Annotated in this window: 39 protein-coding genes and 1 pseudogene (1 of these 40 cut by a window edge); 29 read left to right on the top strand and 11 right to left on the bottom strand. The window is 35.4% G+C overall.

Annotation, left to right across the window (positions count from 1 at the left end; genetic code table 11):
• On the bottom strand, positions 1–102 hold the 5' end (the start) of the coding sequence (locus J7574_RS01600; protein ID WP_290963225.1) for a hypothetical protein. The gene continues 402 nt to the left of window position 1, outside the view; 102 of the gene's 504 nt are visible here — the first part of the coding sequence; the start codon lies at positions 100–102; the stop codon falls past the left edge of the window.
• Between the two features lie 215 nt (positions 103–317).
• On the opposite strand from J7574_RS01600, the gene J7574_RS01595 reads away from it, so the two are divergent.
• The 9 genes from J7574_RS01595 to proC all read left to right on the top strand — a co-directional run bounded on the left by J7574_RS01595 (position 318) and on the right by proC (position 9644).
• Positions 318–857, top strand: coding sequence for a hypothetical protein (locus tag J7574_RS01595; RefSeq protein WP_290963223.1), 540 nt, complete (start codon positions 318–320; stop codon positions 855–857).
• A gap of 77 nt (positions 858–934) precedes the next feature.
• Positions 935–1852, top strand: a complete 918-nt coding sequence (locus tag J7574_RS01590; RefSeq protein ID WP_290963221.1) for a hypothetical protein — start codon at positions 935–937, stop codon at positions 1850–1852.
• Positions 1853–2011: 159 nt separating this feature from the next.
• On the top strand, positions 2012–3283 hold the full coding sequence (gene serS, locus J7574_RS01585) for a serine--tRNA ligase (RefSeq protein ID WP_290963219.1): 1272 nt from the start codon (positions 2012–2014) through the stop codon (positions 3281–3283).
• Positions 3284–3351: 68 nt separating this feature from the next.
• Entirely contained in the window at positions 3352–4197 is an 846-nt protein-coding gene (gene lgt, locus J7574_RS01580; protein ID WP_290963217.1) for a prolipoprotein diacylglyceryl transferase, read from the top strand.
• Positions 4198–4252: 55 nt separating this feature from the next.
• On the top strand, positions 4253–6034 hold the full coding sequence (locus J7574_RS01575) for a tetratricopeptide repeat protein (protein ID WP_290963215.1): 1782 nt from the start codon (positions 4253–4255) through the stop codon (positions 6032–6034).
• A 117-nt stretch (positions 6035–6151) separates the two neighbouring features.
• On the top strand, positions 6152–6463 hold the full coding sequence (locus J7574_RS01570; protein WP_290963213.1) for a DUF4286 family protein: 312 nt from the start codon (positions 6152–6154) through the stop codon (positions 6461–6463).
• A gap of 175 nt (positions 6464–6638) precedes the next feature.
• On the top strand, positions 6639–7424 hold the full coding sequence (gene rsmA, locus J7574_RS01565; RefSeq protein ID WP_290963211.1) for a 16S rRNA (adenine(1518)-N(6)/adenine(1519)-N(6))-dimethyltransferase RsmA: 786 nt from the start codon (positions 6639–6641) through the stop codon (positions 7422–7424).
• Complete coding sequence (gene mgtE / locus J7574_RS01560) at positions 7408–8757, top strand: magnesium transporter (protein WP_290963209.1); 1350 nt, start codon at positions 7408–7410, stop codon at positions 8755–8757. Before rsmA ends, mgtE begins: the two co-directional genes overlap by 17 nt.
• 110 nt (positions 8758–8867) lie before the next feature.
• Entirely contained in the window at positions 8868–9644 is a 777-nt protein-coding gene (gene proC, locus J7574_RS01555; RefSeq protein WP_201999344.1) for a pyrroline-5-carboxylate reductase, read from the top strand.
• A gap of 150 nt (positions 9645–9794) precedes the next feature.
• On the opposite strand, the pseudogene J7574_RS01550 reads toward proC, so the two are convergent.
• A pseudogene (locus tag J7574_RS01550) lies at positions 9795–10061 on the bottom strand (cytochrome c); the annotation flags it as partial.
• A gap of 206 nt (positions 10062–10267) precedes the next feature.
• Positions 10268–11404 (bottom strand): Na+/H+ antiporter NhaA, encoded by a 1137-nt coding sequence (gene nhaA, locus J7574_RS01545; protein ID WP_290963205.1) that lies wholly within the window; start codon positions 11402–11404, stop codon positions 10268–10270.
• A 242-nt stretch (positions 11405–11646) separates the two neighbouring features.
• Between nhaA and J7574_RS01540 the strand changes: the two genes are divergently transcribed.
• From J7574_RS01540 to J7574_RS01525, 4 genes are all read left to right on the top strand, one after another.
• Positions 11647–12597, top strand: coding sequence for a 2-hydroxyacid dehydrogenase (locus tag J7574_RS01540; protein WP_290963203.1), 951 nt, complete (start codon positions 11647–11649; stop codon positions 12595–12597).
• A gap of 107 nt (positions 12598–12704) precedes the next feature.
• On the top strand, positions 12705–13202 hold the full coding sequence (locus J7574_RS01535) for a DUF805 domain-containing protein (protein WP_367272529.1): 498 nt from the start codon (positions 12705–12707) through the stop codon (positions 13200–13202).
• A gap of 15 nt (positions 13203–13217) precedes the next feature.
• Positions 13218–13496, top strand: coding sequence for a TM2 domain-containing protein (locus tag J7574_RS01530; protein ID WP_091129489.1), 279 nt, complete (start codon positions 13218–13220; stop codon positions 13494–13496).
• 197 nt (positions 13497–13693) lie between these two features.
• Positions 13694–14062 carry a DUF805 domain-containing protein gene (locus tag J7574_RS01525; protein WP_290963200.1) on the top strand — a complete coding sequence of 123 codons (369 nt, stop codon included), beginning with the start codon at positions 13694–13696 and terminating at the stop codon, positions 14060–14062.
• A gap of 60 nt (positions 14063–14122) precedes the next feature.
• Here the strand turns inward: J7574_RS01525 and J7574_RS01520 are convergent, their stop codons facing one another.
• Positions 14123–15925: a lysophospholipid acyltransferase family protein gene (locus J7574_RS01520; protein WP_290963198.1), complete on the bottom strand. Its 1803-nt coding sequence runs from the start codon at positions 15923–15925 to the stop codon at positions 14123–14125.
• 118 nt (positions 15926–16043) lie between these two features.
• Between J7574_RS01520 and J7574_RS01515 the strand changes: the two genes are divergently transcribed.
• The 4 genes from J7574_RS01515 (at position 16044) to J7574_RS01500 (ending at position 19492) form a co-directional block, all read left to right on the top strand.
• Positions 16044–16805, top strand: coding sequence for an exodeoxyribonuclease III (locus J7574_RS01515; protein WP_290963196.1), 762 nt, complete (start codon positions 16044–16046; stop codon positions 16803–16805).
• Positions 16806–16932: 127 nt separating this feature from the next.
• Positions 16933–17877 (top strand): OmpA family protein, encoded by a 945-nt coding sequence (locus J7574_RS01510; RefSeq protein ID WP_290963194.1) that lies wholly within the window; start codon positions 16933–16935, stop codon positions 17875–17877.
• 167 nt (positions 17878–18044) lie between these two features.
• Positions 18045–18293 carry a hypothetical protein gene (locus J7574_RS01505; protein WP_290963192.1) on the top strand — a complete coding sequence of 83 codons (249 nt, stop codon included), beginning with the start codon at positions 18045–18047 and terminating at the stop codon, positions 18291–18293.
• Between the two features lie 161 nt (positions 18294–18454).
• Complete coding sequence (locus J7574_RS01500; RefSeq protein WP_290963190.1) at positions 18455–19492, top strand: aldo/keto reductase; 1038 nt, start codon at positions 18455–18457, stop codon at positions 19490–19492.
• Positions 19493–19682: 190 nt separating this feature from the next.
• Here J7574_RS01500 and J7574_RS01495 read toward each other — a convergent pair whose 3' ends face one another.
• The 5 genes from J7574_RS01495 to panC all read right to left on the bottom strand — a co-directional run bounded on the left by J7574_RS01495 (position 19683) and on the right by panC (position 25679).
• Positions 19683–21647 (bottom strand): transglycosylase domain-containing protein, encoded by a 1965-nt coding sequence (locus J7574_RS01495; RefSeq protein WP_290963188.1) that lies wholly within the window; start codon positions 21645–21647, stop codon positions 19683–19685.
• A gap of 101 nt (positions 21648–21748) precedes the next feature.
• Positions 21749–23110, bottom strand: a complete 1362-nt coding sequence (gene radA / locus J7574_RS01490; RefSeq protein ID WP_290963186.1) for a DNA repair protein RadA — start codon at positions 23108–23110, stop codon at positions 21749–21751.
• Complete coding sequence (locus J7574_RS01485) at positions 23110–24264, bottom strand: alpha/beta hydrolase-fold protein (RefSeq protein WP_290963184.1); 1155 nt, start codon at positions 24262–24264, stop codon at positions 23110–23112. Before J7574_RS01485 ends, radA begins: the two co-directional genes overlap by 1 nt.
• A 201-nt stretch (positions 24265–24465) precedes the next feature.
• Entirely contained in the window at positions 24466–24816 is a 351-nt protein-coding gene (gene panD, locus J7574_RS01480) for an aspartate 1-decarboxylase (protein WP_008465481.1), read from the bottom strand.
• Positions 24817–24830: 14 nt separating this feature from the next.
• Complete coding sequence (panC, locus tag J7574_RS01475) at positions 24831–25679, bottom strand: pantoate--beta-alanine ligase (RefSeq protein ID WP_290963177.1); 849 nt, start codon at positions 25677–25679, stop codon at positions 24831–24833.
• Positions 25680–25785: 106 nt separating this feature from the next.
• Here panC and J7574_RS01470 point away from each other — a divergent pair, with 106 nt between their 5' ends.
• The 9 genes from J7574_RS01470 to J7574_RS01430 all read left to right on the top strand — a co-directional run bounded on the left by J7574_RS01470 (position 25786) and on the right by J7574_RS01430 (position 38919).
• On the top strand, positions 25786–26592 hold the full coding sequence (locus tag J7574_RS01470) for a glycogen/starch synthase (protein WP_290963175.1): 807 nt from the start codon (positions 25786–25788) through the stop codon (positions 26590–26592).
• Between the two features lie 21 nt (positions 26593–26613).
• Positions 26614–28257, top strand: a complete 1644-nt coding sequence (locus tag J7574_RS01465) for a DUF4270 domain-containing protein (RefSeq protein ID WP_290963174.1) — start codon at positions 26614–26616, stop codon at positions 28255–28257.
• Between the two features lie 9 nt (positions 28258–28266).
• The gene (gene glmS, locus J7574_RS01460) at positions 28267–30117 is read left to right on the top strand and encodes a glutamine--fructose-6-phosphate transaminase (isomerizing) (RefSeq protein WP_290963173.1); all 1851 of its coding nucleotides are present in this window, start codon (positions 28267–28269) and stop codon (positions 30115–30117) included.
• Positions 30118–30426: 309 nt separating this feature from the next.
• Positions 30427–33216, top strand: a complete 2790-nt coding sequence (locus J7574_RS01455) for a TonB-dependent receptor (protein WP_290963171.1) — start codon at positions 30427–30429, stop codon at positions 33214–33216.
• 81 nt (positions 33217–33297) lie between these two features.
• Positions 33298–34770 carry an SGNH/GDSL hydrolase family protein gene (locus J7574_RS01450; RefSeq protein ID WP_290963169.1) on the top strand — a complete coding sequence of 491 codons (1473 nt, stop codon included), beginning with the start codon at positions 33298–33300 and terminating at the stop codon, positions 34768–34770.
• Positions 34771–35006: 236 nt separating this feature from the next.
• Positions 35007–36518, top strand: a complete 1512-nt coding sequence (gene atpD / locus J7574_RS01445; protein ID WP_290963167.1) for a F0F1 ATP synthase subunit beta — start codon at positions 35007–35009, stop codon at positions 36516–36518.
• Positions 36519–36600: 82 nt separating this feature from the next.
• Positions 36601–36882: a F0F1 ATP synthase subunit epsilon gene (locus J7574_RS01440; RefSeq protein ID WP_290963166.1), complete on the top strand. Its 282-nt coding sequence runs from the start codon at positions 36601–36603 to the stop codon at positions 36880–36882.
• A gap of 189 nt (positions 36883–37071) precedes the next feature.
• Positions 37072–37710 (top strand): NAD(P)-dependent oxidoreductase, encoded by a 639-nt coding sequence (locus J7574_RS01435; RefSeq protein ID WP_290963165.1) that lies wholly within the window; start codon positions 37072–37074, stop codon positions 37708–37710.
• 72 nt (positions 37711–37782) lie between these two features.
• A complete protein-coding gene (locus tag J7574_RS01430; RefSeq protein ID WP_290963164.1) occupies positions 37783–38919 on the top strand; it encodes a pyridoxal phosphate-dependent aminotransferase family protein in 1137 nt (378 codons plus the stop codon).
• Between the two features lie 54 nt (positions 38920–38973).
• Here J7574_RS01430 and J7574_RS01425 read toward each other — a convergent pair whose 3' ends face one another.
• Together J7574_RS01425 and J7574_RS01420 are read right to left on the bottom strand one after the other, a co-directional pair.
• Complete coding sequence (locus J7574_RS01425) at positions 38974–43245, bottom strand: Ig-like domain-containing protein (protein WP_290963163.1); 4272 nt, start codon at positions 43243–43245, stop codon at positions 38974–38976.
• A gap of 405 nt (positions 43246–43650) precedes the next feature.
• Entirely contained in the window at positions 43651–44133 is a 483-nt protein-coding gene (locus tag J7574_RS01420) for a regulatory protein RecX (RefSeq protein ID WP_290963162.1), read from the bottom strand.
• A gap of 282 nt (positions 44134–44415) precedes the next feature.
• On the opposite strand from J7574_RS01420, the gene J7574_RS01415 reads away from it, so the two are divergent.
• The 3 genes from J7574_RS01415 to J7574_RS01405 form a co-directional block, all read left to right on the top strand.
• Positions 44416–50505 (top strand): T9SS sorting signal type C domain-containing protein, encoded by a 6090-nt coding sequence (locus tag J7574_RS01415; RefSeq protein ID WP_290963161.1) that lies wholly within the window; start codon positions 44416–44418, stop codon positions 50503–50505.
• A 149-nt stretch (positions 50506–50654) separates the two neighbouring features.
• Positions 50655–54530 (top strand): T9SS sorting signal type C domain-containing protein, encoded by a 3876-nt coding sequence (locus J7574_RS01410; RefSeq protein ID WP_290963160.1) that lies wholly within the window; start codon positions 50655–50657, stop codon positions 54528–54530.
• A 461-nt stretch (positions 54531–54991) separates the two neighbouring features.
• Positions 54992–57671 (top strand): beta strand repeat-containing protein (locus J7574_RS01405; protein ID WP_367272528.1); only part of this gene is annotated, 2680 nt, incomplete at its 3' end.

Raw genomic sequence — 57671 nt, 5'->3', positions numbered from 1 at the left:
AAGTATTTTTCCAATCTCTTCAAGATAATTAAAAGTCTTTATAAAGTTAGTGTGGTCACTGTTTCCAAAAGAACTGAAAAGGCGTTGTGTCTTCTTTTTCATTATAAATTTATTATTCGTTTAAACTACGCATTTTTTGAGTTCTGTTTGTGTGGAAATTTGAATCGAGAAAGAATTTGAGATCGGGCTAAAATACAATTTTTCTATTTTGCAATGACAGAATTAAAGCCCGATAAGTAAGGAAACGTGCAAAAAAAATGTGATTTGTATGATTATTTGCCTCAACTTTGCAGCACAATCCTTTAATAAAGACTCAAATGGAATTCGGTAAAATCATAATTTCAGAAACTGCGGCGAAAAGTGAAAATCCGCAAGACATTGTAAATTCGAATATTTCGGTAATCAATTTAATGCGTGAAGAAAAAATAGACGATGATTTGATTCATGAAGATGCTCTGATGAGTTACTATTTAGATTTTTATGCTTCAAAATATGCTGAGGGGAACTTTTCCAAATTCGTTTACGATTCGGGATGGAATAAAGAACTGAACGAATTAATCGAAGAAGGTTTGGGCTTGATTGGCGCAGAAAAACATTTGGAATTGTTTAAAGAGCAATCGCGTAAACTGCGTTTGCAAAGCAATATCAAGTTGGGGAAATTTCTAAAAGAGAAATACGATACTCCAAACGCTTTTAAAGATTTGCTAAACAACAATGCTTATTTTGAATTGGATGAAAATCTCGTAGAATTGAATGCTGCATTCTTAAAATTGCATCCCGATACAGAAGTTCTTTCGGTAGAAGAAATGTTTAAAACACTGGAAGAGTTTGTAGGACACGAAATTAAAAGAGATTAAGTTATTATTTTTTTGTTTTGGTTTGTAAGAAAATTATATATTTGAAATGCCCTAAAATTTCTAACAAATCTAAACCTATGAAAAAAACAATTCTTTTAAGCAGTGTTTTAATGCTTTTGTTTTCCTGTGGGAAAAACGAAAAGCTTCAAGACGACGTTCAGAATCAGGAACTGCTTTCACAAACTGAAACCGATCTTGGTGTCAGCAAAAAACAACTAAAAAAGCTTATTTTTAAAAACACCGATGAATTTGAAGATTCTAAAGAAATGAATCTGCAGCTGCTCTCAAAAGTAGCCTCAAATCTCAAAATTAAATATTCGGATATCAGAATTGCTGAATCAAGTTCGATCAATTACGATGATCAAACTGCATTTTTTGTTCTCACAACTGTTTCTCACGATAAAAAAGCATTTAGAACCAGTGATGATGACGAAGAACTTGGAAATTATTTTCAGCGTAAGTATTTGTTTGTAAATCGTGAAAACGGAACTGTAATTGCCGAAGAATTTGATGAAAATCTTGGTTATTACGATAATGAAGCCATTCAGTTTTCAAAATCGCACATTTTGAAAGATTTGGTATATCTAAATGAAAAAACGCCTGCGATTGCTTTTTACACAGAAGCCAGTGCCAGCAGCCGAATTGTATTGTATTCTGAACAAAAATTCACACTGATTACTTTGGTGGACAACGAGATTCAAAAGGTTTTGTATGAATACCCAATTCGAATGACCAATGGCGATTCTAACGGAAGCGGAACTTTTCAAATAGAAACCTTAGAGACTGGAATGAGTTTTTCAGATCAGAAAACAAACGGTTATTTTGATTTGATAATCACCAAAAACTTTTCGTATGAAGAAGCAGTTGAAGACGATTCAGAAAACGGAATTTCAGAAAAAAGCGATCTGAAAACCAAAAGAGAAATTGAAAAACTTAAGTTTAACGGTAAAGATTATGCTTTTCATAGAGACGATAGACATCGTTTTTTGGAATAAAACCATATAAAATTCAAATAATAGCAAGAGCACTTTTATGGTGCTTTTGCTGTTTATAGGAGATTTCGGTTTTACTGCAAAACTTTGACCTATTGTTAACAAACATTTCCTTAAATTTGCTTCCGTTATAAAAAATACAATAGTTATAAAAAACAAGCTATGTTACAAATTGCATTTATTAGAGAAAATCAAGAGAAAGTAATCAAGGCTTTAGCAAAACGTAATATCGATGCTAAAAGCGTTGTTGAAGAGGTGGTTCAATTAGACGAGAATCGTCGTGCTGCACAGGTAGAATTAGACAATACTTTATCAGAATCTAATAAATTGTCCAAAGATATTGGTGAATTGATGAAAGCTGGCGAGAAAGCTAAAGCAGCAATCTTAAAAGAAAAAACAGTTTCACTAAAAGAAAAAAGTAAAGAACTGAGCGAAAAAGCAGAAGCTTTGGCTGTTGAGTTAACCAATAAATTATACACTTTACCAAACCTTCCGGCAGATATTGTTCCTGAAGGAAAATCGGCAGACGATAACTTGAATGTTTTTCAAGAAGGAGATATTCCGGTTTTACACGAAGACGCACAGCCACACTGGGAATTGGTAAAGAAATACGATATCATCGATTTTGAATTGGGTGTAAAAATCACTGGAGCAGGATTTCCGGTTTATAAAGGAAAAGGAGCAAAGCTTCAACGTGCTTTAATCAACTACTTTTTAGACAAAAATACCGCTGCAGGATATAACGAAGTTCAGGTTCCACATTTGGTAAACGAAGCTTCAGGATACGGAACGGGGCAATTGCCAGACAAAGAAGGGCAAATGTACCACGCAGGTTTAGACGATTTATATTTAATTCCGACTGCTGAGGTTCCTGTTACGAATTTATTCCGTGACGTTATCTTGAACGAAAGCGAATTGCCAGTTTTACAAACAGCATACACGCCATGTTTCCGTCGTGAGGCAGGTTCTTACGGAGCACACGTTCGCGGATTAAACCGTTTGCACCAATTTGATAAAGTTGAAATCGTTCGTATCGAGCATCCAGACAATTCTTATGCAGCGCTTGACGGAATGGTAGAGCACGTAAAAAATATTCTTCAAGAATTAAAATTGCCATATAGAATTTTACGTCTTTGCGGAGGCGACATGGGATTCACATCTGCTTTGACTTATGATTTTGAAGTGTTTTCTACAGCACAAGATCGTTGGTTAGAAATTAGTTCTGTTTCTAACTTTGAAACTTTCCAGGCGAACCGTTTGAAATTACGTTTCAAAGACAAAGAAGGAAAAAATCAATTGGCGCACACGCTTAACGGAAGTTCATTAGCGCTTCCGCGTGTTTTGGCCGGAATTATTGAAAATTACCAAACTCCAGAAGGAATCGTAATTCCAGAAGTTTTACGTCCTTACTGCGGATTTGATATTATAAACTAATTTTTTTAAGGTTAAAACCGACAGGTTTTTAAAACCTGTTGGGTTTCTTAAAAAGTAAAAAACAACAAATGAAAAACGGTATCTTAAACTGGAACGTTGATCCCGTTATATTCTGGATTACAGATAGTTTTCCTTTAAAATATTACGGAGCACTTTTTGCCTGCGGACTTCTTCTCGGGTTTTATATCGTAAGAAACATTTATAAAAAAGAAAATCTTTCTTTAGACAATCTTGATTCTTTATTGATTTATGTTATCGTTGGAACCGTTTTAGGCGCTCGACTTGGACATTGTTTCTTTTACGAACCAGACTATTTCTTCAAACATCCGATAGAAATTCTTTTACCAATCCAGAAAATAAAAGGAGCTTACCAATTTGTGGGTTATCAAGGTTTGGCAAGTCACGGAGGTTCGATAGGAGTGATTACGGCAATGATTTTGTACTGTCGAAAATACAAAGTTCAGTTTTTAGGACTTTTGGATAAAATGGCCGTTGCGGTTCCTGTAACAGGTGCTTTTATCAGAATGGGAAATTTTATGAACTCTGAAATCTATGGAAAGCCAACCAATGGGAATTGGGGAGTAGTTTTTCAGCGAGACGATTTGATTCCGAGACATCCCACGCAATTGTATGAAGCTTTTGCTTATTTATTGATTTTTGGAATTCTGTTTTACATGTACAAATCAGAAAAAATCAGAAATGCGCAGGGATTAATCTTTGGAACTTTCTTAACTTTATTATTCGCAGCTCGTTTTATAATCGAATTTTTCAAAGAAAATCAAGAAGCTTTCGAGAATAATATGCTGATTAATATGGGACAGATTTTAAGTATTCCGTTTATTTTAATTGGCTTGGGTCTGATTTTTTGGAAAACAAAAAAAGTCACAGTTGATAGTGACAGTTTGCAGTTTTAAAGACTGAGAATTGCGAGTGTGACTGAAAACTGAAAACGGCTGAAAACTAAAAAATATGAAAAACATATTAATCTGTATCGTTTTGTTATGTTCTGGTTTTGCGTTTAGCCAAAACGAGCAGTTGGCTCAATACTACTATGATAAAGGCGATTTCGATAAAGCTAAAATCAGTTATGAAGAGCTTTTAAGAGCAGCACCTTCCAATACCCAGTATTTTTTAAGAACAGTCGATTGCTATCAGCAGCTGCAGCAATATGCCAATGCCGAAAAAGCAATTCAAGATCGCTACAATCGTTACAAACAAGGTGTTTTTCTAGTTGAATTGGGATACAATTTTCAATTGCAGAAAAACGATTCGAAAGCCAAAAACTACTACGAGCAAGCAATTGAAAAAATAAAAACAAATCCGAATGATGTTTACGGAATTGCAAGTTCGTTTGAGAAAAAAGTATTGCTAGAATATGCCTTAAAAGCCTATCAAACGGCAATGCAAGTACAGCCAAACTTTAATTTCAATTTCCAAATCGGAATGTTGTACGGTCAGTTAGGAAAAACCGACTTGATGATCGATTTATTGTTGACAGAATCCTATGCAAATCCACAAAACACAAATTTGATTCAGACGCAATTGTCTCGATTCATGAATGGCGAAACCGATAATACGGCTTTTAAAGATGCGATGCGAAAAGCATTAATCTTAAAAACGCAGAAAGATCAAGATGTTTTTTGGAATCATTATCTAAGCTGGTTTTATGTGCAGCAGAAAGAATTCGGAAAAGCGTTTATTCAAGAAAAAGCCATTTACAAGCGCGAACCAGAATCATTGATGAGTATTGTCAATTTGAGCCAGTTTGCAATGAATGAAGATGACGACGAAACTGCAGTTGAAATTTTGAACTTCATTCTTCAAAATACTAAAGATCGAGATTTACTGATTCAGAGTAATGCGTATTTAATGCAGATTAAGATTGATAAAGCACAGGAAAAAGATTATCCGGCTCTCAACGACGAATTGCAGCAATTACTGGCCACTTACGAAATCAATCCTTTTACCTTATCTTTGCAAATCATTCAAGCTCATTTTTTGGCTTTTAATTTAAAGAAACCAGAGGAAGGAAAGGCAGTAATCAAAAAAGCCTTAGAATTGAATTTAAATGAATATCAAAAAGCCGATGCAAAAATGGAATTGGCCGATATTTTGCTTTTGGAAGAAAAGTACAATCAGGCGTTGATTTACTATTCGCAGATTCAATTGGATTTAAAGAATGATGTCATGGCGCACGAAGCAAGCTTGAAAGCCGCTAAAACAAGTTATTACAAAGGCGATTTTGAATGGGCCAATAAACAGTTTAAAGAATTAAAAGCAGCAAATACGCAATTAATTGCCAACGACGCTTTGGAATATTTCTTATTAATTAATGATAATACCGCTGCAGATTCGACTCAAGTGGCTTTGAAGCAGTTTGCAAAAGGAGATTTTTTAATTTATCAGAATAAAAAACAAGAAGCGATAGCACAGTTTCAGAATATTTTAAAAACCTATAAAGGACAAGAAATTGAAGCAGTGACTTTACTTCGTTTAGGAAAAGTTTACGAAAGCCAGAAAGATTTTGCTTCGGCTTTAAGCCAGTATCAGCAAATTATTGACAATCACAGCGACGGAATTTATGTAGATGAAGCACTGTTTTTCTCCGCTGAAATTTACAACGACGAACTAAAAGATCCAGAAAAGGCAAAGCCTTTATATGAAAAGGTAATTTTTAACCATCAAGACAGTATCTACTTCGTCGATGCCAGAAAAAAATACCGAGAATTGAGAGGGGATAAGAATTTATAAAATTCTAATTTTTAAATTCCAAATTCCAAAATACAAGAATTAGTAATATGAGAGTTGGTTTTTAAGTTTCAGAAAAAAAAAACTCAGAATCTTAGCATCTCAGAATCTTAGAAAAAAATGATTATTTACAACGTTACCACCAATATACACGAAAGCGTTCACGACCAATGGTTAAAATGGATGCAGGAAAAACACATACCAGAAATTCTGGCAACTCAGAAATTCTCTTCGGCTCGAATCGTAAAAGTTTTAATTGAAGAAGAAATGGGCGGCATTACCTATTCAGTTCAATATGTAACGGATAGCAAAGAAACTTTGGAAAAGTTTTATATCGAAGACGAGCCAGAATTTCATAGAGAAGCTTTGAGTCTGTTTGCAGATAAAATGCTTTCTTTCAGAACAGAATTGGAGGTTGTTTCGGAGCACTAGACAGATAAAGTGATCAGTGTTTAGTAATAAGTGTTCAGTTAGGATGAATAAAACTTTGCGTCTTTGTCCGATAGCTATCGGGATTGTGGCAAAAAAGAGAAATTAAATCTGTGTCTTGAAGCCTTTGTAGCAAAAAAAGAATACTTTTGCAGCCTCGTGACAAACAAGAATTGAAATGGAAAAAGTAAAAGCAAAAAAACATTTAGGACAGCACTTCCTTAAAGACGAAAGTATTGCAAAAGCGATTGCAGATACGTTGACTTTTAAAGGATACGATGAGGTTTTAGAAATAGGACCAGGAATGGGTGTGCTTACTAAGTATTTGCTTGAAAAACCAATCAACACGCACGTTATTGAAATCGATACCGAATCGGTAGCGTATTTGGATGCCAATTATCCAAAATTAAAAGATAAAATTATCTCTCAGGATTTCCTGAAGTATAATATAAATGAAGTTTACAAAAATAAACAGTTTGCCATAATAGGTAACTTTCCGTATAATATTTCTTCTCAGATTGTTTTTAGGACATTAGAACTTAGAGACCAAATTCCAGAATTTTCTGGAATGTTTCAGAAAGAAGTGGCTGAGCGCATCTGTGAAAAGAAAGGCTCAAAAACATACGGAATATTATCAGTTTTAGCTCAGGCTTTCTATGATACCGAGTATCTGTTTACGGTTAATGAAAACGTTTTTATTCCTCCGCCCAAGGTGAAATCGGGTGTGATGAGAATGACCCGAAAGGAAGATTACAGTCTTCCTTGCAGCGAAAAGTTGTTTTTTACAGTTGTAAAAACTGCTTTTCAGCAGAGACGAAAAACATTACGTAACAGTTTGAAAACATTAAATTTATCAGACAATTTGCGAGAAGACACTATCTTTGATAAACGTCCCGAGCAATTAAGCGTTGATGAATTTATTGAACTAACTCAAAAAATAGAAACCGATGGAGTTCAAAGTTAGTAAAGAATTTATACACCAGTTAGAAGAGCTGATCAATAGTAAAAACGACAACGAGCTTGAAGTTTTACTTAATGATTTGCACCACGCTGATATCGCCGAAATCTTAGAAGAACTTGATTTTGATGAGGCGACTTATATCTTTAAGGTTTTAGATAGTGATAAAACGGCTGAAATTCTTCTTGAACTAGAAGAAGATTTGCGTGAAAACATCTTAAGCCGACTTTCACCAAAGGAAATCGCGGAAGAGCTTGATGAGCTTGAAACCAATGACGCTGCCGATATTATCGCCGAACTTTCGCAAGAAATAAAAGCGGAAGTAATCTCGGAATTAGTAGACGTTGAACATGCCAAAGATATTGTTGATCTTTTGCGTTACGACGAAAACACAGCCGGTGGTTTGATGGGAAAAGAGCTTGTAAAAGTGAATGAAAACTGGAACGTTTTGACCTGTGTTAAAGAAATGAGAATTCAGGCAGAAAATGTTTCTAGAGTGCATTCTATTTATGTAGTGGATGATGAAAACCGACTAAAAGGAAGATTATCGCTGAAAGATTTATTGACTTCTTCGACCAAAACACAAATTGGAGACGTTTATATCCGAAAATTAAATTTCGTAAAAGTAGATACCGAAGATGTTGAGGTAGCTCGTATCATGCAAAAGTATGACTTGGAGGCAATTCCGGTTGTGGACGAATTAGGCCGTTTGGTGGGAAGAATTACTATCGACGATATCGTAGACGTAATCAAGGAAGAAGCTGATAAAGATTACCAATTAGCAGCGGGTATCACACAAGACGTTGAATCAAACGACAGCGTTTACGAACTTACAAAAGCACGCTTGCCTTGGCTTTTGATTGGAATGGTAATAGAAATTGTAGCTTCTTTTGTTTTGAAAGGAAACGAAAGCACATTTCAAAAATATTCTACCTTAATCATTTTTGTGCCTTTATTGTCTGCAACTGCAGGAAATATCGGAGTTCAAGCTTCGGCAATTGTGGTGCAAGGTTTGGCAAATGGAACGTTAAAAGATTTTAGCCGCGGTTATTTTACTAAAGAAATTACCGTTTCTATGATATCGGGAACTATTATTTCTTTGCTTTTATTAGGCTATCATTCCATCATGTACCAACAATATTTGGTAGGATTTGCGATTTCTATTTCTATGATTGTGGTTATTCTTTTTGCGGCAACTCTAGGAACTTTAGTCCCGCTTTTCCTAAACAAAAACAAAATTGACCCCGCAATTGCTACAGGTCCGTTTATCACTACAACCAACGATGTCTTTGGAATTATGCTCTATTTTGGAGTAGCTAACTTGATCCTAGGATTCTAGATTTTTGCCACAAATTAGTTTATTACAGTGATTTAAGATCTCTAAAATCTGCGTAATTTGCACGCGGAAAATGCTATTTATCAACCAGAAATAAATTAAATCCAACCAAAATGAAAGTACACATTATTGGAGGAGGAAACCTTGGGGTTTCTATTGCCTTGGGGATTGCTAAATTCTCGAAAAACAACCAGGTTACTGTCACAAGAAGAAACATTGCTAGTATTCAATATTTATCAGAGTACGGAATTACGGTTTCTAACGATAATAAACACAACATCGAGGAAGCTGATGTTGTAATCTTAACTATAAAACCGTATCAGGTAGATACAGTTTTGGCTGAAATTCTGCCAGTTATAAAAAACAAAACGATTGCATCTGCAGTAAGCGGACTGTCTTTGGATGTGTTTCAAACTAAAACAAACTACGAATATCCTGTAGTTCGCATTATGCCAAATATTGCGGCCCAGTTTGGAGAGTCGGCGACTTGTATTTCGTTTCCAGAAAAATACAAAGAAAACGCGACGCCAATTGTAGATTTATTTCAAGATTTAGGAACAGCTCCAGTAATCGATGAAAAATTGATGGATGCAGCTACGGTTTTAGGAGCTTGCGGAACAGCTTATGCATTGCGTTATATTCGTGCTTCTATGCAAGCCGGAATCGAAATCGGATTTGATTCTAATACTGCTTTAGCAATTGCTGCGCAAACGGTAAAAGGAGCTGCAAAAATGCTTTTAGAAGAGCGAGTGCACCCAGAACAATTAATCGATCGTGTAACAACGCCACAAGGCTGTACAATTGTCGGTTTAAATGAAATGGAGCACAATGGTTTCAGTTCATCATTAATTAAAGGAATCAAGACTTCTTTGAAACAGATTAAAGGTTAGATTACTTAAATTTCAATATTTAAAATTCCAAATTCCAATTTTAGCGTTGGGGTTTGGGATTTTTTGTTTTATGAAAATTAAGGAGCTCAATTTGTCATTCCGAGGAACGAGGAATCACACTAGAAATTCGCCAAAGTATTTTTTTAGAAATTAATAATCACGTTCTCTCGAACAATATTCAATTATTAATCCTAAGTCTTTTTCTTTTACATATTCAATAAACATTGTTCGATGATAATCAAGCCCTAATTTTTCGATGTTTGTAGTATCGATTTTATGATTTTTACGAATAATCCATTTCACAAAAACTAATGAATCAACACCGCGTAGTGCTGGCCCTGTGCTTTTTGCGTCTAGCTTGTGACAAGCTGCACAATTGGAATTAAATATTTCTTTTCCCTTTTCTTGATTTTCTGATAAATTTGGTGTTCCACAAAAGAGTGGGACAGGTGTTGCACAGTAAAAATCTGAAGAAGGAGTTTTATATGTTATAATCTGATATAGAATAATACCAACAAACAATATTAAAAGAGATATTGATATGGTAAGTACTTGTCTAATTCTTTTCATTTATTGAACGCAATAATTGGAATTTGGAATTTCAGTATTGGAATTTAAAAAATTCATTTTTTACTAAGGGTGTATTTCAAATAAACAAATCCCATGAGTCCGGCTAAGAAAGAAGCTATTAGAATTGCTATTTTAGAAAAAACAATGATTTCAGGATTTTTGAATGCTAAAACAGTAATAAAAATGGACATGGTAAAACCAATTCCGCCAAGCATTCCTGCGCCTAGTATGTGTGCCCATTTTAAATTTTTAGGCAAAATACACAAACCTGAAGTTACACCAACCGATGAGAAAAGTAAAATTCCGAGCGGTTTTCCAACTACAAGTCCAAGAATGATTCCGTAGGTATTGACGTGATTAAGGCCTTCATGCCAATTGTCTGAAATTGTTAAAGCGGTATTGGCAATTGCAAACAAAGGCAAAATGAAAAATGCGACGGGTTGATGAAGAAAATGCTGCAATCTGTAGGATGACGTTTTCTTTCCGCCATCTCCAAACGGAATAACAAAGGCTAAAATTACGCCAGTTATAGTTGCATGAACTCCAGAATTGAGCATAAAATACCACATTACAGCTCCACCAATGAGATACGGAATCAGATTATGAATTTTCATTCGGTTTAAAACGAAGAGAAAACCCCATATTCCAAGTGCGATTCCGAGATTTAAAAAAGAGATTGAGGTAGTATAAAAAACAGCAATCACAATAATAGCTCCAAGGTCGTCAATAACGGCAAGCGCTGTTAGAAAAACTTTTAGCGAAGCAGGAACTCTGCTGCCAAGAAGGGACAAAATTCCGATTGCAAAAGCGATATCGGTCGCCATAGGAATTCCGGCACCGTTTTGTGTCGTTGTTCCGTAGTTTAATGCTAAAAAAATAGCAGCCGGAACCAGCATTCCTCCAAAAGCGGCCATTATAGGGAGCGACGCATTTTTTATATTTGATAATTCTCCGTGGTAAATTTCTCTTTCCAGTTCTAAGCCAATCAAAAGAAAGAAAATGGTCATCAATCCGTCATTAATCCAATGGGTAATGGAATGTCCTGCAATTTCTTTTTCCCAAAAAGCAACATACGGAATTTGAAGAGATGAATTGGCAAGAAATAGCGACAAAAGAGTGACACAGAGCAAGATAATTCCTCCTGATTTTTCGTTTTCAAAAAAGGCTTTAAAAGTCTTGGTTAATTTCATTGTGGAAGATTTTCTTGAGTATTGAAGATGGAATTTGAAAATTCCTAATCTTTCAAAGTTAAAAAAAAATCTGGGCAATAAAAAGGATTTGCCATGTAGGCTCAAAGTAGGCAAGCTTTTTTAAGTTCTTTAGTATTGAATTTTTCTTCGCGACTTTGCGACTCTGCGAGATTAAAACATTAAGCTTGAAATGAAATCTTAAAGAATTCCCGTATTTTTGTGCTTTTAAAATTCAACACAAAATGAGCATAAAAATTCTTCATATCGACAGCAATAATCCAATTTTATGGAATCAATTGGAAGAAGCTGGTTTCGAAAATCACGCCGATTTTAAATCTTCAAAGGAAGAAATAGAAGCAAAAATTCAAGACTATAACGGAGTTGTAATTCGCAGCCGTTTCAAGATTGACAAGACATTTTTAGATGCTGCAACAAAGTTGCAATTTATTGCGAGAGTGGGCGCAGGCCTTGAAAGTATTGATTGTGAGTATGCTTCTGCAAAAGGAATTCATCTTATTGCTGCTCCAGAAGGAAATCGCAATGCTGTTGCAGAACATTCGCTGGGTGTAATTTTATCCTTATTCAATAATTTGAATCAAGCCGACGCCGAAGTTAAAGCGGGCCATTGGAATCGAGAAAGCAACCGAGGCCACGAATTGGATTTGAAAACGGTCGGAATCATCGGTTACGGAAACATGGGTAAAGCTTTTGCTAAAAAACTAAGAGGTTTTGACACAGAGGTTCTTTGTTACGATATTTTGGATAATGTTGGCGACGAAAATGCCAAACAAGTTTCGTTAGAAGAATTACGTGAAAAAACAGACGTTTTAAGCCTTCACCTTCCTTGGACACCAGAAACGGATAAAATGGTTAACAGCGACTTTATAAATGCATTTAAAAAGCCGTTTTGGATCATTAATACTTCTAGAGGGAAAAATATAGTAACGGCAGATTTGGTTGAAGCTATGAAATCGAAAAAAATTCTAGGAGCAGGTTTAGATGTTCTAGAATACGAGAAGCTTTCGTTTGAAACACTTTTCCAAGAAAACAATACACCAGAAGCGCTTCAATATTTAATGGAAGCAAAAAATGTATTGCTGACGCCTCATATTGCAGGTTGGACTTTTGAGAGCCATGAGCGTTTGGCTCAGGTAATTGTAGATAAAATCAAAGCCATTTACAGCAAAGAATAGCCTACAGGCTTTAGAATTTAATAACGAGTTTTTTCCTGTAAATTTTATTTGGCAAGATTAGTTTTATTTCTTATTTTTTAATAATATTGTTTCCGAATTTTAAAAGAATGAGTCTAAATAGGTTCTTTTCTGAAGTTCGGAGAAAACCGAAAATCCCAAGAGTAGGCCAAAAACAAACGATTAAAATTATGATTGAATGGTATAAAACGGCCATGTTTGATAACTATGCAAACTTTAGCGGTAGAGCTAGAAGAAGTGAATATTGGTATTTTCGTCTTGCGACAACACTTTTATTTTTTGCATTTGTTTTTGTAGGACTGCTGTTAACTGCAGTTTTAGGCACAGAAACGGGAATTTCAATTGCAGTGGGATTATTTTTTCTTTATGCAATAGCATCTATAATCCCATCTCTGGCTGTTTCAGTTAGAAGAATGCATGATATTGGTAAAAGTGGCTGGACTATTTTGGTTTCTTTAATTCCGTTGGCAGGACCTATTTGGATTTTGGTTTTGTTAATAACAGAAGGCGAGCATGGAGAAAATTATTATGGGCCAGATCCAAAAAGTACTGTTCAAGAAATTGATGAAATAGGAATTAATAATTAACTAAATAATATAAAAATGGAAACTACAAAACCAGAAAGCTGGAATACTCCATCTCAACCAAGACAGGAGAATAAAAAAGTATTAGCAGGACTGATGGGTATTCTTTTTGGATCTTTAGGGATTCATAAGTTTGTCTTAGGTTATACTCAAGAAGGAATTATTCAAATCGTAATTAGCATAGTTACTTGTGGAATTGGAAGTATAATCGGATTCATTGAAGGAATTATCTACTTGACAAAATCAGATGAAGAGTTTTATCAAACTTACCAAGTTGGTAAAAAAGGCTGGTTTTAATAGAAGAATAAATATATTGTCTAAATCTCATTCAGCATTGAATGAGATTTTTTATTTAATGAAATGACCTTTTTTTGACATATTAATAACTTTTTGATCCCATTAGTAACTTCCAATGGAAGTAATTTTGCACACTATTAAAAAAGAGGATAAGACCAAAAATTCCTAACCTAAAAGTATATTTAAATAGATTTATTATGATTGAAATGTTTAAGAAAGTAGTTTTTGAAAACTACGCAAATTTTGAAGGAAGAGCAAGAAGAAAAGAATACTGGATGTTTATTTTAGCGTATTACATTGCGATTTTTGCATTAATCTTTATAGCATCTGTACTTCCAGAAATGATCGGAGGTTTGTTATTTGCTGTTTTTGTGTTGGCTATAATAATTCCTACCATTGCGGTAACTATTAGAAGAATGCATGATGTTGGTAAAAGCGGTTGGTATTCTCTAATTCCTTATTATAATCTGTATTTATGCTGTATAGAAGGTGAAAAGGGACCAAACCAATACGGACCTGATCCTAAAAATCAATTAGAAGAGATTAATGAAATAGGAAAAGAGTAAATTTTCTAATTTTAATGATATAAGAAAGCCGTTTCAATTGAAACGGCTTCTTTGTTTGTGTTAATCTTCTTTCTCGGATAATTTCTTTTCCAATTCGATCTGAAACTCTTCGATAACGGGTTTCATAGTGCTTTCTGGAATATCTGCAATTCTAATGTACATTAAACCGTCAATTGCATTGTTAAAAAGCGGATCGACATTGAAAGCAACCACTCTTGCATTTTGTTTGATGTATTTCTTAATTAAAACAGGCAAACGTAGGTTTCCTGGTTCTAGTTCGTCAATGATTTTATCAAACTTATTCAAATCAGATTCAGCTTCGTCGAAGATAAAATCTTTATCGGCGTCTTTCAGTTTTACTTTGTACGCTTTTTTCGGGTGAATATATTGCGCGATATACGGATCGTAATAGTTTGATTTCATAAACTCAATCATCAATGATTTAGAGAAATCTGAAAATTGATTGCTGATACTTACACCACCAACTAAATATTTATGTTCTGGATGACGCAAAGTCGTATGGATAATACCTTTCCATAACAGGAACAAAGGCATTGGTTTTTGCTGATAGTCTTTTACGATAAAGGCACGTCCCATTTCGATCGATTTGTGCATCATATCATGAAGTTCTGGCTCAAATCTGAAAAGATCTGTCAGGTAAAAACCTTCAATTCCGTATTTTGGATAGATTTCAGAACCTAATCCCATACGATAAGCACCGGCGATCTTTTTGGTTTCATCATCCCATAAAAACATGTGGTGATAATATTGGTCGTATTCGTCTATGTCAATAGATTCATTTGTTCCTTCACCAACTTCACGGAAAGTGATTTCGCGTAAGCGTCCAATTTCGTGCAAAATGTTGGGAATTTCTTTTGCGCTTGCAAAGAAAACCTCATAGTTTTTGCTTTGTAAAAATCGGCTGTCGCTATCGCGTAAAGCCTGAACTTCATCAATTAGTTTTGATTCGTTTGCTGGCGTAACGATTTTTTTAGGTGCTTTTGGTATTTTTAAACTTGCAGTATCAATCAGTTTAGTGTCTTTCTCAAACGGATTGGCAAGCATATAGGTTTTCTTTCTTAAGAATTCTGAATATTCTTCAAAAGATTCAATTTCGTTTTGCTCAGAAACAGAAATTGGTTTTCCAATACGAACTTTAATTACACGATCTTTTTGCGTTAAAAGCTCAGAAGGTAATTTTGCTGTACGTAAGGTGTCATCAATTTTAGAAAGCCAGTAGAATAATTTACTGTTTTTAGCGTGAAAGTAAATTGGAACAACAGGAACTTTAGCTTTTCTGATTAATTTCAGCGCGCCTTCTTCCCAAGGTTTATCTACCACTAATTTGCCATCTTTATAAGTCGAAACTTCACCTGCAGGGAAAATACCCAAAGGTTTTCCGTCGCTTAAATGACGTAAGGTTTCTTTAATTCCAATTACGCTCGATTTTGCATCCTTATGATTTTCAAAAGGATTAACCGGCATAATGTACTTCTTCATCGGAACAATTCTATGTAATAAGAAATTGGCAATGATTTTGAAATTTGGCTCTCTTTCAAGCATCAATTTCAAAAGCAAGATTCCGTCAATTCCTCCAAGCGGATGATTGGAAATGGTAATATACGCACCATCTTTTGGCAGACGCTTTAAATCTTCTTCAGGGATTTCGAACTTAATTTCCATTTCGTCCAAAATTCCATTCAAAAAGTCAAGGTCTTCCAAATGTTTGTTACGATCGTAAATTTTATTAAGGGTCGAGATCTTAAGAACCTTCATAAGAATCCAGCCAGAAAAGGTACCGAAAACTCCGTACTTTTCAACATTTATTGCCTTTGCAACTTCTTTCGCGGTAACTAAACCCATGTACTACTTTTAATTTATTAGAACAGCGAACAAAGATAACAAAAAAGTCTACTTTTCATTGTTTCCAAGATAAACTTTGCACTTTTTTATTACATTTGGAATCCTAAAAAAATCACTGATGAAAATTATTTCTTATAACGTAAACGGAATTAGAGCGGCAATAAACAAAGGGTTTATCGAGTGGCTACAACAAGCAAATCCTGATGTAATATGTCTTCAGGAAATAAAAGCAACACAAGATCAAATTCCGGTAGACGATATTACAGCAGCAGGCTATCCGTTTCAATATTACTATCCTGCGACTAAAAAAGGGTATAGCGGAGTGGCGATTCTTTCTAAAACAAAACCCAATAATATTGTTTACGGAACAGGAATTCATCACATGGATTTTGAAGGCAGAAATCTGCGTGCAGACTTTGACGACGTTTCTGTGATGAGTTTATATCTTCCGTCTGGAACAAACATCGAAAGGCTGGATCATAAGTTTATGTTTATGGATGATTTTCAAACATATATTAATGAATTGAAACTTACAATTCCAAATCTAATTATCTGTGGTGATTATAATATCTGCCACGAAGCAATCGATATTCACGATCCTGTGCGTAATAAAACAGTTTCTGGATTTCTTCCGGCAGAACGCGCATGGCTAGATGCTTTTATGAAATCTGGATTTATCGATAGTTTCCGTCATTTTAACAAAGATCCGCATCATTATTCTTGGTGGAGTTACCGCGCAGGAGCAAGAGGAAATAACAAAGGCTGGCGTATAGATTATAATTTGGTTAGCAATGTGTTAGAAGACAGGTTAAAAAGAGCTGTTATACTACCAGACGCGATGCATTCAGATCATTGTCCGATTTTAGTCGAGATTGACTAATTTTTGGTATTGTTCTTGTAAAGTAAAATGCAACTTAAATTTCAAGCATGAATTCAGATTTTTGGAATTTGAATTTGGAATTTAAAATGGTTTAGATATTAAAAGCCCAAAATAAAACCAATTAAAGATGATTAAAAAAGCCTCCATCGGATTACTAGCGTTAGCTTTGTCCACAACGTCATGTGTTTCTAAGAAAATTTACAATGATCTAGAAACAAAATATTCAGATTTGAAGAAAGAGAATCGTTCTATTGCTGATGAAAATGAAAATTTAAAGAAAGCAAAGAACCAATTAGAAGTCGATCGTGATAAACTGACTAAAGATTTAGCAGCTGCTAATGATGATTTGGCAAAACAAAAAGCAGATTTAGCCGCGGCTCAAAATAAATATAAGGTTTTACAAGATTCTTATAATGCATTGGAGAAAAACAGCAACGATGCGCTAGAGAAAAACATGGCTAAAAACCGTGAATTGTTAGCGCAATTGGAAGCAAAAGGAAAAGCGCTTGCAGACGAAAAAGCGAGTTTGGACAAAACAGCAAATCGTTTGAAAGAATTGGAAGCTATGATTGCCGCGAAAGAAGAAGCGATGCGTAAACTGAAGGAAACTTTATCTAAAGCGTTAAACGGTTTTGAAGGTAAAGGTTTAACAGTGGAGCAGAAAAACGGAAAAGTATACGTTTCTATGGAAAACAAATTGCTTTTCAATTCTGGAAGCTGGGCAGTTGGAACAGAAGGTAGAAAAGCGGTTGTAGAACTTGGAAAAGTTCTAGGGGATAATCCAGATCTTTCTGTTTTAATTGAAGGACATACAGATGATGATCCGTATGCTGGTTCTGGACCAATTGCAAACAACTGGGATTTATCGACTAAAAGAGCAACAGCAATTGTGGGAATTTTAAGCGAAAACCCAAAAATCAATAAACAAAAATTAACAGCAGCAGGAAGAAGTGAGTTTTCTCCTTTGGCAAGTAATGCAACGCCAGAAGGAAAAGCTAAAAACCGAAGAATCGAAATCATCTTAACTCCAAGATTGGATGAGATTGCTGAGATGTTGAATAGCATAAATTAAAGTTGCAAAGTGACAAAGAAACAAAGGCTCAAAGGTTTTTACTTTTGAGCCTTTTTTAAACTCCAATTCTCAAATTCCAAATTCCAATTTTTGAAAGCGTTTGGAATTTGGGATTTTATGACTGGAATTTAAAATTTTGTAACTTTGGTTTCTATAAATTAAAAATTATGGGACTTCCAGAATTAAAAGAGAAAATAAAAAATCAATTAGATTTGGCTGATGAAAGAGTTCTACGAATTGTTTCTTCTGTATTTGATAATTATTTAAATGAAGTGGTTTCGTATGATGCAAAAGGAAATCCTGTGACATTAACTGACTACCATAACAAAGTGGAGGAAGGTTTAGAGGACATCAAATACAATCGAATAATTTCAAGTGAAGATTTGCCTAAAGAAATGAAGGATTGGGATAATTAATAAGGAACAAAGGTTCTAAGGCTCAAAGGTTTTTGCTTTTGAGCCTTTTTCTATTCTGTAAGGTTTCTAAAATCTTGTACTTTTTTTAACCTTTATCATTTTTCGATTTGAAAAATCACTTTGTACCTTTGTTACTTTGCAACTTTGAACCTAAAGAAAAAATGAAATACACTACATTACCTAACACCGATATAAAAGTTAGTAAAATCTGTTTGGGAACGATGACTTTTGGTCAGCAGAACACAGAAGCAGAAGGACACGAACAAATGGATTATGCTCTCGAAAGAGGAGTAAATTTCTTTGACACAGCAGAAATGTATTCGGTTCCTGCAAGTGAAGCGACTTACGGAAGTACAGAAAAAATTATTGGAACTTGGTTTAAGAAATCAGGAAACAGAGATAAAGTTATTTTGGCGTCTAAAATCGCTGGTCCGAATCCGAATTTTGGATATATGCGCGAGAAACTGGATTTTTCTCCTGCAAGCATTAAATACGCAGTTGAAAACAGTTTAAAAAGATTGCAAACTGATTACATCGATTTGTATCAAATGCACTGGCCAGAAAGAAAAACGAATAATTTCGGACAGCGCGCTTTTCACGGACATGATGATGTTTGGGAAGATAACTTCAGAGAAATCCTAGAAACTTTTGATGGATTAATTAAAGAAGGTAAAATCAAACACATTGGGGTTTCGAATGAAAATGCTTGGGGAATGATGCGCCTTTTGGAAGAAAGCAAATACAACGATCTGCCAAGAATTAAAACTGTTCAAAATCCGTATTCTTTATTGAACCGTTTGTTTGAAGTAAATTCAGCAGAAGTTTCAAAATATGAAAATGTTGGTTTGTTAGGTTATTCGCCTTTAGCCTTTGGAGTTTTGACTGGAAAATTCTTAACAGGAGAAAATCACCCAAAAGCAAGAATTAACCTTTTTCCACAATATAAACGATACAATAGCGACCAATGTACCGAAGCGACAAAATTATATCAGGAAATCGCTAAAAAACATGGTTTAACATTAACGCAGCTTGCAATGGGGTTTGTTTTGCAACAGCCGTTCTTAACAAGTGCCATTATTGGTGCAACAACTTTAGAGCAATTAAAAGAAAACATCGATACAGTTGATGTGGTTCTTTCTAGACAAATCTTAGCAGAAATTGATGCTGTACAGGCTATAGTTCCAGATCCTGCACCTTAATTTTTTTGCACGAAGGCACTAAGACACGAAGTCTAAAAATAAAATAACCACATAAGTAATATAAGATCAGTTAAGAAAAGACTTAAATCTCTTATATTACTTATATGGTTTAAAAAAAATACTTTGCGGCTCTGCGACTTTGCGAGATTAAATAAAAAACTTCGTGTCTTAGTGCCTTTGTGGCAAAAAACTATAAATCAAATTCATCATCAACAGCCAAAGAATCTGTTTTGATTGCTGTAGAATCTGGCACTTTAATTTTTATGAAAGAACGTGCACTTCCCGAAATATAAACTGGCAATTGCCCGATTGTGTCTTCTGGAACCAAAAGACCTCTTCTAAACATCAAATTCTTTAAGAATTTTTGGTTTTTGATGGCGTAATCTTTCAAATTGCCTTCATCGTTAAACTGATACATGAATTTTCTTGGTTTCGGAATAATCGTCGCCAAGTATAAGCATTCATCAACATTTAAAGCTGAAGGACTTTTTTGGAAATAGAAATGACTTGCTTCGCCAATTCCATATACATTCGGTCCCCATTCGATAATGTTGAAATACACTTCCAGCATTCTTTCTTTGCTTACAATTCGGTTATTCTCTAAAATGTAAACCAATAAGATTTCTTCAAGCTTTCGCGAAAGCGTCTTTTCACGAGTTAAAAAAACATTCTTAATTAACTGCATGCTGATTGTACTTGCGCCTCGTGAGAATTTTTTGGTTCTAATGTTTTTAAGAATCGATTGTTTGAACGCTTCGTTAATGAATCCGCGATGAGAGAAGAAAGAAGGATCTTCTGTCGTTAAAACACATTTTCTTAAATAAGGAGAAATTTGATCCAAGGGCGTATAATTCGGATTTGCATTTCCAACCAAAACGGGTCTTTGCAATACATTTTGAATAATCGCGCGATACACAAATTCACCGTTTAGTTTATTTAAATCGGCTTCTCCATATTTAGTGATTCGTAAATCTTCTTTGTTGAGTTTACTATCAAAAACAAGTGTATTTGGTTTGTTTTTATTGAATTTGAAATCCAATTTATAATCGAAATTTCCCGTTGCCTGCATTCCTTGAAAATGCGTGAATAATCCGTCTGGAAGCGAAACGATAAAATCCTGCGCTTTCATTTTCGGAATATCCATTTTCAAAGTATAAATAGTGTCTTTCTCAGTATCGTAAGAAATGTAAGGACGAACTTTGATCTTATTTAGTTGCATGGTTGACGAACTGTCGATCGAAATAAAACTATCTCCTAATAAAAATCGATAATCAAAGCGCGCATTTTTTATAACTACATCTTTACTGGCAATTTTAGGATGATTGATTTTAAGATTGGCGATAGAAGTGTAACCGTCAATATGAAGTTCGCTGCCGCTTTTGTCAATGTTTTGAACATTCAGACGAATAGAATCAAAACTTGCTTTTAGATTATAACGCTGATCCAAATATGGAACACGAATAGCACCAGTGTCTAAATTGAAAAAACGGATATCAGCTTTTTTATTTCTTGGGTCGGCAAAGCCTTTAATGTTCCAGCGCTGATCAAAATCTTTTGCTTGAACATGAAGATTCGTTTCAAGCTGTTTATTGTTTAAAACAAGTTTGTCAACATCAACAGATGTCTGTTTTCCGTTGTCATCGATTTTCAATTGGAAGTTTTTCAAATCCATATCGGTCGGAACCAAATTCAGTACTTTTGAAATAATTCTATAAGCGAAAGCAGCATATTTTCGTTTTTCGTTTGATTCTGTTTCTTCTCGATCTCTTTTTAGAAAAGCATCAAAGTTTCGTTTATTGCCTTTTTTGACTAATTGAATGTAACCATTGTCAACTTTTAAAGTTCCAACTTGAACATCTCCAATTAGTAAATTGCTTAAACTGATGCTGGTTTCTACATTTTTAATTTTGCAAAGTGTGTCAGCATTTATCGGTGCCAAAACAACATCTGTCAATTTTATGGTGGATAAACCATCAAAAGAAGCTGATTTCACAGAAAAGTTGCTTTGATATTGCACAGCCATTTTGTGAGTAACTTTTGCAATGGCTTGTTTTAAAAGAGAATCACGGAAATAATAAAGTCCGATGCAAATCACAACAATTACTATTCCTAGTATTTTTAATGCTTTGTATATTTTTTGTTTTGGAAAATTCATAGAGTTGAATTTACAATGTTTAATGTTTTGAGGGTAGTTTTTCTGCCACGAATTCACGAATTATATATAATATTAATTTGTGAATTCGTGGCGAAAAAAAATCAGCCAAAAAGTATGCTTGCAACATCTTCAATTTTTGCTACAAGCTCAATCTTAATTCCGGTATTTTTTAAAGCAATTTTGTTGTATTTAGAAACAAAAATAGTATCGAAACCTAATTTTTCAGCTTCCTGAATACGCTGGTCAACACGATTCACAGGGCGAATTTCGCCAGAAAGTCCCACCTCGCCGGCAAAACAAAATCCTTTTCCAACAGGAATATCTTCGTTTGAAGATAAAATTGCCGCGACAACCGCCAGGTCAATAGCAGGATCATCAACAGAAATTCCGCCAGTAACATTCAAGAAAACGTCTTTTGCGCCTAAGCGAAAACCAGCTCTTTTTTCTAGAACTGCCAAAATCATGTTTAGTCTTTTGGCATTGTAACCAGTTGTGCTTCTCTGTGGTGTTCCGTAAACAGCCGTACTAACCAAAGATTGGATTTCGATCATTAACGGACGCATTCCTTCAAGAGTTGTGGCAATTGCAGTTCCAGAAAGTTCTTCGTCTTTATGTGAAATTAGAATTTCAGAAGGATTGCTAACTTCTCGTAATCCGCTTCCCAACATTTCGTAAATTCCAAGTTCTGATGTTGAACCAAAACGGTTTTTTAGCGAACGTAAAATTCGGTAAATATGATTTCTGTCGCCTTCAAACTGCAAAACAGTGTCGACCATATGTTCCAAAATTTTTGGACCGGCAATGTTCCCGTCTTTTGTAATATGGCCAATCAATATTACTGGAATATTGCTTTCTTTGGCAAATTTGATTAATTCTGCTGTTGTTTCGCGAATCTGAGAAATGCTTCCAGCAGTCGATTCGATGTAATCGGTGTGTAAGGTCTGAATTGAATCAATAATGACCACTTCAGGCTGAATGGTTTCAATTTGTTTGAAAATGTTCTGCGTTTTGGTTTCGGTAAGAATGTAACAGTTGTCGCTGTTTGGTGTAATTCTTTCCGCACGCATTTTTATTTGTTTCTGACTTTCCTCACCCGAAACGTATAGCGTTTTATAAGGTAATTTTAGAGAAACTTGCAGTAAAAGTGTACTTTTTCCGATGCCAGGCTCACCGCCCAAAAGCGTTAAAGATCCAGGAACAAGTCCGCCGCCCAAAACACGATTCAATTCGCTATCAGTCGTGTCCATTCGAACTTCTTGAGCAGAATCAATTTCGTTAATTTTTAAAGGTCTTGGCGCTTTGCTTGTTGGAGCAGATTCTGTTTTCCAAGCTACTTTGTCTTGTTTCTGAATGATTTCTTCGGCAATCGTATTCCATTCTTTGCACGCATTGCATTGCCCTTGCCATTTGGCATATTGAGTTCCGCAGTTTTGGCAAAAAAAGGAAGTTTTAACTTTTGACATTATTTGGTTTTTTTAGCAAGCGTATTCATTTCGTCAATTTTCTCATACATCAAGTCTTTGTTCAAATCACCAATTGGCTCCATTTGCGAAGCATTTTGGTATTTTTTTGAAGCGTGTTTTGGATCGCCCATTTTTTCGTACATCAAACCTAATTCATATTCTCCCAGCATGGCTTTCGGGTAATTCACATTTCCAATTTCAGCCATTTTTCCTAATTCATCGTAGGCGTTTCTTTTTAAAATAAGATTTTCCATTACTTTAAAATCACTCATTCGAACAGGAATTTGAACTCCTAAAACTTCAGACATTGCCGCGTATTTTTTTTCTAAATATTCTGCATAACCTGTTTGAAGAACCGCAATTTTTTCGTTGTATTCGGCAGAATTTATAGGTCTGTAAACTTCAAATATCTGGTACAATGCGCTTGGTATAGAATGCAATACTTCTGTATAATGTGTTGCGCCTTTAAATACGTCATATTTATAATTCACTAACGGATTATTAGCAATTTTAATATTGCTGTTTAGTTTCTCTATTGGTTCTTTTATTTTTTTAATATCACCTTCTCCAGCAGAAAGATAATAGAAAACAGGGCTTTTTATTTTGGCAAATTTCTCTGCAATACGCACTTCCATTTTTGGCGCAAGCTCTGGGCTTAAACAGATGTAGGCATTAAAAAGCGGAAATTCTTTATACAAATAAAAATTAGCAAAACTTGCCGTTAAATCATGACCCGCAATAAGTCTGAAAGGCGAGGTGCGGTATTTTTTTTCAATGTATGGCACTAATTCTGCTCCAATAAATTCGAAGAATTTTGCTCCTTTTTCAAAAGGAAGTCCTTCGTTTTGGTCTATTGTTGTATCATCAAAACGTTCTCCATCTTTATTTTGGTGAATTCCGATGATGATCATTTCTGGAATATCATCCCAATAAGTTCCATAACTTATGGCTCCAGAAAACGGATCAAATAAATAATCTCCATCCAATAAATAAAGAACTGGATATTTTTTGTCTTTGTTGGTTTCATAAGAAGCAGGAAGTCCGATCGTAATTCTGCGCTCTTCTCCAAGCTTTTCTGATTTAATGTTATCGAACGTTTTTTGGGCAAACGACGAAAACGAAATTAATAAAAATAGTAGGTAAACTTTTTTCATGATTTGTGGCATTTCAGTAAATTAAAAAGTATTGAAAATAGTGTAGCAATATACTATTTTATTTGCTTCTTTGTTAAGTAGGTTGAAAATTGAAGCAGAGTGTTTTAGTGTCGAAATCATTTTCGATTAAGACAAAAGAAGAGTTTTTTTGTGCAAAATGACTTTGACAAAGTAGGGTAATTCGGTAAGAAAAAGAAAACCTTAGGTTAAAGAATTGTCGTTTTCATTTGGGAAAATAATCCATGGTTTGAAGGTTTTTGCTTCTTCAAAATCCAATGTTGCATACGAAATGATGATGATGATATCATCTTTTTGCACTTTTCTAGCAGCAGGACCATTTAAAGTAATTTCGCCAGAATTTTTTTCACCTTTAATAGCGTAAGTTTCAAAACGTTCGCCATTATTAATGTTAACAATAGATACCTTTTCGCCTTCAATAATGTTTGAAGCCTCTAGTAAAGTTTCATCAATAGTAATGCTGCCAATATAATTTAAATCGGCTCCAGTTACTTTAACTCGATGAATTTTTGATTTTATAACTTGAATTTGCATGCTGCAAAGTTAGATTAATTTAATGAAATGGTATCAATCAATCTTATAGAATTAACAAATACCGCTATAAATGCACGATATTTTTTATCATTCTCTTTCTGATCGATAGATAAAAGTGTGGATTCGTCAGCAATAACAAAATACTCCAATTCAAATTCTTTGTTGTCTTTGAAAGAATTTTCTACAAATTGGATGGTTTCTTGCGGAGTATGGTTTTGGAAAATCTCTTTTGCTTCGGTCAAAGTTTTGTAAATAATTGAAGCGTCTTTTCTTTCTTGAGAACTTAAACGTTCATTTCGAGAACTCATAGCAAGTTCATTTTCTTCTCTAAAAATTGGGCAACCTACAATATTTACAGGTAATCCCGTTTTTTCTACTAATTTTTTAACTATTTGAAGCTGCTGAAAATCTTTTTCTCCAAAATAAGCATTTGTTGGCGTTACGATTTCGAAAAGACGTTTTACAATTGTTCCAACACCGTTAAAATGGCCAGGACGGAATTTTCCTTCCATCTGGTTTTCTAATCCGTCAAAATCAAAAGTCTGCGAAACCGTATTTCCTTCATAAATATCATCGACAGAAGGTGCGTATAAAATGATTTTGTCACTTAATGTACGCATTTTCTTAACATCCTCTTCGAGAGTTCTCGGATATTTTGCTAAATCTTCGGCGTTGTTAAATTGGGTTGGATTGACAAAAATACTTACTACGGTATCGTTGTTTTCTTTAAGCGAACGCTGCATTAAAGCCAAATGTCCTTGGTGTAAAGCGCCCATTGTTGGTACAAATCCGATGGTTGAATTTGCGGTTTTGATAGTTTTAAGATAGGCTATCAACGCTGCTTTACTGTAGAAAATATGCATTGAGGTATTATTAAAATTTATGCAAACATAATATATTAGTTATAAACTGCATAAAATTTTGTAATTTTGCGACGTTTTTATTACCAAAATTAAGTAAAATACTATTATGAAAGATAAGAGGATATTATATGTATCATCTGAAGTCGTGCCTTATTTGGCTGAAAATGAGGTTTCTTTAATGTCTTATGACGTTCCGAAAATGATTAATGACCAAGGCGGTCAGATAAGAATTTTCATGCCTAGATATGGGAATATCAATGAGAGAAGACATCAATTGCATGAAGTGATAAGACTTTCAGGGATGAATTTGGTAGTGAATGACTTAGATATGCCATTGATTATTAAGGTAGCATCAATTCCTAAAGAAAGAATCCAAGTTTACTTTATTGATAATGATGAATATTTCAAACGTAAAGCAACTTTTACAGATGAAGAAGGTGCGCTGTATCCAGATAATGACGAGAGAGCGATTTTCTTTGCAAAAGGAGTTGTAGAGACTGTAAAAAAATTAAACTGGGTTCCAGACATTATACATGTTCACGGCTGGCTTGCAGCAATGCTTCCAATTTATATGAAGCATTATTACAAACATGAAGCTTTGTTTTCTGAAACTAAAATTATTACTTCTGTTTACGGGCAGTCGTTTGATGAAAATTTAGATTTAGAAATGATCAATAAAGTTAAATTTGACGGAGTTCCTCATGAAGCGGTGTCAGATTTAGAAGTGCCAAATTATGAGAATGTTTTAAAAGCTAGCATTTTACATTCTGATGGTGTAATCATTGCGTCTGAAAATGTTTCTTCAAGTTTAACAAAATTTATAGAATCTTCAGGAAAACCTTTTTTACCTTTCGCCGGGAAAGATGGATTTGCAGACGCTTATACTAATTTCTACAGAACATTTGGACTTTAAATTTTAATTTTATTATTAGACATGTATAATACTTCTTTTATTAAGAGAACTCTTTTGGCTTTAATGGCTATTTTTCTATATTCTTGTGACAAAGATTTTAATGCAATTGGAGATGGGTTGGTTGGAGATGATCATTTTGGACTTGCGCCTGAAAAATATGATGTTTTAGCTTTTAATCAAGAAGTTACCCCAATTCAGTCAAATAATATGACGCCAAATGCTCTTGGTATTTTTGATAACCCGCTTTTTGCAACTACGACTGCGAATTTTGTAACTCAGGTAGGACTTAGCTCTTATGCTCCAACAATTGGAGAGTCGCCGGTTATTGATAGTGTTAGAATACAGATTCCTTATTACAGTCATGTTACCGCTACTGATAAAGATGGAAACAGTACTTATGTACTGGATTCTATTTATGGAGATACAAACGGAAAAATTAAATTAAGTGTTTATGAGTCTGGTGTTCAGATGAGAAATAGTTATTTTAGTGGAGGTAGCCAGTTGCCGCAATTTTATTATACGGATCAAAATAGTGACTTTCTTAATAATAAAAAGGTTTGGTTAAACGACAGCTCTAATAGATTTGAGAATGAGGAGTTCTTTTTTAGTGCGAAAGAATACAAGGATAGTATTACAACTGATGGTAAAAAAACACTTACAAGAGTAAAACCTGAAATGCGTTTGCATTTAAATAAGCAGTTTTATCAAGATAAAATATTAAAAGCCGATGCTTCAAAACTTGCAGCTGAAGATGTTTTTCAAGAATATTTTAGAGGTTTATATTTTAATGTTGAAAGGTCTGGGTCTAGTCCGAGTAATATGGCATTGATGAATTTTAGTGACGGTAAAATTACGATTTATTACAAAGCTAAAACAGAGTCTACGACAGATGCTGATACCGCTATGGAGAGTAAAACAATTGTTTTGAATTTGAAGGGTTCGACTGTGGGTACATCAAATACAGCTAATTTTCTTCAAGATGCTCGAAATGCAGACTATGCGAATGCAATAACCAATGTGAATAAAACGGAGGGAGATGAACGGCTTTATTTAAAAGGAGGTCAAGGTTCTGTAGCAATTTTAAGACTGTTTAATCAGACAGATGTATTAAGTTATAATGCTGCAGGCGAGCCAGTAAGCGGAGCAAATGGAGTTCCCGACCAATTAGATGAAATTAGAAGCAATGTTCTTATTAAGAACTGGAAAGTTAATGAAGCTAATTTAGTCTTTAATATTGATGCTGATAAGATGGCTGGTACAAGGGAGCCAAATAGAGTGTATTTGTACAATTTGACAAATAACTCTGTTTTGGCCGATTATTCTGCAGATCCTGCATCAGCTTTTGGAGGACTAATAAGTTTAGGTTCCGATAAAAGAGGAAAAAGTTATAAAATTAGAATAACAAGCCATATTCGTAACTTGATAAAAGACGCGACGGCTAAAAATGTTGATTTAGGACTGGTTGTTTCTCAGAGTGTAGCTGTAAATGCACTAAATGCGCTAAAAAATAAGATTCAAATTCAAGATAATCCAGTTGAATATTTTTCAGCAGCTCCAAGAACATCCTTAATGAATCCTTTAGGTACAATCATTTACGGAGGAAAATCTTCTGTTCCAGATGATAAAAGATTGAAACTTGAAGTCTACTACACGAAACCAAATTAATAAATATATATGTGTGGAATTGTTGGATATATCGGTCATCGAGAGGCTTATCCTATTGTAATAAAAGGATTAAAACGTCTTGAGTATAGAGGATATGATAGTGCCGGCGTTATGTTGTATGACGAAGAGTCGGGCATTAAAGTTTGCAAAACCAAAGGTAAGGTTTCTGATCTTGAAGCTAAAGCCAATGAAGGTTTTACAATAAATGGTAATATTGGAATTGGACACACTCGTTGGGCAACTCACGGTGTTCCAAATGACGTGAATTCGCATCCTCATCTTTCTAATTCTGGAGATTTAGCAATTATCCATAATGGAATTATAGAGAATTATGCGCCTTTAAAAGAGGAGCTTATCAAAAGAGGTTACACTTTTAAATCGGATACAGATACAGAGGTTTTAGTTAATTTAATAGAAGAAGTTCAAAAGAAAGAAAATCTTAAATTAGGTAAAGCAGTTCAGGTTGCGTTAAACCAAGTTGTTGGTGCGTATGCAATTGCTGTTTTCGATAGAAAAACTCCAAACGAAATTGTAGCGGCAAGATTAGGAAGTCCGTTAGCGATTGGAGTTGGAGAAGGTGAATATTTTGTTGCTTCTGATGCTTCTCCATTTATTGAATATACTTCTAATGCGGTTTATTTAGAAGATGGCGAGATGGCAAATATCAGATTGCACAAGCCAATCAAAATTAGAAAAATCCAAGATGACTCTTTAGTAGATCCTTATATTCAAGAACTTCAAATGAATTTGGAGCAGATTGAAAAAGGTGGTTATGATCATTTCATGCTTAAAGAAATCTACGAACAGCCAAGTGTAATTAAAGACACCTACAGAGGAAGGCTTCATGCAAATGAAGGAATCGTTCAGATGGCTGGAGTTGAAGATAATCTGGAAAAATTCTTAAATGCAAAAAGAATTTTAATTGTGGCTTGCGGAACTTCTTGGCACGCAGGTTTAGTGGCGGAATATATCTTTGAGGAATTTACCCGTATTCCTGTAGAGGTAGAATATGCTTCTGAATTTAGATACAGAAACCCGATTATCAATAAAGATGACGTAGTTATTGCGATTTCACAATCTGGTGAAACTGCAGATACTATGGCAGCTATTAAATTGGCTAAAGAAAACGGAGCTTTTGTATTTGGAGTTTGTAACGTTGTTGGTTCTTCTATTTCTAGAGAAAGTCATGCAGGTGCTTATACACACGCAGGACCAGAGATTGGAGTAGCTTCAACAAAAGCTTTTACTACTCAAATCACAGTTTTAACTATGATTGCTTTACGTTTAGGAAAAGCTAAAGGAACGTTATCAAATACAGATTTCCACACTTATCTTCAAGAATTAGAAATTATTCCTGAGAAAGTATCTGAAGCATTAGAAACCGATGCTAGAGCTAAAGAAATTGCTGCTGCTTTTAAAGATGCGCCAAACTGTCTTTATTTAGGTAGAGGATATAATTTTCCTGTAGCATTAGAAGGAGCTTTAAAATTAAAAGAGATCTCTTATATTCATGCTGAGGGTTATCCTGCTGCAGAAATGAAACACGGTCCAATTGCTTTAATTGATGAGCATATGCCAGTTATTGTTATTGCGCCTAAACAAGGGCATTACGATAAGATTGTAAGTAATATTCAAGAGATTAAATCTAGAAGCGGTAAAATTATTGCTGTAGTTACAAAAGGTGATGTTCAAGTTCGTGAATTGGCAGATTATGTAATCGAAATTCCAGAAACTTCAGATGCATTATCACCATTGGTTACAACAATTCCTTTACAATTGCTTTCTTATTACATTGCTGTAATGAGAGGTTGTAATGTGGATCAACCGCGTAACTTAGCAAAATCTGTTACAGTGGAATAGGTTTATTTTTCGAAATAATAAATAGGTTAAAAAAGCGAGATTTAGGTCTCGCTTTTTTTATTTGTTAATAATTTTTTTGTGTGCATGAATTTTTGTGAAATTTTCAGTTTTTTGATAAAAATTTATATGTATGCATAGTACATTGGTTTTTCTTCTTGTTTTATTTGTTTTTATTTTAATAAATTCAATTAGTGAATAGTTAAAATATTGTAAATAAATGTGATAAATATTAAATTTATTTAACATTTTTTTATGTATATTAAAATATTTCCTTATTTTGGCTATATACTAACAAAAAACTAACCCAAAATGAGAGTCTACTTGCTAATTATGTTGTTATTCAGCGGAATATCCTTTGCGCAGAATACAATTACAGGTTCGGTTACAGATGGTAACAAGCAATCTATTCCTGGTGCTAATGTTGTTGTTGTCGGAGAAAACAGCGGTGCTTCTACTGATTTCGACGGATCGTTTAAACTAACTACTAATGCAAAACTGCCTTTTTCAGTAAAGGTCTCCGCAATAGGATTTGAATCTAAAACGATCAGTGTTACTGCAGCAAATCAAAAACTAAATGTAATTTTGAAAGATGAAGAAACTAAATTGGACGAAATTGTAGTTTCGGCATCTAGAACGCCTGAACGTGTAATTGAATCACCTGTTACAATTGAACGTATGGGGTTGCAGGAAATAAAAAATACCACAGCTCCAACTTTTTACGATGGTTTGGAGAATTTAAAAGAGGTGAACTTCAATACAAGCAGTATTTCTTTTAAATCTATAAATACTCGTGGTTTTGCTACCGTGGCTAATACCCGTTTCATGCAATTGGTTGATGGTATGGACAATTCTTCACCGGCATTAAACTTCGTTTTAGGAAATCTTATAGGGGTTTCAGATATTGACGTTGCAAGTGTAGAGCTTTTGCCTGGTGCATCTTCGGCGCTTTATGGTGCAAATGCTTTTAACGGAATTATGTTTATGACCAGTAAAAGTCCTTTTACAAATGAAGGAATAAGCGTTTACTACAAATACGGACAAACTAGCCAAGATGCTGCGGGAACAAATGATTATAATGATTTTGGAATTAGGGCTGCAAAAGCTTTTACTAAGCATTTTGCAATGAAAGCTAATTTTACATACATGGAAGCGAGCGAGTGGATTGCTAATGATACTAGAAGTATGACGGGAGGTTCGGTTGGACATGCTATGAATCAGAATTATGACGGTTTGAATATTTATGGTGACGAGGTTACTACTTTTATTCCAAACGTAGGGCAGGTTAGTAGAACAGGTTATCGTGAGCAGGACTTAACAGATAATAAGGTTCAAAGTATGAAAGCTGATTTTAGTGCTCATATAAAACCTTGGGCAGATGATACAGAATTTATATTGCAATATAAAATTGGTACGGGAAGTACAATTTATCAGGGGGCAAACAGATATGCTTTGAAAGACTTCTTAATGCAACAAGGGAAGTTTGAGGTAAAAGGGAAAAACTTTTTTGGCAGAATATATTTTACAAGCGAAGATGCTGGAAATTCTTATGATATGAGATTTGCCGCTTGGAATGTTAATAGAGCCGCTAAGTCTGATCAGGAATGGTTTACCAATTATGCTACTGCATATCAGTATGCGGGAGCTGTTATGGGAACCAATGCAAACGAATCTGCACAGATTGCACGTAATTTTGCAGATTATAATGTTTTGCCAGCTGCAATCTCATTTATTCCAAAGCCAAAGGGTTCGCCAAGATTCGAGCCAGGAAGCGCTCAGTTTAATAGTGCTTTGGCAACAGTAGTGTCAAATCCAGATTTGACTCAGGGAGCTAAATTTATAGACCATTCTAAATTGTATCATTCAGATGTGAATTATAATTTTAGAGATGTTATTAAGTGGGCAGAAGTTCAAGTTGGAGGTTCATGGAGAAAATATGTGATGGATTCTCAAGGAACTATTTTTACAGACTACGATGGTCCTATTGAATATAAAGAATATGGAGCTTATGCCCAATTACAGAAAAAATTCTTAGACGATAGATTGAAGTTTACAGGATCTTTACGTTATGATAAGAGTCAGAATTTTGACGGAAATGTTTCGCCTAGAATTTCGTTTGTATATTCAGCCGGAGCATCAAAAAATCATAATTTCAGATTGTCTTATCAAACAGGTTTTCGTAATCCTACTACACAAGATCAATATATTGGTTTAGACTTGGGACCATTTGCGTTAATTGGTTCGGCACCAGAAAACTTAGACCGTTTTCAGGAAACTGTAAATGTAAGTGCTGCAGGACAAGCTGCAGGACAACCAGCTACGATTGGTATGTCGGGACAAAATGCTTATCATAATGCATATACTGTAGCATCTGTTCAGGCTTTTGCAGCATCTGCTAATCCTGGAGATCTTCAAGTTGCAGATATCGGTTTGGTAAAACCAGAACAAGTTCAGGCTTTTGAGGCAGGATATCGTACGGTAGTTCAGAATGACTTGTCTGTAGATTTGAATGCTTACTATAACATTTATAATGATTTCATGAATACTGCGAGAGTTATTTCTCCTTATTATGGAACTGTTGGAACAGATCCAACAAATCCTGCTGTACAACAAACTTACCAAGCCTTGGCATTTGGCGATAGAAGAGTGTATCAAGTTTATACTAATACAACTGCTCGTATTTCTTCATTTGGTTTTGGAGCAGGATTATCTAAAAAAGTATATAAAGATTTTGAAGTTGGTGTAAATTATAATTATTCCCAATTTGACTTCAATCAAGCGGATGACCCAGATTTCGTGGCTGGATTCAATACTCCAAAACATAGAATCAAAGCTTCTTTAGGAAACGCTAAAGTGATTAAAAACTTAGGGTTTAATGTGAATGTAAGATGGAATTCTGAGTATTTATGGGAATCTTCTTTTGGAGATGGTATGATTCCTGAAAATACAGTTCTTGATGCTCAGGTAAATTATGCGATTCCGAAATGGAAATCGGTTATTAAAGTTGGAGCAACAAACCTTTTCGGATCAGATTATCTTCAAGTTATTGGAGCGGGTATGATTGGTCAAATGTGGTTTGCGTCATGGACAATTAATCCATAAGGGTAATTATTTATGTGAAATTGGTGTGACTCTTTGAAGTCACTTGAAAAATGAAGGGGTAATAATTTAAAAAGTACTAACATGAAAAAAAATATAAAAATGCTATTGCTGGTTTCTTTAACCTTTATGGCAGCTTGTAATAATGACGATAATAATAATGCTCCGGCAGAAGTTCCAGTAGTTCCAGGTTCTGCGGTTTTAACTAAATATGTAGCGCTGGGAGATTCTTTTGCGGCAGGTTACAGCGATAATGCGCTTTTTAAGAAAGGTCAGGAGAATTCGTATGTAAATATTTTGGCTCAGCAATTCGTGGCAGCAGGCGGTGGAGCTTTTACGCAGCCATTGATGAATGATAATATCGGAGGGTTGTTGCTGGGAGGCAATGTTGTTGCGGGAACCAGACTTTATTTTAATGGTCAAGCTCCAGTAAATGTTTCGGGAAAACCGACAACAGAAATAACATCGCACTTAACAGGAGCTTTTAATAATATGGGGGTTCCAGGTGCAAAAAGCTATCATTTGGTTGCTCCAGGTTACGGAAATGTGGCTGGTGTTGCTACAGGAGCGGCAAATCCTTATTTTGCAAGATTTTCTAGCTCAGCCACTACTACTGTTTTGGCAGATGCTTTAGCTCAAGCCCCAACATTCTTTTCTCTTTTTATTGGAGGTAATGATGTTTTGAGTTATGCTACTTCTGGTGGTATTGGTAAAGATCAGACTGGAAATATGAATCCAGCAACTTATGGAAGTAATGATATCACAGATCCAACAGTATTTAGAACTATTTATTCTAATTTGGTTACGGCCTTGACAGCTAATGGAGCAAAAGGTGTTGTGGCAAATTTGCCATATATTACAACTTTGCCTTATTTTACAACTGTCCCTTATAATCCTGCTCCTCTTACTGCAGCTTTGGCTACCCAGCTAAATGCGGGTTATGCGGCTTATAATGGTGGCTTGCAGCAGATGGTTGCTAATAAGCTATTGTCGGCAGATGAGGCAGCTCGCAGAATAATAAACTTTAAAGCGGGAAACAATGCAGTTGTTCTTGTAGATAGCTATCTTACTAATCTTTCAGCATACGGTCTTCCATCTTATAGACAAGCTACAAAAGAAGATTTGGTTGTCTTGTCTGCGAGAACATTTATTGGAACAACAGTAGGTGGAGATCCAACAAAGGTTAATGGACTTTCTGTCCCTTTAGCAGACAACTGGGTTTTGACAAAAGACGAGGTTGGTGAAGTAAAAAAAGCAACAGATGCCTATAATTTGGCTATTAAAGCGATTGCTGATGAAAAAGGTCTGGCATTTGTAAATACAGTTAATACTATGACACAATTATCAAGTGGAGGAGTTAGATTTGGAAATTTTGTAATGTCTTCTACTTATGTAACTGGAGGAGCGTTTTCTTTAGATGGAGTTCATCCTAGTGCAAGAGGTTACGGATTGATAGCTAACATATTTATTGATGCAATAAATGAAAAATATGGTTCAACGCTTCGTCATGTAGATTTGGCCCAATATCCTATTCAATATCCGGCGACACTTCCATAAAAATATATATTTTAAAGTTCAAAAAACCGCTCATTTTTGTCAATGATGCGGTTTTTTCTTTTAGTGAAAAAAATGCCGTTTTTGTTGTTTTTTGGTCAAGTTTTATGAATCAAACAAAATCGTGCTATTTTTTATGAAAAAAAAATTGATTTTATATTTTAAAAAATTATCTTTGCGCTCTGAAAAAAGAGGTATTTTCGATAAACCTAAATAGCTATTTAATAAATACATAAGTAATGTCAAAAGTAATAGGAAAAGTTGCTCAAATCATTGGACCAGTAGTAGACGTAGTTTTCAACGGTAAAGATGTTGAACTTCCAAAAATTTATGATTCGTTAGAAATCACTAAAAAAGACGGAACTGTTTTAGTTCTAGAAGTACAATCTCATATTGGTGAAAACACTGTTCGTACCATTTCTATGGACTCAACAGACGGTTTAAGCAGAGGATATGAAGTAGTTGGAACTGGAAGTCCAATCCAAATGCCAATCGGTCCAGATGTATATGGAAGATTATTTAATGTTGTTGGAGATGCCATTGACGGTTTGGGCGAATTGCCAAAAACTGGAGAAAACGGTCTGCCAATTCACAGACCTGCACCAAAATTTGAAGATTTATCAACTTCATCTGAAGTTTTATTTACAGGTATTAAAGTAATCGATTTGATCGAGCCTTACGCAAAAGGAGGTAAAATTGGATTGTTTGGTGGTGCTGGTGTTGGTAAAACAGTATTGATTCAGGAGTTGATCAACAATATCGCAAAAGGTCACGGTGGACTTTCTGTATTCGCAGGAGTAGGTGAAAGAACACGTGAAGGAAATGACTTGCTTCGTGAGATGTTAGAGTCAGGAATTATTAAATACGGTGATGATTTCATGCACTCTATGGAAAATGGAGGATGGGATTTATCTAAAGTAGATATGCCAGGAATGAGAGAGTCTAAAGCTACTTTCGTTTTCGGACAAATGAATGAGCCACCTGGAGCTCGTGCACGTGTGGCACTTTCAGGATTATCTATCGCTGAGTACTTCCGTGATGGAGCTGGATCAGACCAAGGAAAAGATGTATTGTTCTTCGTTGATAACATCTTCCGTTTTACACAAGCAGGTTCTGAGGTATCAGCACTTTTAGGACGTATGCCATCTGCGGTAGGTTACCAACCAACATTGGCAACTGAGATGGGTGCTATGCAAGAGCGTATTACATCTACAAACAAAGGATCTATTACATCTGTACAAGCGGTTTACGTTCCTGCGGATGACTTAACTGACCCGGCACCAGCTACAACTTTCGCGCACTTAGATGCAACAACTGTATTGTCTCGTAAAATTGCTGAGTTAGGTATCTACCCTGCGGTTGACCCACTAGATTCTACTTCAAGAATTTTGACTCCACACATCTTAGGAGATGAGCACTACAACTGTGCGCAAAGAGTAAAAGAAATTCTTCAAAAATACAAACAATTACAAGATATCATCGCGATCCTTGGTATGGAAGAGTTATCTGAAGAAGATAAACTTGCAGTAGCAAGAGCACGTCGTGTACAACGTTTCTTGTCTCAGCCATTCCACGTAGCAGAGCAATTTACAGGTATTCCAGGTGTATTAGTTGATATTAAAGATACTATCAAAGGATTTAACATGATCATCGATGGTGAGTTAGATCACCTTCCAGAAGCAGCCTTCAACTTGAAAGGTTCTATTCAAGATGCAATCGAGGCTGGAGAGAAAATGTTAGCTGAAGCATAATAATTTGGTTGTTAGTTGTTAGTTGTCAGTTGTTAGAAAGCAACCATCAACCATCAACCATCAACTATTAACTAAAAAAGACATGATTTTAGAAATAGTATCACCAGAAGCGAAATTATTTTCGGGAGAGGTAACATCAGTTAGCTTGCCAGGAGTTAATGGAAGCTTTCAGATTTTAAATCATCACGCGCCAATTGTTTCTATTTTAGAAGAAGGAACAATTAAAATTGCAGCTCCAAGCTTCAATTTTTCTAAAGAGGCTGCTGATAAATTTACGAGAGTGAATGACCAAATTTATACTTTAGGAATTAAGTCAGGAACAATCGAAATGAAAAACAATAAGATTATTGTATTAGTCGACTAAGACAATTTCAAAATAAGCAGAAAAGCTAGACAGTATTGTCTGGCTTTTTTTATTTTCTTATTTTTGAAGTATTAAAATCGCTTTATAAAATATTTGATCAATAGTGAAAGCTAAGTAAGCTCTCACGTTTTTGCTTCATCTTGTATGATGGAGCATATTTACTTATGTCAAATTTTATAAAGAATATATATGAGAAATATATCAAAAGTTGCTGTACTTGGCGGCGGCGGAAGAACTGGAAAGTATCTTGTAAGCCAGTTATTAGAAAACGGATTTAGTGTAAAACTTCTTTTAAGAAATCCAGACGATTTTACCATTCAGAATTCAAAAATAGAAATTATCAAAGGCGATGCTATTGATGAAGAAGCAATAAACTTATTGCTCAAAGATTGCCAAGCGGTTTTGAGTACAATTGGTCAGCGACCAGGAGAACCTATGGTCGCAAGTCAAGCGACAAAGAATGTTTTGAATGCTATGAAAAGTTATAGCATCCAAAGATATGTTTTATTAGCAGGTTTAAATATTGATACTCCATTTGATAAAAAAAGCGCTAAAACAATTATGGCGACCGACTGGATGAAAACCAATTTTCCTGAAATTCAAAAAGACCGACAATTGACTTATGATCTTTTAACAGAAAGTAAGGCAGATTGGACGCAAGTTCGCGTTCCTTTAATTGTTTTTTCTGATGAAAGTGCTGAAATCTCGGTAGATCTTGGAGATTGTTTAGGAGATAAAATTACGGCATTGGATATTTCGAAGTTTTTAGTGAAAGAGATGATCGAATCCAATTATAATAAACAATCACCTTTTATAAGTGCCATTTAAATTTAGAAAACAGCGGATTTCGTATAATCCGCTGTTATTTTTTTCTAAACTGAATTGCCTAACTTTGTTTTTATGAAGCTTCCAGAAAATCTTAATCGAAAAATAGAGCGTTACAAGCAGGATAATCTGTTTAGAAAACTTCCTGCGTTTAATAATCTCATCGATTTTTCTTCAAATGATTATATCGGATTTTCGAAATCAGAATCTATCTTCAAGCATACTCATGCCTATTTGGTAGAAAATGAGATTTTTCAAAATGGAGCTACAGGTTCTAGGTTGATTTCGGGAAACCATTCTCTTTATCAAATTGCAGAAAGTTTTATAGCTGAATTTCATGAGGCAGAAACAGCTTTAATTTTCAATTCGGGCTACAATGCCAATTTGGGATTTTTTAGCGCTGTACCGCAAGAAAACGATGTTGTTTTGTATGATGAACTGTGTCATGCTTCTATTAAAGATGGAATTGCAATGTCGCGAGCTCAATCACATCATTATGTTCATAATGATATTGAGGATTTAGAAAAGTATATTCTTAAATATCCACGAGCCACGATTTACATTGTAACCGAAACTGTTTTTTCTACGGATGGAGATAGTCCGAATTTAGAAGAATTGGTACAGCTTTCCGAAAAATACAATTGTTATTTGATTGTTGACGAAGCACATGCTTTGGGTGTTTTTGGAGAAAAAGGAGAGGGAATGGCTCAATACCTGAAACTTCACCATAAAATTTTTGCTCGAATTGTCAGTTTTGGTAAAGGGTTAGGATGCCAAGGTGCGGCAATTTTGGGAAGTGTTGATCTTAGAGAATATCTTGTCAATTTTGCGAGAAGCTTTATTTATACAACTGCTTTATCTCCTCATGCTGTCGCGACAATTTTTATGGCTTATCAGCAGTTGGAAGTCGAAAAGAAATCAATTGAAAAGCTTCGTCAGAATATTGTGTTTTTTAATCAGCAGAAAAATTTGTTGGGATTAAAACCAATGTTTGTTCACAGTAAATCTGCTATACATTCTGCCATTGTTCCAGGAAATAGAAAGATTAAAGAATTATCAGAGCAACTCCAAGATAAAGGATTTGATGTACAGTCTATTCTTTCTCCCATTGTTCCTGATGGCCAAGAGCGTCTTCGTTTCAGTGTTCACAGTTATAATTCGCAAGAAGAGATTAATAAAGTTTTAGAATTGGTTAGGGATTTTGTTTTTTAAAATTCCGAATTGTTGTAAAATAAGAAAACCCATCTTTACGATGGGTTTTTATTATTAATTAAATATGATTTTCTTGGTAACTACGTGGCCATTTTCTAAAATGACTTTCACCAATAAAACTTGACTGCCAGAATGTAAGTTTTCAATCTTTAATTCTTTAGCCTCAATTTTACTTTTGCTATAAAGCAATTGCCCGCCAATTGTATAGATTTGTGTCTCTTTAATGTTTTCAGTTCCACTAGTTACATTTACAACTTTTGATTTTACGGAGACTAAAAGACCATCTTTTGCATTTTCAAAATCATCTGTTCCTAGTGTTTTGTTTGTGTAGCGGAGAACAAAACGATCTGTAAAAGTTCCAATAGTTGTTTTGAAAGTATAATTTGAAGCGCGCAAATCTGTTATAATGCCTGTGCTTTTATCTTCCAGATAAACGGCTTGTTGGTTAAAAAAACCATCAGCGTGATCTATCGAGATTGTTAATTGGGTTTCGGCAGTTGATTTATAACCAAGCGGAATTGTTTCTGTCTTATCAAAAGGTAGAGCTCTTGCTTGAATAGTAAGTTTTTTAGCTTCATTTATAGTGTAAAAATCAATATAAGAATTACCAGCCAATGTCGTTGCATCATAATTATAATCGAAGTTGTTTGTTGCACCTTCTACATATCCTATCAATAATTGCTTAAAAGCATCTTCATTATTACTTAGATTTAGCCATAAGCGATTTATCTCAATTGAAGCTTCTTTTGCTGTTGTTTTAAAAAATTGCGTATTCTGTGCTTTTACACGTTGGCCATTATTAAATGTGATAGAAACAACTTTTGGTTTTATAAAGAAACCTTGTCCTACTCCAATATATCCTGAAGGGGTCTCTCCTCCGGTTGTAGCTCTTGTTGATCCAAATAACGTAAACACTGCATAATCTGGGCTACTGTATGTGTAAGTATTACTGCCAATTTCTTTTTTTGGAGGTGAAACATGTGTCCAGAAATACAGGGGGCCAACATCTCCATTGTCTGTAATGAATTTTCGGCCATCAATGGCAGATGGATAAGGGTTTCCAATAAGATGAAATTTATCTGCTGTAGTCGGAATTACAATATTGCCATTGTTTGGTTTTCCATAAAATTTTCCAGTAAAGTCAGCGGCTATTTGAGTGTCAAAAGACTGTGGTCCTCTAATACTGTATCCTTTTCCAACTTCCATTGTCATTTTTCCGTACAAATCCGTAGCCCATTTGAAATCTGAAGTCCAATAAAAATACTTATCAAATAATGTTTCTGGAGATAAAGTATTCATTTTAAAATCTGGGTTATCTACAGGTGTCGACCAATAAGTCAAATCAAAACGACGTATTTTAGAAGTCCTTTGTATTTCAAAAGCGTTGGTGCTTCCTATAAAATTTGTTTTGCTGGTAGAAGTTTGTAACAATGATCCGCCAGATTGTACAAGCAATTTTCCTCCAGTTCCAACAGTTATATTTTCATCGACTGTCAAAGTGATATCCTTTGGAACTGTTAATGTAATATTCGGATTGATAGTGCACGAACAAACATTAAGATCTGTACTTACTGTAGTGTTAGATTTAATTACTATCGAACTGTTAGCTCCAGGATTTCCTGTTCCATTGTAATCTGTTTCCACTTTAATGAAATTTAAATTCAGTCTAGCGCTTTGTTTGTAATCTTTTAAACGAATTTCAACTTTAGAATCCTTGCCTAAAGCTCTTGGAGTAGTTAATATATTGTTTGCAGGGGCGTTGTCGTTAATGTTTCCTGGTGATGTATAAACTGGTGTTGTCGCGTTCTCATCATCAATGTAAATCTGTACTAAATCATCACAATTTGTAATTTGTATTTGATAGGTTCCGCAAGGGAATCCTTGTCTTTTGTAAACCAAAGTAAAGTAATCTTGAGGCACAGGGGCTCCTTGCCAGCCAGATACAGTAGGATTAAAAGAAGGCGATTCTGCAAGAGCAAATGAGTCTGTAGTATTAATATTCACTGGGGTAACACTATAATATCCAGCGTAGCTGTTTTGTGGAATTGTAAAATTATTACCACTATCAGCGGTAGTAAACCCGTAAACTTTCCACAAATTATCTCCAAATGGGTAAGGTGCAGTATTGCTTCCTGCTATTAAACCCATTGAAAACTGTATTCTTGAATCGGTTGTTTTTTCATAATATTCCAAGTCAAAAGTATAATCAACGCCAGCTGTCAATTGCATATTTACTGCCTGTTGCGAATAATTTACGCCAGACCATTGTTCAATTTTTTTCGTGGTAGTAGAACCAGTAGTTAAATATAAACGATAATAATCATCACCTCCAACGGTAATATTGTAAGTGCCTGTCACATCAACTTTTGTTTTCATTTTATAACGAACAAAGAAATAGTCGGAAGGAGACTCACACAACTGCGGATTTAACCCAGTAACAGTTCCTTGTATAACATCGCGATTAAATAGTTTGTTTTCTTCAACTTGTCCAACATAGGTCATGTTTGAAATTGGAATGGTCGTAGGCGTTGCAGGATTTGGGTCTGCAGGACTGCCAGATGGTGGCAAAGTTGTTGTTTTATACACATATCCGATCCATTTATTATCTCCGTATGTAATTTGGTCACCTGGATTACAAACAGGTGCTGTAGCATTAACAGTTACAGTAGCGGAAGAATAATTAGAATTGGTATTTTTAAGAGTATATGTAAAAGTTGCAGATCCAGTAAAATTTGCTGCAGGCGTAAAAGTGATATTGTTAAGGCCGTTTACAGTTACAGTGCCATTAGTTGGTTGTGTCACTGTTATGGCTTCTAACGGATAGCCACCAATAACATCATTATCTAAAATAGGGATTGTTATGGCCTGATTTGATGGAGTTGAAACAATATCATTCTTTGCTGTTAAAGTAAAAACATCTTCGATTGTTCCTGTGATTACCGGGCCTTCTGGACTTCCATTACCATTTTTAATTTCAAAAGTATTGTTGCTAGCATAAACATAAAATCTAATGTACAGGGTTTCTCCAGGCGATAAAGTGTTTAGGCCCGATGCGATATTATTAGTTAACGGTGTCCATGATGAAGCGGCATTACTTTCTGGTATTAATGTCTGAGCACCACTTGTAAAATCTGGATTCTTAGAATATTTTACAAGAAACTTTTGATTCTTTCCTCTGTAAGTAAAATTAAATTGTTTAAGATTTAATTTGTGTTTAGAATCGGGTGCGATTTTAAATTGAATGTACTTAGTTTCGTCTGCTGTATTTACAATATTAGGGTTGTTAGAAGGAGTAGGCCAGCCGTTAGTTTGAAAGAATGCATTATTTTGGTTTTGAAATATATAATCTAAACTTATGTTAGTGCCCGCCTTTGTAATTGGAGAGTTTGGGTCTACATATTGTTTGGTTACGGGATTAAAAGTGTCATCGGCTCCATCCCAAAGTGATAAAAAGTCCGTTGTGTCTTGATTTACTGTCACTTTTATGGTTCCTATAGATGTTTCTGTTGCGTTTGAGATGGTGTAGTTGAAAACAGAAGTACCAATAAATCCAGCAGCAGGATTAAAAGTTATAGTTTTATCAGGATTAATTATCGCAGTTCCTTCTGCAGCAGATGGTGGTGTAGAAATAACCAAAGTGTTTACGTTGGCTTTGTTTACGTCATTGCTTAGTGGATTTATATTAACTGCTACATCTTTTGTAGTGGTAACGTAATCGTTGATAGCTAATATTTTGGTAGCATCAAAACTTAATACTTCACCATTGATGGTAGGTACAATATTTCCGCTTCCAGTTCTAATTTGGAAGTCGTTATTAGTGTAATAGGCGTAAATTCTAACATAAACTTTTTCAGTAGGTAAAACAGGGTTTATTTCTTCAGAAAAATTCAATGTGTATTGTATCCAATTACTAGTGGCCGCTGTTGCTGTAAGAAGATTAAAAACACCAGACGAGAAATCAGATTGTTTGGAATATTTAATTGTATATTTTTGAGAACCTGGAGATTTACATTCAAAAGTGAATGTGCTTAAATTTACCTTGTTTCCTGTTTTAGGCCCCAGAGAAAATTGTATATATTTTGTCGGATCATATTGTCCGCCTTTGTTTAGAGGTGTTGGCCAGCCGCTACTATAAAAAAAAGTATTTGCAGCATTGTTAGAGATATATTTATTGGTTACAGTTGCTGATAAATCAGAAGCGTTAATTGTTCCTATTGGAACAGGGGCAAAGCTATTACCAGAATTTGCTGCGTCCCATTTTACCAAAACAGTTTGAGCAAATCCAAAAAAAGGCAATAATAAGAATAAAAGTAGAGTTTTTTTCATGTTAAATGTTTTTTATCAATTTGTTATGCTGGCATAGGACTTCCGAACCAAACAAAGGTACTTACATTTACGAGCTGAATGTTGGCGCGGTTTTGCGAACCCCCATATAATCGATGAACTAAAAAAATACTCGATGAAGCACATTAAAAATTTTAATGTTAGATAAATATTCTTATAAAAAAACCAATATTATTGTAAGAATAATATTGGTAAATAAAATTTTTCAAGACTATTTTTTGAAGTTTTAGACTGAAAAACGTCTAGTTTGCTATAAATTCCGAAAAAATGGAATATTTTATAACCAAAAGTTATTTGAATTATCTAGTAATTTTTGATGATTTTTGGGCAAAAATCGAAATGGATTGGAAAAGATAAAAAAACTCTTTTTTAAGGAATAAAAGGAATTTAGTTTTCTTCTAGTTGTTTAACTTTTTCGTAAACAAGATTGCTTTCATAACCTCTACGCAACATATAGTCACAGAACTTTTTACGCTTTTTAAGAAGATTGTTTTCTGAAATACTATTCCAACATCTTTCTGCTAGATTTTCAAAAGTCTCAAAATATTCTTCGGCTGAAATTTCCTTCAAAGCCAAAGTAATATTTGTAGAAGAAATATTTCTTGCTTTAAGTTCGCTGGTAATCCTGATTTTTCCCCAATGCTTAATTCGATGTTTGCCTCTGGCGAAGCTGCATGCAAAACGGGTTTCATTTAGAAAATTTCCTTCAATGAGCTGTACGACTATACTGTCAATCTCATCACGGGTCATTTTCAGGCTGTATAACTTATCAACTACTTCATCATGACAACGTTCTTGATAGGCACAAAAATGCTCTAACTTTTGTAAAGCTTCCTTGAGAGTAAAAGTATTATTTATCAGCTTTTTCATGCGTTTTAACGTTTAGATTAAATAATGGCCCAATAGTTATAAATTAATTCTGAAAATTGTTAATATTTTATAAAAAGAAATAAATTATAACCTTGTGTATTAGGCTAATTTAAATATTTTTGTACGGATTTTTAACATTTTTAAATTTTGGCTAAAACGCCAATATTTAACATTTTGAATTCCAATGTAATACCAAAAAGGCCATTCATTTTTTGAAAGGAATTGCCTTTTTTGCTTTTTAAGCAAACCAAAAACAAATTTAAAACAAATACCTACTCTTATATGATGAGAAAATTACTTTACTCGTTTTTATTTTTTATTTCTAAATCTTTCCCCAGAAGATTAAGCACACCTAGTTTAGGATTGCTTTGTGTTTGGATGTTTTTTGTTTCTACTTATGTATTTTCTCAAAGTGCTTATATAGCACAGCGAGGGACTTCTACAACTGCTCAGACTGCAAATACTTCTTTGACAATAGATAGACCAAATGGTGTTGTAGCTGGAGATGTGATGTTAGTTAATATTGCTCAAATTGGTAGTGGTGCTTTATCCAATCCTATTTCAACAGGTTGGACTTTGATTTCTGGTGCCAATCTAGGTACAACTACTAGATGGGGAGCGGTACTGTACAAAATAGCTACTACAAGTGAACCGACTTCATATACTTTTACATTAAGCTCCAATATTACTGGGGGAGTAGGGTCTATAGTTGCATTTACGGGAGTTGATGTGTCTGGAACAGACCCTTTTGATGTTGCTTCACCAGCTATTCAAACAACTAATAATAGCACTAATGTTAATGCTGCACAAATTTCAACAGTAACAAACAATGCCGCTGTGATTATGTTTGGGCAAGTAGCTAATTCATCTCCTACATGGAATGACAATGCCTGGCAAACAGCTACCTCACCTGGAGCTTTGAATGAATTATACGATGATCGAAAAACAACTGGAGGGAATGTTTCAGTTGGAGCTGCTTGGGCCATCAAAACCAATGCAGGTGCAACAGGAGCAGGCAAAGCAACTATATCTAGCTCTCAAAGAAATGGTGGAATTTTAGTTGCATTAAGACCTTATACTTATAAAAGTCAAATTATTGGTGTTAACACTGGATCTACAACTTGGTGTCCTGGAGAAACAAGAAATGTAAGTGTGACTATAAAAAATATTGGTACAGCTACTTGGTCTGATGGTCCATCGAGAGATTTTAATATTGGAATAAAGTGGAACACTAATGGTACAAGTTGGGCTGATTATAATGTGAGAGTTGATGCTGAAAATTTGGCTCCTGGTGATAGCAAAACATATAATTTTTCAATTACAGCTTCTAATAATACAGGATCGTACGAAACTCCTTTGGCCGCAGGAACAAATAATCTTACATTTGATGTTGTTTATGAAGCCGTTGCGTGGTATGGAAATAATAATAATGGTGTTGGACCAGGGAATTCTGTTTATACAACACCAAATCAGACAATATTAGCGGCACCGTCAAACAAAACGGTTGCAGCGAGTACTTCAACTGTTTGTTCAGGTTCGGCGACAACTATTACAGTTGCGTCTTCAGAGCTTGGTGTTAGTTATCAATTAAGAAATGCAAGTAATGTCAATATAGGAACTCCGGTTGCTGGTACTGGTGGAACGATCAGTTTGCCAACAGGGAATCTTACTGCTAATACTACATTTAATGTCTTGGCTACTTCTTGTACGAATTCAACGCAAATGAGTGCTACACCAACCGTCACAATTAGTACGTTGGCTTCAGGTGGTTCTGTAGGAACTTATACATTTTGTATCGACAACACTAACTCACAAACTACAGCATCAACAAATGCAGGCCAGTATGCTCTGATTAATGTTATAAAAGGTTTTACTTATAATTTTAGTGTTAGTAATGTTTTTAGTGGATTAAATGAGTATTTAACCATATTAGATGCTTCTAATGACGCTGTTATTACTAGTAATAATGGAGCTAATGGTACCAGTTTAAATGGTTGGGTGTCTACACTTTCTGGCCAAATTAAATTGGTTTTATCGGCGGGAGCCAATTGTGCAAATAATGGCACTGCCGGCGGTACAATGTCTATAAACTTAGTTGGACTTAATAATACGCAAGAAACTCAAAATGAATTTGGCACAAATACATGGGTAGGTCATATTTATAATGCTGGAGGTTCTACTCCAGAACCGTTCACTAATGCTAATTATGCAGGATATTATAATGTAAGTTCGGAAACAATTAATGAAGGTTTTGGAGGAGATGCAGCTTGCTTTCCAGTTTATTCAAATGGTATTCAAAGTGCAAATATTTATACAGAAGGTTTTGCAGTAAGATATAAAATGAATAGCACAAAATCTGGATGTTATATTGTTACAATAACTGGAGATGACGGTGTTAGATTGTCTTTAAATGGAACACAAATTTTTGATAGATGGGTTCAGCAAAGTTCTACAACTTATAGTAATGTTTTAGTTCGTTTAACAGGAAATGATAATTTTGTTTTAGATTATTACGAAAATGCAGGATCAAATGTTGTTGGGTTTTCTATGGTGCCATTTGATTCAAATGCAAACACAATAACCGCGCCAGCTACGATTAATTTTTGTTCTGGCGGTGATCCCGCAGTAATTGGAGGTTCTTTACAGTATAGTTCTAGCGATGCCAATTTACAAAATACTCAATTAAATTTTCAATGGCAGATTTCTACAGATGGCAGTCCTTTTACAGATATAGCTGGGGCAACAGGACGAACTTATGATCCTCCTGCGACAACTACATCAGTAAACGTTGTAAAACGCTATAAAAGAGTTGTAACATTTTCTAGTACAATGCCAGACGTTAATGGTGTTAAAGCTGGCTGTACGTATGCAGATAGTAACATAGTTACTATAACTACAAGTCCTGGTCTTCCAGTTTTGCAATCGGCAGCTACTAATGGAATTACTACACAGTGTCCAAGTCTTACAGGACAGGTTTATTCTGTAGCCGCAACAAATGCTTTATCATATTCGTGGACAGTTCCAACAGGATGGACTATAACAGCTGGACAAGGTACCAATAGTATTACAGTGACTACAGGAACTGCAGGACAAAATGGAAATATTGGCGTAACGGCTACAAATGCATGTGGTACTACTGCAGTTAAAAATTTAGCAGTAACTGTTGTAGCATCACCAAATATAAGTAGTAATCCTTCTACAGCTACTCAAATCGTTTGTATAAATGGGACAGCTACAGCTTTATCTGTAACTGCAACGGCGGGAAGCGGAACTATATCAAGCTATGCTTGGTATAGTAACACAACTAATTCAAATACAGGTGGTACATTAGTAGGAACGAATGCTACTTACACACCATCTACCACATCAGTTGGGACGTTATATTATTACGTTGTTGTAACAAATTCTAATGGTTGTTCTTCAACTAGCGCAGTTTCTGGAGCTATAACGGTGAATCCGAATCCTATAGCCAATGCAGGAGGAGCTTTAGCTGCAATCTGCCAGGGAGCGACATCAGCTCAGATGGGCGGGTCAGTTGGGGGCGGAGCTACCGGCGGAACATGGACAGGAGGAGCAGGAACATGGGCTAATGCAACGAATCCAGCAACGGCAACATACACGGCTGGAGTATCAGAATCAGGAAACATCACTTTGACATTAACCACTTCAGGAGGTTCGTGTGGAACTGCAACGGCTAGTAAAACTATTACAGTAAACCCAAAACCAACAGCCAATGCAGGAGGAGCTTTAGCTGCAATCTGTCAAGGAGCGATATCAGCACAGATGGGTGGATCAGTTGGGGGCGGAGCTACCGGCGGAACATGGACAGGAGGAGCTGGAACATGGGCTAATGCAACGAATCCAGCAACGGCAACATACACGGCTGGAGCATCAGAATCAGGAAACATCACTTTGACATTGACAAGTTCAGGCGGTTCATGTGGTACTGCATCAGTTACTAAAACTATTACAGTAAATCAAAATCCTACAGCCAATGCAGGAGGAGCTTTAGCTGCAATCTGTCAAGGAGCGATATCAGCACAGATGGGTGGATCAGTCGGAGGCGGAGCTACCGGCGGAACATGGTCTGGAGGAGCAGGGACATGGACTAATGCAACAAATCCAGCAACGGCAACATATACTGCTGGAACGTCAGAATCAGGAAATATCACTTTGACATTGACAAGTTCAGGAGGTTCATGCGGAACTACATTTGTTACTAAAACTATCACAGTAAATCAAAATCCGACTGTAAATGCAGGAGGAGCTTTAGCGGCAATCTGCCAAGGAACTGCATCAGCACAGATGGGCGGATCAGTTGGGGGCGGAGCTACCGGCGGAACATGGTCTGGAGGATCAGGAACATGGGCCAATGCAACGAGTCCAGCAACGGCAACATATACGGCTGGAGCATCAGAATCAGGAAACATCACTTTAACATTGACCACTTCAGGCGGTTCATGCGGCACTGCATCAGTTACTAAAACCATTACAGTAAACCAAAAGCCTACCGCTCCATCAATTACAAAAAACAACGATGCGGCGTGTAATACTTTAGGAAGCATAACCCTTACAGGTTTATCAGGAAACTGGACCGTTAATCAAACAGGTGCAGGTATTGGTACCTATTCTGGCACAACTTCTACTTTGCCTATTCAAAATTTGATAGCAGGAAGATATTACTTTACAGTTACAGATAATGGTTCAGGTTGCACTTCAAATACTGTGTTTATTGATATAAATGACATTAGTTCTTCAACTACATGGAATGGTTCAGCGTGGTCAAATGGTAATCCAGATGGCAGTAAAAGCGTTATCGTTTCAGCAGTTACACCAAATCAGCCTTTTACAACTGCTACACCAAACATATCGGCATGCTCGTTAACGATTACAGCTCCTTCAGATGTAAGTATTCCGTCTGGGGTAACTTTAACAATTTCAAATAAAGTAACAAGTAACGGTAAATTGGTATTTGAGAGTGGCTCAAGTTTAATACAAACAACCAATGTGCAAAATACTGGCGACATTGTTTATAAAAGAGCAACTTCAATACGTCGTTTCGATTTAACTTATTGGTCAAGTCCAGTTACAAAAGTAGGAGGTTTCACAATGCATGATTTTTCGCCAACTACTCTCGGAGATAAGTATTTTTATTTTAGTCCAAATTCAGGCTGGGTAACTAATATGAACGGAACAATGGCAATGCAAGTAGGAAACGGTTACAGCATTAGAGGCCCACAGGAATTTGATACCGTAACTCCAAGTACATTTATAGGAGCATTTATTGGAGTGCCAAACAATGGTGATATAACCGTAACATCAGTAGTTTCAGATAAATTCTTTTTATTTGGAAATCCTTATCCTTCAGCGATCGATGTAGCCGCATTGTGGGATGCTAATCCTAATGTATTAGGGGCACTTTATTTCTGGACGCATGTTGCGCTTCCGCAGAAAGCTCCTGGAGACAATACCTATCGCTATAGCAGTAATGATTATATAGTTTACACTGCTACAGGAAGTATCGATGTGAGTGGAACTAATCCTAGAACATTTGGTGGCTATATTGCTGCAGGTCAGGGATTTTTTGCTAGACCTAAAACAACTCAAATACATTTTAATAATGGGATGCGTAAAGGCGCCTCAGTCAATAGCGATTTCTATAAAACAGCAAAAAGCAATAGCATTGAGAGAAATCGAATTTGGTTGAATATGATAAATGCTGAAGGTGCTTTTAAGCAAATACTGGTTGGTTATGTTGAAGGAGCTACTAATAATGTAGATTTTAATTATGATGCTCCCACAATGGGAGGTAACTCATTCGTTGATTTTTATAGTATAAATGAAACAAAAAAATTAACCATTCAAGGACGTGCTTTGCCATTTGATAATACTGATGTGGTTCCGTTAGGATATAAAACTACTGTACAAGGTGATTTTACTATCGGAATAGATCATGGTGATGGATTCTTTGATAAGCAAGAAGTTTATTTGGAAGATAAAACTACAGGAAAAACAACTAATTTACGTAATGAAAACTATACATTTAATACATTAGTTGGAACTTTTACAGATCGTTTTGTTCTTCGTTATACAAGTAAAACATTGGGAACCGGTGATTTTGAAAATCTAGAAAGCAGCGTTTTAGTTTCGGTAAAAAATAAAGTAATAAATATTGTTTCTTTTAAAGAAACGATCAAAGAAGTTAATGTTTTCAATATTGGAGCTCAGCTATTATATAGCAAAGCTAAAGTGAATTCTCAAGAGTTGCAGATTAGTAATTTGCATTCTAGTGATCAGGTCTTGTTAATTAAAATAACTTTAGAAAACGGTTCAATCATTACCAAAAAAGTGATTTTTTCTAATTTAGAATAAAAAATTAACTCCTCAGGAAAAGCCCATTCTTCATAAAAGAGTGGGCTTTTTTTTGCTATAAAATATCCCTAAATCTAGGTATTGAATTTTTAATTAATACTTTTTAATTTTAGTTTAATTCTTACAATTTTAACTTTAATTATACAATTTTGATTAAAAATATATTTTATTCGTTAATCATAGTATTGCTATCGTTTCAGACAATTTTTTCACAACAAGGTAAAGTCGATAGCTTATTTAACGTTCTTGATGATGGACAAATTGGAGATGGGTTTGATAATACAGTTCGAACCTTGCTTCTTGAGAAGAATGGAACTCTAATTGTTGGAGGTGACTATCAGAGTTTGAATGGTACGCCGGCTTCGTATCTTACCCGTTTAAATACAGATGGATCTATAGATGAAAGTTTCAATACTGGGACTGGTTTTAATGGTAAAATCTATGCTTCTTGTTTACAATCTGACGGAAAAATTATTGTTGGAGGGAATTTTACAAGTTATAACGGAATTAGCGCTGGAAGAATAATTCGCCTAAACGAGGATGGTTCTTATGATTCCAGTTTTAATACGATGGTAGCAGCAACTACAGGAATTGTTTATGATATTGCCTTACAGCCCGATGGGAAAATAATTATTGTTGGGAGTTTTACAAAATATAATGCTATTACGGTAAATAGAGTAGCACGCTTATTGTCAAACGGAACACTTGATTCTACATTTCTCACTGGCTCCGGATCCACATTAAATATTACGCATGTAAAGGTTTTATCAGACGAGAAAATACTCCTCACCGGCAATTTTACAACATTTAATGGAATTGCAGCTAACCGTATAATTCGCTTAAATTCTAATGGGACTTTTGATTCTGGTTTCAATACTGGTACAGGCTTTAATGATGATGTTAATGCTATTGCTTTGCAGTCTGATGGTAAAATGGTTTTAGGAGGCAATTTTACCCTTTTTAGTAATAGTATTGCCAATAGAATTATTCGTTTGAATGAAGATGGAACTATAGACGAAAGTTTTGTAAGTGGCTCTGGTTTTAGTAAAGAAGGTGTTCAAACGATAAGAATCAATGCTAACGGTGAAATAATGGTGGGAGGTTCCTTTACAGGATTTTATAATACAACTGAAGTTACAAGAGTAATTTCTCTTCAACCTGATGGAGCTGTAAAACCTAATTTTGATATTGGTTCTGGACCCGCATCGGCATCTGTGTTTGCCTTAGAATTTGATGAGGAGGACAATTGGTTTATTGGAGGTTCTTTTTCTGTTTTTAATGGGCAAAATCAAGGTAGATTGGCAAAAATTAATAGAGAGGGTGAGCATGATATTTCTTACTTGGCTTCCGGAATTGGTTTTGATAATTCTGTTCTAAGCATTCTGCCTCTTCCAAATAAAAAAACAATTGTTGGTGGTAATTTTAAAAAATTTAATGGAAAGGTCGCTCCCAAAATAGCTTGCTTATTAGAAAATGGAATGAGCGATCCTGTTTTTAAAGCTACCAATTCAGGAAGTAATAATGTAGTAAAAGCTAGCATATTGCAGAATGATGGAAACATTATTTTAGGAGGTAATTTTACAAAATACAATGATCTTACTTATAATCGTTTGGTTAGAATATTTCCAGATGGGAAAATTGACCATTCCTTTAATACAGGTGATGGATTTAATGCGCAAGTTTATAGTTTGGCAATCCAATCAGATCAAAAGATAATTGTGGCTGGATCATTTACAAAATATAATGGGTCAACTATTAATGCAAATAGAATGGTTAGGTTACTGCCAGACGGAACAAAAGATCCTAGTTTTAATATTGGCTCAGGGGCCGATGGAACTATAGAAAGTGTAGTCTTGCAATCGGACGGAAAGATTCTGGTAGGCGGTCATTTTAAAACTTTTAACGGAATGCCTTTTGCAGGTTTGCTAAGATTAAATTCAGATGGAAGTATTGATGGAAATTTTAGAATAGGAAATGGCTTTGATAAATATGTTTATGCAATAGCTCTTCAATCTGATAATAAGATTATTGTAGGTGGTTCTTTTCTAACCTTTGATGGCATTTCACAAAAACGGATTACTAGATTAAATAGTGATGGGAGTCTAGATAAAGCATTCGCTTCAGGTTTAGGTTTTAGTAAAGGAGATGTTCGCGTTATTTTAGTACAGCCAGATGATAGAATTTTGGTAGGAGGAACTTTTTCGGGAACTTATAATACTATTTCTTCTTCGAGATTGATTCGTTTATTGGCTTCAGGATCTTTGGATAATTCTTTTGTAGCGCCATTAAATAACACGCTATTAGCAATGAACTTTACTGCTGATTACAAATTGATAATTGGCGGAAATTTTAATTCCGTTTCAGGTATTTCAAAACATAGAATAGCTCGTTTAAAACTTTGTGTTAATACTACAATTTGGGACGGAGTGTCTTGGTCAAGTGGTTTTCCTTCAGAAGGAAAAGATGTTTATTTTAAAGAAAGCTTTCCCAGTTTAACAACAGCTAATATTTGTGGATGTAATATTGAACAAGGTAAAACGGTAACATTACTTGAAAAAAATACGTTAGGCATCGAGTTTGCCTATACGGGGGAAGGAATACTTGTTTTAGAAGATGCTGCTAGTTTATACCAAGCTGATAATGATATGGTAAATACTGGAATTGTTCATTTAAAAAGGAAAACAAAACCAGTAATTCGATTTGATCTTACTTATTGGTCATCGCCAGTAGCTGATGTGAAATTATTTGATTTCTCTCCTGAGACACTTTTCGATAAATATTTTTGGCACGATCCAATTTTAGGATGGAAAACCGATCTAAATGGGACTATGACGATGATGCCAGGGCATGGATATAGTATAAGAGCTCCGCAAAGTTTTTCTACTACTGATAGAGCAGTATTTGAAGGCGTTTTTAAAGGAATTCCAAATAATGGTAAAATAGAAGTGGAGTTGATTGCTACAGATCGGTTTTATTTAGTAGGTAATCCATATCCATGTGCAATAAGTGCAGATGATTTCTTGAGAAACAATGCTCCAAAAACAAAAGGAGCGCTATATTTTTGGACCCATAATACACCGCCTAGAATAATTATACCTGGAACCAATACCTATCGTTATACCAATGATGATTTTGCAGTTTACAATTTATTGGGTGGTGTTGGCACGAGTTCGGCTTTAAGTTCTGGAATAAACAATAATGTGCCAGATGGTATAATAGCATCGGGACAAGCCTTTTTCGTAAAAAGCAATCAGACTGGTTATTTAGAGTTTAATAATAGTATGAAAGTTCGAGACCGAAACACCTCTTTTTTCCGGTTAGCTTCTAATGAACCATTTAAAACTGCTAAAGAGAAGCATAGATTTTGGCTGAACATTAAAAATAATGAAAATGAATTGAAACAGATTTTACTTGGTTATGCAACTGATGCCTCAAATTCTTTGGATTTAAATTATGATGCAGAATATATAAGTTCAGGCTCAACTATCGATTTTTATAGTATAATAGAAAATAAAAAACTGGTAATTCAAGGTCGTGAATTGCCTTTTTTAGAAAGTGATTCAATTTCTTTAGGTTACAAAACTAATATTGGGGGTAATTTAAAACTTGAAATAGATCGTCAAGATATTTTTTTTAATGGCAAACCCATTTTTTTAGTTGATAAAGAGTTAAAACTAATTCATAATCTTTCTGATAGAGCATATGAATTCGATTCCGAAGCGGGGACTTTTGATAATCGATTTTCAATAGTTTACAGTCATAGCGCATTAGGAAATAAGACCTTTGATCACAATTCTGAAGATCTCATTGTATTTGTTAAATCAAGGAACATAAATATTGTATCCAATAATGAGAGTATTAAAAAGGTAGTAATATTTGATGTTTCAGGAAATCAAGTATACAAAAAGAATAATCTTGAAACTAAAAATATAAGTATCCAAAATTTGTTTTCTTCTCACCAAGTTTTAATAGTTAAAGTCACTTTTGAAAATGGCAAATCAACTTCAAAAAAAATCATTTTTTAAAAACAATTAAAATTCTGTTTGTAATTCTTTATAAAAGACAAATGTCGATGTAATTTGCTTATTATCGGTTCTCATGTATTGGTTTTTCTATGTTTTAACAGTTTTTTCTTATTTTTTGTGTTTTTCCCACAAATGGTGTTAAAATTAAGTGGCTTGAACTATATTGTTGATTTTAAAGTAAATAAAATCGTATCTTGTAGTTGAGTTTAATCGATTAAATACAAATTAAATCGATTAACTGTTTTTCTATAAGCCCTTCTATAAAAATTTTTTCTTCAAAATCACAGTTTTAACACTGTTGTCTATCTGCCTTAAGTTGATTGTAAAATTGGAGTACTTCTTTAATTCGATATCAAAACTTAGTCTTGTTTATACGACTTATAAAGCATTTGCCTTCTAGATTTTGCAATTAATCTTGTTTTGAGTTTGAATTTATTTTTCAATTACTAAAATGCCACAAGATGAAAAAAGAATTACTTACTACGCTGAGTTTCTTCAGCCTTTTATCTTTCGTAACTTTTATTTGGAAACCATTAAATTTCAATAGGGAATTTAGATTTTTGGTTATTTTATTTTTCTCAATTTTTTATACAACTTCCAATGCGCAAATTTCGCATCCAATTACAACTAGCGGATCTTTTCCTCTTCCTGCTGGGATGGATGTTGTTACTGTAGAAGCATGGGGCGCGGGAGGCGCGGGAGGCGCAGCGAACTTGACACCGTTAACGGGAAGAAGTGGCGGCGGTGGCGGTGGCGGAGCTTACGCGAAAGGAACAATTACAACAACAGGATTGTCGAGTTTGAATGTTGTAGTTGGAGCAACTGCTTCAGGAGGAACTGATAATGGGATTTCAGGAGGAGATTCATACATAACAGGATTTACAAGTGTTTTCAATGCGCCTGGAGGTAAGGGAGGAAATGCTAATATTGCAACGAACTCTACTCCAACTGGTGGAGCTGGCGGTACTGGCGCTATTGGAAACCTAGCCACTGCTAATGGTGCAAATGGAGGAACAGGCGGAAGTGCCGCATTAGGTTTGCTTCTTACTTCTGGTGCTGGAGGAAATGCAGGTAACTTTGGCGCTGGCTTAGGAGGTGCTGGAGGAGCTGCAAGAAGTACCGTGGTATTGACAACAAATCCAGGAAACCCAGGGGACATATATGGAGGTGGAGGCGGTGGTGCTATAAGTGCTTCTACATTGCAAAATGGTGGAAGTGGTGCAAGGGGGCAAGTTAACATTACCTACACTTGTAAAACTTATAGCATAACATCATTATCAGCTACGAATGTTTGCACAGCTATTGGAAATGACTCTGATGTACAATTGACAAGTACACCTGCCAATTTACCAGTCGGAACGTATACAGTAACTTATCATAGAAGCAGCCCTGTAGGTAATAATTTGACAGCAACAATGATTGTTACGACGGCAGGATCGGGAACTTTTACAGCTACTGGATTTACTAACACAGGAAATAGTAATATTGTAGTTGATTCTTTAACATCAGTAGATTGTACTTCTTCAATAGGTATGTCAACTCAAATCGTAGTAAGAGCTCAGCCAACAATTACTTTGGGAGCTAGCGCGACTGCTGTATGTGCAAGTGCTAGCATACAAACAACTAATTTGACTTATAGCGCAACAACAAACTCACCAACAACCTACAGTATTACATGGAATGCTTCACCTGCAAATAGTTTCTTGCCGGTTGTAAATGCTGTTTTATCGACAAGTCCAATAAGTATTACTGTCCCGGCAGGAACGGCTGCAGGAACTTATACGGGATTACTTACTGTTAGCAATGGTGGATGTGTATCTGCAACGAACAGCTTTACAGTAACGGTAAATCCACTTCCAACAATAACACTAGGCTCTGCAGTTTCAGTCTGTACAAGTTCAAGTGCGCAAAGCACAACACTGCCTTACACCGCAGTTTCAAACTCGCCAACGACTTACAGCATCACTTGGAATGCCAGTCCTACAAATAGTTTTCTGCCAGTTACAAATGCGGCTTTGCCTGCCAGTCCGATTACTATAGCCATACCTGCCAATACCGCAGCAGGAACATACACGGGCACTTTGACGGTAAGGAATGCAAACGGATGCATATCTGTGGCTAATAATTTTACCGTTACAGTAAGCGGTCCCCCAACTATTACACTTGGTACGGCAACGTCAGTCTGTTTCAATGTTTCGGCTCAAACGGCCAATCTAAATTATACTGCAACAACAAATTCGCCAACGACCTACAGCATTACTTGGAATGCCAGTCCGTCAAATAGTTTTCAGGCAATTACAAATGGCGTATTAACCTCCAGTCCAATCAGTATTGCCGTTCCTGCTGGAACCGCTGTGGGGACATATACAGGATCTCTAACCGTAAAGAATGCGACTGGATGTACATCTGGAGCAAATAACTTTACGGTAACAGTAAATCCATTGCCGACAATAACACTGGGCTCTACCGCCGCAGTCTGCACAAGTTCAAACGCACAAAACACAACGCTGCCTTATAGTGCAACCACTAATTCGCCAACGACCTACAGCATCACTTGGAATGCCAGTCCAGCGAATACTTTTGTGCCAATCACAAATGCGGCGCTGCCTGCAAGTCCGATTACTATAGCCATACCAGCCAATACCGCAGCAGGAACATACACGGGAAATCTGACCGTAAGAAATGCAAACGGCTGCGTATCTGCGACAAATAATTTTACGGTAACGGTAAATCCGCTGCCGACAATAGCATTGGGTTCCACTGCCGCAGTCTGTACAAGTTCAAGCGCGCAAAGCACAACGCTGCCTTATAGTACAACCACTAATTCGCCAACGACCTACAGCATCATTTGGAATGCCAGTCCGGCGAATAGTTTTCTGGCAGTCACAAATGCGGCTTTGCCTTCAAGTCCTATTACTATAGCCATACCGGCCAATACCGCAGCAGGAACATACACGGGAACCCTGACGGTAAGCAATGCAAACGGATGCGTATCTGCGACGAATAATTTTACGGTAACGGTAAATCCGCTGCCAACAATAGCATTGGGCTCTACCGCTGCAGTCTGCACAAGTTCAAGCGCGCAAAGCACAACGCTTCCTTATAGTGCAACCACTAATTCGCCAACGACCTACAGCATCA

It is taken from the genome of Flavobacterium sp. (assembly GCF_017744675.1).
Classification (GTDB): Bacteria; Bacteroidota; Bacteroidia; order Flavobacteriales; family Flavobacteriaceae; genus Flavobacterium.
The sequence above is the reverse complement of the archived record's forward strand: the minus strand, read 5'-3'. Positions and strand labels throughout refer to the sequence as shown.

Coding starts and splice junctions, on each gene's coding strand:
- J7574_RS01595 (WP_290963223.1), top strand. CDS start 318: ATGGAATTCGGTAAAATCATAATTTCAGAAACTGCGGCGAAAAGTGAA.
- J7574_RS01590 (WP_290963221.1), top strand. CDS start 935: ATGAAAAAAACAATTCTTTTAAGCAGTGTTTTAATGCTTTTGTTTTCC.
- serS (WP_290963219.1), top strand. CDS start 2,012: ATGTTACAAATTGCATTTATTAGAGAAAATCAAGAGAAAGTAATCAAG.
- lgt (WP_290963217.1), top strand. CDS start 3,352: ATGAAAAACGGTATCTTAAACTGGAACGTTGATCCCGTTATATTCTGG.
- J7574_RS01575 (WP_290963215.1), top strand. CDS start 4,253: ATGAAAAACATATTAATCTGTATCGTTTTGTTATGTTCTGGTTTTGCG.
- J7574_RS01570 (WP_290963213.1), top strand. CDS start 6,152: ATGATTATTTACAACGTTACCACCAATATACACGAAAGCGTTCACGAC.
- rsmA (WP_290963211.1), top strand. CDS start 6,639: ATGGAAAAAGTAAAAGCAAAAAAACATTTAGGACAGCACTTCCTTAAA.
- mgtE (WP_290963209.1), top strand. CDS start 7,408: ATGGAGTTCAAAGTTAGTAAAGAATTTATACACCAGTTAGAAGAGCTG.
- proC (WP_201999344.1), top strand. CDS start 8,868: ATGAAAGTACACATTATTGGAGGAGGAAACCTTGGGGTTTCTATTGCC.
- nhaA (WP_290963205.1), bottom strand. CDS start 11,404: ATGAAATTAACCAAGACTTTTAAAGCCTTTTTTGAAAACGAAAAATCA.
- J7574_RS01540 (WP_290963203.1), top strand. CDS start 11,647: ATGAGCATAAAAATTCTTCATATCGACAGCAATAATCCAATTTTATGG.
- J7574_RS01535 (WP_367272529.1), top strand. CDS start 12,705: ATGAGTCTAAATAGGTTCTTTTCTGAAGTTCGGAGAAAACCGAAAATC.
- J7574_RS01530 (WP_091129489.1), top strand. CDS start 13,218: ATGGAAACTACAAAACCAGAAAGCTGGAATACTCCATCTCAACCAAGA.
- J7574_RS01525 (WP_290963200.1), top strand. CDS start 13,694: ATGATTGAAATGTTTAAGAAAGTAGTTTTTGAAAACTACGCAAATTTT.
- J7574_RS01520 (WP_290963198.1), bottom strand. CDS start 15,925: ATGGGTTTAGTTACCGCGAAAGAAGTTGCAAAGGCAATAAATGTTGAA.
- J7574_RS01515 (WP_290963196.1), top strand. CDS start 16,044: ATGAAAATTATTTCTTATAACGTAAACGGAATTAGAGCGGCAATAAAC.
- J7574_RS01510 (WP_290963194.1), top strand. CDS start 16,933: ATGATTAAAAAAGCCTCCATCGGATTACTAGCGTTAGCTTTGTCCACA.
- J7574_RS01505 (WP_290963192.1), top strand. CDS start 18,045: ATGGGACTTCCAGAATTAAAAGAGAAAATAAAAAATCAATTAGATTTG.
- J7574_RS01500 (WP_290963190.1), top strand. CDS start 18,455: ATGAAATACACTACATTACCTAACACCGATATAAAAGTTAGTAAAATC.
- J7574_RS01495 (WP_290963188.1), bottom strand. CDS start 21,647: ATGAATTTTCCAAAACAAAAAATATACAAAGCATTAAAAATACTAGGA.
- radA (WP_290963186.1), bottom strand. CDS start 23,110: ATGTCAAAAGTTAAAACTTCCTTTTTTTGCCAAAACTGCGGAACTCAA.
- J7574_RS01485 (WP_290963184.1), bottom strand. CDS start 24,264: ATGAAAAAAGTTTACCTACTATTTTTATTAATTTCGTTTTCGTCGTTT.
- panD (WP_008465481.1), bottom strand. CDS start 24,816: ATGCAAATTCAAGTTATAAAATCAAAAATTCATCGAGTTAAAGTAACT.
- panC (WP_290963177.1), bottom strand. CDS start 25,679: ATGCATATTTTCTACAGTAAAGCAGCGTTGATAGCCTATCTTAAAACT.
- J7574_RS01470 (WP_290963175.1), top strand. CDS start 25,786: ATGAAAGATAAGAGGATATTATATGTATCATCTGAAGTCGTGCCTTAT.
- J7574_RS01465 (WP_290963174.1), top strand. CDS start 26,614: ATGTATAATACTTCTTTTATTAAGAGAACTCTTTTGGCTTTAATGGCT.
- glmS (WP_290963173.1), top strand. CDS start 28,267: ATGTGTGGAATTGTTGGATATATCGGTCATCGAGAGGCTTATCCTATT.
- J7574_RS01455 (WP_290963171.1), top strand. CDS start 30,427: ATGAGAGTCTACTTGCTAATTATGTTGTTATTCAGCGGAATATCCTTT.
- J7574_RS01450 (WP_290963169.1), top strand. CDS start 33,298: ATGAAAAAAAATATAAAAATGCTATTGCTGGTTTCTTTAACCTTTATG.
- atpD (WP_290963167.1), top strand. CDS start 35,007: ATGTCAAAAGTAATAGGAAAAGTTGCTCAAATCATTGGACCAGTAGTA.
- J7574_RS01440 (WP_290963166.1), top strand. CDS start 36,601: ATGATTTTAGAAATAGTATCACCAGAAGCGAAATTATTTTCGGGAGAG.
- J7574_RS01435 (WP_290963165.1), top strand. CDS start 37,072: ATGAGAAATATATCAAAAGTTGCTGTACTTGGCGGCGGCGGAAGAACT.
- J7574_RS01430 (WP_290963164.1), top strand. CDS start 37,783: ATGAAGCTTCCAGAAAATCTTAATCGAAAAATAGAGCGTTACAAGCAG.
- J7574_RS01425 (WP_290963163.1), bottom strand. CDS start 43,245: ATGAAAAAAACTCTACTTTTATTCTTATTATTGCCTTTTTTTGGATTT.
- J7574_RS01420 (WP_290963162.1), bottom strand. CDS start 44,133: ATGAAAAAGCTGATAAATAATACTTTTACTCTCAAGGAAGCTTTACAA.
- J7574_RS01415 (WP_290963161.1), top strand. CDS start 44,416: ATGATGAGAAAATTACTTTACTCGTTTTTATTTTTTATTTCTAAATCT.